The following is a 57671-nucleotide window of genomic DNA, read 5'->3' on the forward strand; positions in this document are numbered from 1 at the left end:
CACGCCGTGCGCTTCACCGGCTATGACGCGGGCAGCCCCGTCATCCGTTCTGTCGTCATCGACGTGCAGTCGGATGTCGACGGGAATCTCTTCCTCGACGGCCTGGTGTTCGGCCCCGCACAAACCGGCACCAGCGCCGTCGGCGACACGGCGCCGTCCGCGCTCGTCTTCCATCCCGCAGCGCCGAACCCGTTCAATCCCCGCACGACGATCCGCTACGACCTGGCGAACGCCGGCCATGTGCGGCTCGGGCTGTACGACGTGCGCGGCCGCCTCGTGCGGCAACTCTTCGATGGCGAACGACCGGCCGGCGCGCACGCGGTGCTTCTGGACGGAGGTGACCTGGCCAGTGGCATCTATCTTCTGCGCTTGACCGGGCCGGGCGGACAGTCGGCGACTCAGCGTGTGACGCTGGTGAGGTAGGGCGCGGGGGTGGTTTGCCATTGTGCCGGCGCAACTCTCACGAACCCGTGAACTTGCGCCGGCGCAAGTCATCCAGCCGGCCGAGCAGGGGCAGCGGTCGGGAATGTCATTGTCCGCGCTTATTTTGTTGCCGTATAATATCTTAGGCTTTGGGCCGAACTCGTTTGGATCATCGGCGCGAACGACACGGACTATCGCCCTTAGCTGATCTAGTTGCCGGGGGATGCGAACCGAACCATGAGGTCGGTGCCAACGCGGCCCAGCCAAAGGGACACACCATGAAGTTTCTGGCAGTTGCAACACTGCTGCTTGCGGGTGCGGGTTGGGCCGGCGAACTGGAACTCCGTTTGTCCCTGGAATCGCAGACAGTCCCGGTCGATGGTGCTGTCTGCGGCGTTGTCACGTTTGCCAATAGCTCTGACCGTACCAGTGATATCGCTGTCCCATCCATGAATCTGGGCAATCTGTATTTTGAAGTTGATCAGGATGGACGTATCAGGAAGATCGGAAGCCCGCGAGGCGCAATGGCCAAGCCTGGCGTCAAAGTGTCGATTGATTCCGGCGCAAAGGTCAGCTTGCCGTTCTATCTGCTGAGGAACGGGGAGCACTGGTTTGCAGATTCGGGGCAGTTCTCCATTCGCGCCGTGTTCAGCGACAGGAATGCTCAGGTGGGGCCGGCTGAACCGCTAAGATCACCATGGGTACGATTTGATGTCGTAGACAATCCATTGCGGGAAATCTGGCGAGCCAAATGCCAACACCAGCCATCGGTGTATTTTCCGTTCGATTTCCTGATCGATGAAGAAATGACTGACGAGCTTCGCCATTCGGAGTACTTCCGCACATTCGCGCTTTACCAGGGATTCAATTCCGCGGTGTTGACGTACCCGGAGGGGAGGCCGATCGTCCGCGAGCGCATGGTTGCCATTGAATCACAGTTGAAGACCTCTGTGGAGGGCCGTGCCATGTGGGAGCACTTCCGTGATGGCAAGTGCATCGGAAACCGGACGGGTAGCATTACCGGAGATGTCTACGCTGTCTGGCGATGAGGCGAGCACCGGCTGCCCAGGCCAGCGACTCTGTGACTGGCGCCGGCGCAATGATCACGCACCTGCGGGACTTGCGCCGGCGCAAGTGCCTTGGCCCCCGCCGGCGCAAGTCCCCGCCTCCCCACCCGTCTCCGCACTTGGACCCAACCGCTCCCTCCTCTATGATGCCCCCACAGGCCCGACCTGATCCCGACCCCCAGGAATCCAGGAGCCCCACCCCCCATGCGCGAACCCGCCCACCGCCTCATCAAGCGCTCCCTGGTCTGGGCCGGGGTCTGCGCCGGGGCGGGCGCGGCGGTGCTGCTGCCGGACGTGATCCGGGGCCGGCCCCTGTCGGCGCTGCCGCTGCTGGTCGGCGGGGGCACCTTCAGCGCCGCGCTCATCCTCTACTGGCGCAGCTGGCGGGCGGCCGACCGGCTGGGGCGGGGCATCGAGGGGGCCCGCACCGCGGTGCTCAATCTGGTGGCCGACCAGGATGCCTCGGTGCCGAAGAGCCTCGGCCGCCACACGCCGCCCGAAGTCGAGGCGATGCTCGGGTCGCTGTCGCTCTATCAGGACCAGATCACGCGCGAACGCCACGCGCCCGACCGCCGCCTGCTCACGGTGCTGGGTTCGCTGGCGAGCGGGGTGGTCGTCATCACCGAGCAGGGGCAGGTCAGCCTGCTCAACAGCACGGCGCGCGAGCTGCTGGGCAGTGAGCGGGCGCGGGTGGGCACGTCGCTGTTCGCAACGCTCAGTCGCGAGTCGGTGCTGGCGGCGATGGGCAAGGCGCGCAAGGCCGGGCGCATGCTCGAGTCGCTGTTCGAGCGGCTGGACGGGGCCACGCTGCAGGGACGCATCGCGCTGCTGCCCGACGACGAGGGCGCCGTCCTCATCTTCCCGCCCGTCGAACTGGAAGTGCACCGGCCGGGCGTCGAGTTCGACCTGAAGCTGCACGAGGTGCCGCCTTCCATCGAGCCGTTGCACCTTGGTTTGAAGCTCGACGATCTGCCCGTCATCATCCTCGACACCGAAACGACCGGCCTCGACGTGCTGAACGACCGCGTGGTCTCGATCGGCGCCGTCTGCGCCCACGGCCCGCGCCTGTACAAGAGCCGGATGATGGACGATCTCGTGGACCCGGGCGTGCCCATCCCGGCGGCCTCGACGGCGGTGCACGGCATCACCGACGAGATGGTGAAGGACGCGCACCCGTTCCCCGAATCGTGGGCCGACTTCCAGCGCCTGGCCACCAACCGCGTGGTGGTGGGCCACAACATCCCGTTCGACCTGACGATCCTGCGCAGCGAATGCGCGCGCCACGGCCGCCCCTGGGCCGATTTCGTCTTCATCGACACGCTGCGCCTCGCGTCGCTGCTGAACCCGTCGATGGGCCGCCTCGACCTCGAGAATCTGGCGCAGATCTACCAGATCGAACTGTACGGCCGCCACACCGCGCTGGGCGATGCGCTGGTCACCGCCGAACTGTTCCTGCGCATGATCCCGCGCCTGCAGATGCAGGGCTTCGGCACGCTGGGCGCACTGCTCGACTTCCACGACAACGATGCGGTCGACGTGATCGCGGGGCAGCGGGAGCAGGGGTGGATTTTTCGGCAACCGGATGGATTCTGCAAATGAGTCGCGGGCGCAGCGTGAGGGCGCGACTTGCGCCGGCGCAAGTGCTCGTCGTCGTCGCGGTCGTGTCCGCGGCGCTCCTGGCGACGGCCGCGCCGTCCCATGCCTGCGTCTGCAGCAACGAACCGATCACCCGGCTGTTTGCCGACGCCGACGTCGTCTTCGTCGGCACACCCACTGCCTGGCGTGACCCGAACGAAGGCGCCGGCAGCCGCTCCAGTGCCGACCCGATCCACTACACCTTCGACGTGGAGCTGGCGTGGAAGGGTGTCGACACCGACACGTTGACCGTGCTGACGCCCGCCGGCGGTTCCAGCTGCGGCCGCAGCTTCCAGATTGGCGAGCGTTACCTGATCCTCTGCCATCTGCGCGATGGAAGGCCGTGGACCGGCCTCTGCTCGGGGGACGACCTGTTGCAGAACGCCATGGCCGCCCGCTACCTGCTGTCGGCGCCCGTGCCCGTCGTGCCGGGTGCCGAGTGGCCGGCGCTGGGCCGCGACGGGCTGCTGGAGTGGATGCGGATCGACAACGTCGAGGCGAGGTGCCTGGCGGCCTCGCTGCTGACGGGCGAGTACGAGGTTCGCGATCAGTTCGGGCTCTCGGCTGCGGGCCTGGCGGTTGCGGCGCACGCCGCCGCCGTGCCCATCTTCGCCGCCCACGTCGACTCCACCGCCCTGGCAGCGGCGCTGGCCGACCTGGCGCGCGGCCTTCTCAACGATGACCGGGAGCAGAATCGTGCCGCCGGCATTCGCGCTCTCGGCCGCCTGGCTACCGCGCATGAGTTGGGCGCCGTCCTGCGCCACGGCTTCGCCGATCCCCAGGAAGGCCCCCGCGCCGCCGCGCGTGCAGTGATGATGGCGCGCGGCCACGACCTGGCGCCGGCGGATGCCGCTGCCGGCGTCGAGGGGTTCATCGCTTCGCTGGCGACGATCGGCGGCGAGGGCCTGTGGATGGGCGTGCACCAGCTGCGCTACCTGCCCGAGCCGCACGGGCCCGTGCGCGCGTTTGTCGACTCGCTGCTGGCTGCGTCGAGTGACGAGATGGTCCTCCGTATGGCGGCAGAGGTGCGGCGGGAGCTCGGGAATCCCTAGACTGGCCGGCGCCCGAACGGGTCGCGGGATCCGTCCGTTCCTGCAGGCGGTGGCCGACACGGCGACCGAAGATCAGCTCGTGAGAACAGCGCGGGGAGTACTGAAGGGGTTGGCCGACGACTGAAGACGGGAACGGCAAACTTCGTGCGCACGCCGATTTCCGCTGTGGTAAGATCACCAGCGTGGCGGCACTGCCGCACACCCGCCGCCCGGGAGGTCTACCTTCATGAACCGCTGGATCCTGTCCGTCCTGCTGTCTGCCCTGCTCTGGGCGCCGGCGGCCCTTGCCCAACTGACCATCGTCACCGACCAGGCTGCCTACCACGTGGGTGACATCATGTCGTTCACGATCCACAATGCCGGACCTGGCGTGGCGACTTTCGTCTCGGACCCGCCGTTCTCGATCTGGCATGTCGAGTCGGGGGACTGCGTAGACGGTTGCATGGGATTGCCGGTCGTCTGGACCCTGCCCGCCGGCGGTACGATTGCGGTGCAGCGCGACACGGGCGTCGGCCCGGACCTGGTGGGCCACTACGAGATCTCGCTCGCGGGGTCGTCGAGCGATCCGGGTTCGATCCTCAGCGCCGAGTACGAACTGACGGCACCTGTGGCTGTCTCGACGGCGGCGTGGGGTGCGATCAAGGGCCTCTTCCGCTAGGCGGCCTTGGGCCCCGGTCCATGCACCGGCGGCGGCGACCGCCTCCGCCTGGACGCTGAAAAGAGGACAGCCGGATCGCCTGGCGATCCGGCTGCCCGCCTGCGCAGCACTGCTTGCGCAGTACTGCCCTGTGACTACTTCACCAAAGTCATCGTACGCGACAACACGCGCGCCGACGTCTCCAACCGGTACAGGTAGGTGCCCGACGCGGCCTGGATGCCGCCGTCGGTGCGACCGTCCCAGATGACGTTGTGGTCGCCGGCGACCTGGTGCGCAACGACCAGGTTGCGGACGAGCCGGCCCTGCAGGTCGAACACGTTCAGGCGCACCGGGCCGTCACGGTCGAGGCTGAAGGCGATGCGCGTGACGGGGTTGAACGGGTTGGGATGGTTCTGGGCCAGCGCCAGCAGGCGCACGGGCGTGTCGTCGCGGTCCTGTTCGGGCTCGTCCACGCCGGGATCCTCCAGGCCTACCGTGCCGCCGGTCAGGATGCGGCCTTCGCCGGCGGTCGGGTACATTCCGGCCGTGATCGTGCCGCCAAGGCCGGTGACGATGTAGTTGGCCAGCGCCTGCTGGTAGGTGACGCCCATGATCTTCAGCGGGGCGCCGTGGAACGGGTACTGGTCGCCGCCGCGGGCCGAGAAGTCGACGATGGCCATGTTCACGGCCGGGCCGGGAACCACCATGCCGAATTCGCAGATGACCGTCTGCGGTGCGTCCATCAGCACGATCTCGCGGATGCGCGTGCCCGGAACGACGACGTCGCCGGCGGCATTGAGCACCTGCGGCGTGCCGGCGGGGTCGTAGAAGAAGCGCATGCCGGCAATCTGGCCGAAGCGTCCGTCGGCGAACTCGACGCGACTGACGCAGTTCTCGAGAATCTCCTTGAGGTTGCTGCGGCTGACGTCCTCCACCACGCACAGGAAATTCGCGAACGGCAGGATATTGAACGTGTCCAGGGTCGTGATGTCGCCGGCCGGGATCACCGCGTTGTTGCGGATGCCGCCGCCGTTCTGGATCGCGACATCGACCCGCGAGACGCCGTAGTCGCCCATCAACTGGCGCGCCTGCCACAGCATGGCGTCGGCGCAGAGGTTGCCCTCGTTGGTCTCGCGCGTGCGCACGTTGTTGCGGACGCCGTCCAGCGGGACCTCGCTGCTGCCGATGACCTGCGCGGCGAGCGCCGCCGAATAGGCCGCCACGGGCGCTTCGACAGCAGCGGCGATGGCCGTGTCGGGCGTGACGCCGCCGGCCTGCGAGGCATTGGCCACGCGCACCGGGCCGCCCGCGGTGGCGGTCACGTTGCCGGCCGCGTCAAACGTCACTTCCAGGCGGCCCACATAGAAGTAGTTGCCCTGGGTCGTGATGACCGGGATGCTCGCGCCGTCGCCGCCGGTAGCCAGCAGCGGGTAGGGCCCGTAGATCACGTCGCCGGGCACCAGCAGGTCACCCGGGTTGGCCAGCACCTCGCTGCCGCCGCCGCCCACCATCACGTCGACGCCGCTCAGCAGCGGTGCCAGCAGCAGGTCTTCCTGGATGCTCTGCAGATGGCTGACCAGGATGATCTTGTTCACGCCGGCCAGCGTCAGCGCGTCGATCTCGGCCTGCACGGCCGGGGCCACCGCATTGACGATGACGCCGCGCGGGCTGGAGATGTAGGGCAGCCGCTCGGTCGTGGCGCCGATGATGCCGACCTGCTCGCCGCCGGTGGTCACCACGAGCGAACGCACCAGGTCGCCCGACGTGACAAAGGCCTGCAGGCCGGGCTCGCCGCTGAAGTCGAGGTTGCAGTTGACGTACTTCGGGCGGTTGACGTAGCCGGCCATGAACGAGGCCAGCACGTCCGGATTGAAGTCGAAATCGTGGTTGCCGAGGCAGACGGCATCGTAGCCGATGCGCTCCATGACCAGCGTGTCGTAGTAGGGCACGCCGTTGGCAAGGCTGGCCGAGAAGTTCGGCCCGGCCAGGTAGTTGTCACCGCTGGAGACCATGAGCTGGCCGTCGGTCGTCACGCCCGCGCGGAGCTGGTCGAGCTTGGTGACGAAGGCCGCGGCGCCGCCGAACCCGGCGGCCGTCGGCAGCAGCGAGCTCTCGCCGTCGTTGTTGTGGAAAATCGTGAGCGTGTAGGCCCGCGCGCTGCCGGCTGCCGCGCCGAGCGCGGCGAGCAGCGTGAACGCCGCCAGGAACAATCGCAGACTGCGCATGAAGGTGATCCCCCCGTTTGAATCCAGTCTTGCAGAAACGACACTCGGAACCGGGCCGCGATTCGCGTGACCCACGCGCCGATGACGATCCATGGACGCAGGAGTCTAGACGTCGATCGTTAAGGAACGGCGCAGGTCCGGTCAGAAGGCGGTGAAACCCGCGTCTGCACGAAAGCGGTTGCTGACCGTGTCCTGACAGAATCATGACCACGTTCTGATGCTCCCTGCACGTTGCGGACACAATCGTCATCCACAATGGTCGCAGTCCTCCGGTGTCCCATTCCCCGACCAGGGAGCGGTCATGCGCGTTGCGATCTTCGCCGAGACGTTCCTGCCCAAGTGGGACGGCGTCGCGAACACCGTCTGCCATCTCCTCGAATACCTGGCCGCCAACGGGCACGAGTCGCTGATGATCGCGCCGGAAGGGGCGCCGTCGCGCTATGCGGCCACGCCCATCCATGGCTGCCCCTGCTTCGCCCTTCCGATGTACCCGGCGTTGCGCCTGGTCACGCCGCGGCCCGGACTTGGCACGGAGATCCTCGATTTCCGCCCGGACATCGTGCATCTGGTCAACCCGGCACTGCTGGGGATCAGCGGCCTGCACCGGGCCCGCGAGCTCGGTGTGCCCGTCGTCGCCTCGTACCACACCGACCTGCCGGGGTACCTGGAGAAGTACAACCTCACGGCGTTCCGTGATTTCGTGTGGAACTACTTCCGCTGGCTGCACAACCAGGCCGACCTCAATCTCTGCCCGACCCGCTTCATCCGGCGCCAACTGGCTGATCACGGGTTCGAGCGGCTCGAGATCTGGGGGCGCGGCGTCGACAGCCAGGTCTTCACGCCGGAACGCCGCAGCCTCGAATGGCGCCTGAGGCTCACCGACGGGCACGTCAACGCGCCGCTCCTGCTCTACGTCGGCCGCCTGGCGGTGGAGAAGCGGGTCGAGGTCCTGCGTCCCCTGCTCACCGAGTTGCCGGAAGTGCGCCTGGCCATCGTGGGGGACGGACCCGAGCGCGGGCGGCTCGAAGCCCTGTTCGCCGGCACGAACACCGTGTTCACGGGCTATCTGCGCGGCGACGACCTGACGGCAGCGTACGCGGCCGGGGACATCTTCGTGTTCCCGGGGGAGAACGAGACCTTCGGTAACGTGGTGCTGGAGGCGATGGCCTCCGGCCTGCCCGCGCTGGTCGCTTCGCACAGCGGACTCAAGGACCATACCATCAACGGTTGGAACGGATTCCAGTTCGAGCCGGGCAACAGCGCCCAGCTGGCGACGCTGGTGCGGTGGCTCCTGGGCGACACGGAATACCGCGCCCGCCTGGCTGCCAATGCGCTGACCTACGCGCGCGGGCTGACCTGGGAGCAGAATCTCTCCGGCCTGATGGGCCACTACGAAAGGTTGATTGCAGGCCATCAAAGACAGCAGGCACAGCCGATGCAGACGGCCGCCCGCGCCGCGGGATAACTGGCGCCACAGCCCCCCAGGACCTAGAATGGCACCCGGGTCCGGACACCACGTCCAGGACCGGACGGGAGCCGGGAGGTCGAGATGGGGGACAACGGTCGCGCGGCAGAGGCCAGGAAGCTGTGCAAGTGGAAGGCGGGCCAGTACGAGAAGGACCGCGAGCTGCTGCAGGTGATCGTTGCGGAACCCACGCATTTCTGCACCGAGTGCGGGCGCGTGGCATCGAAGAAGAAGTGGTTGTGCGAGCCGGCCCGCCTGGTGAAGGACAAGGACGAGTAGCCCACCTCAGGAACGTGTCGATTCCCCGCCGTCCGGCGCCAGCGGTGTGCCCAGGTGCTGAAGTCGGCCGCGCCCCCGCATCAGGATGTCGTGCGCCCCGCGCAACTCGACCCCTTCGCCCGCCACCAACCGCTCGTACGTGCCGTCGGTCCGCATGCGCCGCGCCTTGAAGTTGTCCTGGCGGTACGACTCCAGGGCGTGGTCGCAGAGGTAGCGCCGGTGCTCGGGTGATTCGACCGGAAAGACCACTTCCACGCGATGGCTGAGGTTCCGCTGCATCAGGTCCGCGCTGCCCAGGTAGACCTCTTCGGCCCCGTCGTTCAGGAAATAGAAGATCCGGCTGTGCTCCAGGTAGCGCCCGACGGTGCTCACGACGGTGATGTTGTCGCTGACGCCCGGCCAGCCCGGGCGCAGGCAGCAGATGCCGCGGATGAACAGTTCCACCCTGACCCCGGCCTGCGAGGCGCGGTAGAGTTGCCGGATCACCCGCGGGTCCACCAGCGAGTTGGCCTTCAGCACGATGTGGGCGCGCCGGCCGGCCACCGCGTGCGTGATCTCCCGCTCGATCAGTTCCTCGAGGCGTTCGCGCAGCGTGACCGGCGCGATCAGCAGCTTCCTGTAGTCCTGCTTGGTCGAGTAGCCGGTCAGGTAGTTGAACAGGTCGGTGGCGTCGACGCCCATCGTCTCGTCGCAGGTGAAGATCCCGATATCCTCGTAGATGCCGGCGGTCACCGGGTTGTAGTTGCCGGTGGCCAGGTGCAGGTACCGGCGGATGCCTTCGCCCTCCCGCCGCACGACCATGGCGATCTTGCTGTGGGTCTTCAGCCCGACAATCCCGTAGACCACGTGCACGCCCACCTGTTCCAGCATGCGGGCCCACCCGATGTTGCTGGCCTCGTCGAAGCGTGCGCTCAGTTCAACCAGCACCGCCACCTGCTTGCCGTTCTCGGCGGCCTCAAGCAGCGCACTGACCACCGGCGAGTTGCTGCCGACGCGATACAGCGTCTGCTTGATGGCCAGCACCTGCGGGTCGCGCGCGGCCGCCCGCAGGAACTCGACGACCGGTTCGAACGAGTCGTAGGGGTGGTGCAGCAGGATGTTCCCGGCGCGGATGGCGTCGAACACGTCAGCCGTCTGGGGCAGCTTCCGGAGCGGCTTCGGGATAGAGGGCCGGTAGGGCGGGAACTTCAGCTCGTGCCGCTCCACGGCGTTGTAGACCTGCCACAACGCGCTCAGGCCGAGCGGGCTCTGCATGACGAACAGGTCGGAAGCGCGCGCCTCCAGGTTCTCGAGGAGCAGTTCGCGCACGCTGGCCGGCATGTTCTCGTAGATTGCCACCTGCACCACCGAACCGAACTTCCGGCGCCGGATGCCCTGCTGCATCGTCTCGAGCAGGTCGTCGGCCTCGATCTCCTGGATCTCGATGTCCGCATCGCGCACCACGCGGAACGGGTGCGCCGAGACGACCTCCATGCCCGGGAAGAGCGGCGCCAGGTTCGCCTCGATCACCTGCTCGATCCACACGAAGTAGTGGTGCCGGGGCAGCGTTCCGTCACGGCGCTCGCCGCCCGACGACCTGCGCAGCGGCACCAGCCGCGGCAGCGTGTCCGGCACCTTCAGCCGCGCGAAGCGCTCGTTCCCCTTCGGGTCGCGCACGACGATGGCAAGGTTCAGGCTCAGGTTCGAGATGTGTGGAAACGGGTGGCCGGGGTCCACCGCCAGCGGCGTCAGGACCGGGTGGATCATCTCGCGGAAATAGCTGTCGGCGCGGGCCCGCTGCGTGGCGTTCAGGCGCGCATAGTCGAGGATGTGGACGCCTTCACGACCCAACCGGGGCAGCAGCTTGCGGCGCAGGAAGCCCTGGGCCGTGGCATACAGCTCGATCGAGAGCCGGCGGATGGCGGCCAGTTCCTCGCGCGGCGTCATGCCCGCGGGAGTCCTGGCTACGATGCGCGACAGGACCTGCCGGCGGATGCCGGACACGCGCACCATGAAGAACTCGTCGAGATTCGAGCCGAAGATGGCCAGGAACTTGGCGCGCTCGAGCAGCGGGTTCCGTTCGTCCTGCGCCTCTTCGAGCACGCGACGCTGGAACTCGAGCAGGCCGAGCTCGCGGTTGATGTACAGCCGCGGGTCATCCAGGGCCGGTACCTTGGTGGAACGGCTCATTGCGGGCTACTCCGCCGACGCGGGCGCCTGGCCAGCCAGGGAAACGGCTTGTCGGGCGCCGGGCGCCAGAAGGCGGCGAGCGCGCGGCGATTGGCCAGCCAGTCGTCGATGGCCTCGGCGCGAAGGCGCGTGTAGAAGGCCAGGGCCGGCGCCGGGTCGAACGTCTCATCCAGCGCGGCGCACTCGCGGGTCAGCGCGAGGAACGTCTCGGCGTCCTGCACGCGGCCGACGATCGTCTGGTAGGTGTGCAGCCGGGCCGGATAGTCGGCCGGCAGCGCCGGCAGCGCCGTGTACACGATTTCGAACCGGTACCGGAACTTCTTGAAGGCCAGGCGCACCTTGTGGATGCCGGCCGTGTCCTCGGGGCGCGCGGCGACATCGAGCCGGCACACGCGGGCGAAAGCCTCGTCCACCGACGTAAAGGGGTCGAACCCGGGGGCCGGCTTCGCCACGCTCTTGTCGACCTGCGCCCGCAGGCGCTTCAGGCGGTCCTTCAGCTTCCGGGTGTCGAAGGTGCGCGCGTCGCGGCGGGCCTTCCGGAGCAGCTCCTGCTCCTGGGTCAGCAACCGTTCACGCAGGGCCAGGATGGTCGGCTCCTCGCGGGCGTGGTCGTCGAGCCGGGCCTGCATGGCCTGCGTGTCACGCAGGTCGTCGAAGCCGTCGATCAGGTCCTTCAGCTGCCGGCGCGCCCGCGACGGCCGCTCGGATCCGGTCAGGAGCTGCGCCACCTCGACAAAGGCGATGAGTCGCCGCGCCGCCACCCGCAGGTCGTGGACGGCCGCTTCCGAAAAGTCCTCGCGGCAGGTCTTCAGGCGCGCGATGAAGACTTCACGACGCTGGTCGAAGGCGTCGAGAAAGACCTGTCTGGCTTCGGTCCGGCCCGTTTCCGTCTGGTCGGCTTCCGTCATGACCACCTCACGCGATCGCCAGTTCGACGCCGAAGACATCCTGGAACAGCATGCGCCGCTTGGTCAGGGTCCACTTCTCGAGCGCCAGGTCGCCTTCCTCTTCGAGGACCAGCGTCCACCGCGACTTGGCTCGCTGCAGCGTCACGCGGCGCACGCGCCCGGCGTGCCCGGTGTCGATGCCGTCGGCCAGGCGCAGGAGCGCGCACAATTTGTTGACGAGCAGGCGGTCGCGCGGCAACAGGGCCTTGAAGTGGCCGTGCTCCAGCGTGGGCGCCGTCTTGCGGTGGTAGCGGACGATATTGGCGACCACGGCCTGCTGCCGCTCGGACAGGCCGAACAGGAAGCTGTTCTCGAGCAGGTAGTGCCCGTGCCGGTCATGATCGATGGCGTTCACGAAGTAGCCGACATCGTGGAGCAGTGCCGCCACTTCCAGCACCAGCCGATCCTCGGCGCCGAGGCCGTGGAGCGGGGCGGTCTGGTCGAAGATCTGCATGGCCAGGTCGGCCACCACCTCGCCGTGCTCGGTATCGAGCTCGTACTTCTCGCCCAGGTGCCGGGCGGAGGACCACACCTGCTCGCGCCGCGGCGGGCGCGGCGACGCCTGAGCCGCGAGATCCCACAGGAGGCCGTCCTTGAGCCCCACACCCGGGATCAGCACCTCGCGCACGCCGGCCGTGCGCGCCAGGCTCTGCAGCACCACCCCGGCCGGCATGATGACGTCGGCGCGATCCGGACGCAGGTTGAACCGCGCGGCGCGCTCGGGCGCGGTCATGCCGCCGAGCAGTTCGACGAGCTCGGCGAGATCCTTCAGCGTGATCATTCGCGCCGACTCGCGGCGGAACAGCTTCTTGGCGAGCTCGCCCATCTCCTCGATGTTGCCGCCCGTGCCGATGCACAGGTCGACACCCTGCCGGCCGATCTCGTGGTCGAGCCGTCGCCGGGTCGCCCCCGCGTACTCCTTCACCATGCGATTGAAGGATGGTCGCGAGCGTCCCTCGGCGGAGAACTTCTGCAGCAGGCGCACCGTGCCCATGCGGTAGCTCTCGGACGAGACGATGTTCTCGCCCTCCGTGAGCGTCACCTCGACGCTGCCGCCGCCGATGTCGATCAGCATGGCCCGCCGGTCGCGCAACTCGACAACCTTGCTGACCGCCAGGTGGATAAGGCGGGATTCCTCTTCGCCGCTGATGACCTCGACCTGGATGCCGGACTCGCGGGCGATGCGGTCGACCAGCACATCGCTGTTGCGGGCCTCGCGGAGGGCACTCGTGGCCACGGCCCGCAGGTCGGTCACCATCAGGTCGGCGGCGGATTTCTGGAAGCGGACGAAGGCGTCGGTCGCCGCCTGCATCGTCGGCTCGGTGATCTGGCCCTGCGCGAAGGCGTCGGCGCCCAGGCGCACGGGGGCACGCACGGAACTCAGGTTCTGCACCTGGCCGTCCGGGCCCAGGCGGGCCACGGCCATGCGGATCCCGTTCGAGCCGGCGTCGATGGCGGCGATGTTCTTCACGGGTGGCCCCACCGCTTTCCGGTGTGTCGCAGGATCTGCCGGTGGAAGATACTATTCAATATAAGGCCGCGGCGCGTGTCCAGCCGCCGGGCGGCAATTCACCGAATATTTACATTTGATACGTTCCGAGGGGCAGGCGGCGGCGCCCTAGCGGGTCGCTTCCGAGAACACGTCTTCGATCGACCGCGGGCCGCCCTCTTCCGGATCGGGTGCCGCCGCCACCGGATTGCCGTCCGCGTCGATGTTGACCGACAGGAAGTCCGCCACTTCCAGCTTCCTGTTGTCGTTCAGGTCGATCAGGAACTGGTCGTCGCGCTCGAGGCGGCGACCGGTCTTGTCCTTCGTGATGCGCACCAGCGGGCTGTCCCACTTCGCGCCGCGCGCGGTCACGTAGCCGCGGCTGCCGTCGTTCAGCACCACTTCGCTGCCCGGCGGGTACAGGCCCACGGCGCGGATCAGCGCCACCAGCGCGTTGGGGTTGAAGGCCGTGCGGTCCTTCAGGATGATCTCGAAGGCGCGCCGCGGCGGCATCGGGTTCTTGTAGGGGCGGGCGGCGGTCAGCGCCTCGAACACGTCGCAGACCTGGATCAGCCCGGCGATGGGACTGAGCACGGCCCACTTCGGCATCTTCGGGTAGCCGCCGCCGTCGTGGCGGATGTGGTGGCCCCAGGCGCCGGCCACCACGAGCGGGCTCACGTCGGGCCGCGCCATCAGCAAGCGGGCTCCGATGTCGGCGTGCGACTCGGCCAGCTTGCGCTCCTCGGCGTCCAGCTTGCCCGGCTTGTAGAGGATCTCGTCCGGCACCTTGGCCTTGCCCAGGTCGTGCAACAGGCCGGCGCTGGCCAGTTCGCCCAGCATGTGCTCGGGCCAGCCCATCTCGCGGCCCACCGTCAGCGCCAGCGTCGACACGCGCACCGAGTGCCCGATCGTGTAGCTGTCGTAGTCCGGGTACCGCATCAGGTTCATGATGTCCATCGTCTCGCGGTCGGCCTTGACCTGCAGCTGCTCGCTCACCGTCTGGGTGCGTACGTAGTCGAGGTCCATGTCGCGGTTCACGGTGGCCTGGTTGGCAGCCACGGTATCGTACATCGACTGGAAGATGGGCAGCAGCGGCGCCAGGTCGTTCTGGATGGAGCGGCCCAGCCCGCCTTCGCCGTCCTCGTCGTCCTCCGAGAAGTCGAACTGGATCAGCGACGGGTCCACCGTCGAGAAGTCGATCTGGTCGACGGACTGGCCGGCCTCGGCCTGCCGGAAATGCGGCGTCAGCTCGATCAGGCGGATGCCCTCCGCGCGCAGCATCGCCATCGATTCGTCCAGTGAGCCCGTGCGATCGCGCAGCCCGGCCGCCAGGCGGAAGAAGGCGGCCACCTCGTCGGCCGTCACGTGCTGCTGGAACAGGAAACCGCCGCAGCCCAGCCGCTCGGCGAACTCGATCAGGCTGCGCCCGGCGATCGAAGGTCCCACCAGGAAGCGGCCGTCGCGGATGAACTTGCCGTTCAGCACGCCGAAGAAGAACGCGCTCTCGTTCGACTCGCGCAGCAGGCTGTCCAGCTTGGCCGCGAAGTCGCGGCCGAGCGTCTTCACCTTCGGGTGCGCGTCGAAGTACAGGCGGCGCTGGTTGATGCCGCTGGACAGCAGGATGATCAGGTCGCTGAACGTCGTGGTCACGTCATGGCTCCTGCTGCGGCGTCGCGTCGTCGTCGCCGGGGTTCTTTTCGGCCTTCGCGGTGCCCTCGTCCCGGACCTTCGCCACCCCTTGCGCACCCTGGAGTTGCTCCAATGCCTCGCGCGCGGCCTCGCGCGCCTCTCCCGGCCACACCGGGATGAACAGCCAGCGCCTGTCCTCGACGATGTCGCGCAGGATCTCCTTCGCGCCGCCCACGCGCAGCCGGCTCAGCCACGCGATGGCCCCCGGCACCCACGGCAGCGCCAGTTCGCTGTCGTCGAGCCGCGTGACGATGCCGCGCAGGTAGCGGCCGGCCTGGTCGGCCAGCGCCGTCGTGACACGCTCGCCCACGCCCTGGTCGAGCATGGCCTGGTAGAGCTTCACGTGGCCGCGGTCGTAGTGGCCCAGCGACGACAGCAGCTGCGACACCAGCGGGTGGGCATCCTGGATGGCCAGTCGCGTCAGCAGGCGCGGCCCGAATTGCTCGCTCAGCGACGAGCGCAGCAGCAGGCGGTACACCGGGTAGAGCAGCGGCGCCGGCGCGTCGAAGATGTCGCCGTCAGCCGTCTTGTCGCGGAGCGCCGGCAGGGTCTCCAGGCGCGCCAGCAGGTCGAGTCGGTCGCGCGTGTCGAGGTCGGTCAGCTCGCTGTACAGCTGCAGGCGGCCGGTGTCGTCATCCCAGGCGATGCCGAGCAGCATGTCGTTGATCAGGAACGGCCAGGCCGCCTCCTTGTGCTCCTTGTCGAGCAGGCCTTCCCAGACGGCCAGCCACAGCCAGCCCAGCTTCTCCGGCCGCACCAGCCGCATCGGCTCCAGCAGCGTGCGCGCCAGTTCCGCCGTGCGGTCGTTCCACCCCTGCTGGAAGGCCGAGCGCAGCGCATCGCGCGCCACTTCCAGGTCGCGCAGCGAGTAGTTCTCGTTGGAGACCATCGTCTCCATGAGGTGCATCACGTAGCCGGTCAGCTCGGCCGACGGCGCCGAGGCCAGGATCTGGTAGCAGATGCCCAGGCAGTCGGCGTTCGTCTGGGCGTTGAGGTCCTCGATCGGCTTCACGGTGGCCGTGACCTCGTCCACCAGCTCGCCCAGCTGGGCGCGCGTCATCGTGTAGACGACCGGCGTGCGCTTCACGCCCTTCGGTTTCGGCCGCCCCTCGAGCAGCGGGCGCGACTCGCCCTTCACCTCGCGCTCCACGCGCAGCCGCTGGAACGCCAGCTCGACCAGTTCCGCATCGCCCGTCAGGTCCAGCGCCTTCTTGGCGTGGCCCACCAGCGACTCCAGCACCATCGGGTCGGAATTGGTCTCGGCCAGCCGGTCGATGATGTCCTTCATCGCACGGATCGCCGCATCGGGAATCCACTCGCCCAGCGCCTGCGTGATCTTGTCGATGGGCGTCTCGTGCAGCCGCTGCAGCTTCGTCGGGTCGGCGCCCGTCATGATGCCGCGCACCACGGCCAGGAACTCGCGCTCCAGGTGCTGGCCGTCCGGCGTCGCCACGAGCAGCGCATCGGGAATGGTGTTGGGGTCGAAGGCGTCGATGTTCGGCCGCGTGCCGCCGCTGCCGACCAGCTTGTGGCGCATCTTCACGTAGAGCTGGCGGCTGGTCACGCGCACCGAGGCCGGCAGTCCCGTCACCTCGATGGTGCGGTAGGTGCGCGACGAGCCCAGTTCCGACTGCTGCTTCTTCAGCACGAGCAGGGCCGCGTGCAGATCCTCGGCACTGGCGGCGGTGTCGATCTCGAGCAGCGCCACGTCGAGCGGCATCAGCAGCTTGTGCAGGCGCTTCGCCTCGCGGCTGTCCGCCGCCGCGAACGATGGGCCCATCGTCAGGCCCGGTTCGTTCACCTCGATGGCGGCAATGCCCTGCGGCCCGGCCGCGAGCACGACGGCACGATGGGCGGCGGCCGCCACTTGGCGGTATTTTTCATGTCCGGGCGGATAGTAGGAGCCGACCGTCAGCATGCGGTCCAGCGCCACCAGCAGCTCGGCATGCTCCGGCGCCAGCGACGGTGTCAGGGCACCGTCGGCGGGCGAGTCCGGGGTTTTCGTAGTCGACGACAAGGCCAGGCCCTCCCGGGTCTGTCACGGTTCCGCGCAATGGATCGACCGGAAATCCGGCTGTTTTACTCAAATTCTTGCGAATGGATCACGTTATCAACGGCGGTCGGTCCGCCGGCCGGGGATCCGCCCGAACGGCAGAGGTTGGCCCGCAACCGCCGGAAACGACCGGTAGCGACCGGAAACGACAGGAAGCACCCCGCCATGACCACCGCCCGGGACACGGTCCGCCAGTACCACGAGGCGACGAAGCACCATCCCCACCGCTATGCCCGCTCGCTGGGCTGGCTGGACTGGGCCAACCAGCCCGACCCGTTCCGCCGGTTCGCGGGGGCGCCGGTGCGGTTGCTGCCGCCGGCCGGCGTGGCGGCGGCCGTCCCCACCTGGGATGCGGTGCGCGCCGGCGCGGCAGGCGCGCCCGTGGAAGTGACGTCTGCCTCACTCGGCGATTTCCTCTTTCACAGCCTGGCCCTGTCGGCCTGGAAGCAGGTGCGCGGCCCCGGCGGCGAGGTTGCCTCGCGCTGGGCGCTGCGCGTGAATCCCTCGAGCGGCAACCTGCACCCGACCGAAGGCTGGCTCATCGAAGCCGACGGCGTGCACCACTACGCGCCCGATCGCCACGCCCTGGAGTTGCGCGGCGTGTGGGGGGATGGCCCCGGCGAACGCTTCGATCCTGCGACCGCCGGGCTGCCCGCCGGCTCGTTCCTGTTCGCGCTCACCTCGATCCCGTGGCGCGAGGCCTGGAAGTACGGTGAGCGCGCCTTCCGCTACTGCCAGCACGACGCCGGCCACGCGCTGGCCTGCGTGGGCCTGGCCGCGGCGCGCCTGGGCTGGACGGCGCGACGCCTCGAAGGTGTCGGCACCGGCGAACTGGCCGCCCTGCTGGGACTCGACACCCGCGACGAGCACGAGTTCGAGCACGCCGACGCGCTGCTCGCCGTGGTCCCCGGCCCGTGGCCCGGCGGCAGCCTGCGCGTGAAACCGCCGCTGCCCGCGCGATGGCTGGGCACGGCGAACCGGCTCAGCGAGAGCCACCATCCGTGGCCGGTCATCGCGGCGATGGTGCAGGCGGTGGAGGCGCCGGCCGAAGCCGTGTGGTCGGCGCCGACTCGCGCCGGCGCAAGTGCTGGTGGCGCGATGACGGCCACAGTCACCACCCCCGACCGCACCCTCGACGCCTCGACCCTCATCCGCGCCCGCCGCAGCGCCGTGGCCATGGACGGCCGTACCACCCTGTCGGCGCCCGCGTTCTTCCGCCTGCTGGCCGCGCTGATGCCCGCGCCCGAAGACCCGGTGCAGCGTGCGACCGGGCCGGACATCGACGTCTCGGTGCTGCTGCTCGTGCACCGCGTCGACGAGGTGGCGCCCGGACTCTACCTGCTCTGCCGCGCGCCCGATCACGAACCGGTTCTGCGCGCGGCGCTGCGCGCCGACTTCACCTGGAAGCGCCCGCCCGGCTGCCCGGACAGCCTGCCGTTGTTCCACCTGGGCACGGGCGACCTGCGCGAAGCGGCGCGCCAGGTCAGCTGCGGGCAGGAGATCGCCGCCGACGGGGCTTTCAGCGCGGGCCTGCTGGCGCGGTTCGATGCGGCGCTCACGCAGCGCGGCCCCTGGGCCTGGCCGCGCCTGTTCCAGGAGACGGGCGCCGTGGGCCAGCTGCTCTACCTGGAGGCCGAGGCGGCCGGCCTGCGCGGCACCGGCATCGGCTGCTTCTTCGACGACGAGGTGCACCGGGCCATCGGACTGGTGGACCCCAGTTGGCAAAGCCTCTACCATTTCACGGTGGGCGGGCCGGTGGACGACCCGCGGCTGCAGACCGGGCCGGCCTACGTGGACGAAGCCGAAAGACATGACCATGACTGACGACGAACGCCATGACAACGCGTCGCCGCCGCCTGCGCGTCGCGAACTTCCCGAGGCGCCCGATCCGGCCCGCGTCGAGGACCTGCGCCGTCGCCTGCGCCGCGACCAGCGCGAGCGCGGGGGCGGTCCCGTCGGCTTCAAGCTCCCGAACGTGCCGGCGAACGAGGAGGCGGGCCGCCGTGCGCGCGACATCGGCGCCTACACCATCATCCCGATGATGCTCCTGGCGGGGCCGGCCATCGGCTACCTGCTCGGCCTGGGCGCCGAGCGCGTGTTGGGCGGCAAGCCGTGGCCGTCGCTGGCCGGCATGTTGTGGGGGCTGGCGGCCGCGTTCCGGCAGATCTACCTGATCCTGAAGAATCGCGGCGAACAGTCGCGCCGGGGAAACTGAGTTCAACCGCTTCCGGGGAAAGGAAGTTCCGATGCGCCCGTTGACCCTTCGCGTCGCAACCAGAGTCTTCTGCCTGGCCGTGGCGCTGTCCGGCCTGATGGTCGTGAATGCGACGGCAGCCGCCCTGCCCATCGACCCGACGCTCTTCGATGCGCGCGGCCCGCAACTGCGCTCGTTCACGAAGGAGATCGAGATCGCCGTGCCGGCCGCCCGCGCCTACGCCCTGTGGACCGACGCCGCGGCCTGGCAGCAGCTGATGGACCCGAGCGGCCGCGCCAACCTCGACCTCGAGATCGGCGGCCGCTACGAGTGGCTGTTCGACGGGAAGATCGGCAGCAACGGCTGCCAGGTGCTCAGCTACATCCCCGACCGCATGGTCAGCTTCACCTGGAACGCGCCGCCCGACCAGGCCACCCGCGAACGGCGCACCTGGGTCGTCGTCGAGACCGAGGCGCTGACGCCCGCCACCACGCGCGTGCGCCTGACGCACCTGGGCTTCGGCCAGGGCCCCGACTGGGACATCACCTACGCCTACTTCGACAACGCGTGGGGGCGGGTGCTGCCGCTGATGAAGGGATCGCTGGAGACTGCCGGCAAGCAGGACGCATCGCGCTGACTTATCCAAAGCGAAGCCCCGGCCGTCTCCGGCCGGGGCTCCCCGGGAGTTCTCCTCCCAATTCGTCAAACCACTTCGGTTACTTGACCATCGTCATCTTCCGCGTCTCGGAGAAGCCGGGGCCCTCCAGGCGGTAGAAGTAGACGCCGCTCGCGTGGTCGGTCGCATCCCAGGTGATGGCGTGCTCGCCGGCGGACATGGTGCCGTCGGCCAGCTTCGCCACGGCCTCGCCGCGCACGTTGTACACCGTCAGGGTGACGGCACTCTCGCGCGGCAGGCTGAACTTGATCTGCGTGACCGGGTTGAACGGGTTCGGCTGGTTCTGGTCGAGCGCCACCAGGTTGGCGGGCAGCCCGGCCTCGCGGCCGGCCTCGAGTCCGCTGGCGGTCAGGCCGCTGAAGCGGATCTCGTCGATGTAGATGTCGTCCGAGTTGTCGCTCGCGTCGCAGCGGAAGCGCAGCTTCGCGTTCGTCGGGTAGGCGAACGTGGTTTTCGGGATGCTCAGCGTCGAGTGGTAGAAGCCGGTGTTGGTGAAGTTCGTGCCGGCAACCAGCCGCGCCACGGTCACCCACGCCGAACCGTTGAAGTACTCGACGTAGAAGTCCTCGCCGGTCTCCATGCTCACCGAGCGGAAGTAGAAGTCCACCTTCAGGTCGACGTAAGCCGACACGTTGTAGCCCAGCGTGTGGTAGAACGACGAGGCCGCGCCGCCGTTGTCCTGGATGTCGGCCGAGCCGCGCCCGGCGTGGGAGTAGGTCGTGCCCGTGTAGCGGGACATGTCGGCGCCGCCGTCGGTCCAGGTGCCCATGCTCGACTCGAACGTGTCGTACGTGATCGTCTGCCAGGTGCCGGTCGAGGCCGTCACCGTGATGTAGCCCGTGCGCGTCAGCGTGTTGGAGCCGAACGCGTTCGTGGCCGTCATCGACACCGTGTAGGTGCCGGTGGCGGCGTACGTGTGGCTCGGGCTCTGCGCCGTGGAGGTGCCGCCGTCACCGAACGTCCAGCTCCAGCTCGTCGGCGAGCCGGTGGAGGTGTTCGTGAAGACGACCGCCAGCGGCGCGGCGCCCGTGGTGGGCGTGCCGGTGAAGTTCGCCGTCGGCGCCGAACCCGTCGTCACCGTGATGTAGCCGGTGCGCGTCTGGGTGTTGGAGCCCGCCGTGTTGCTCACCGTCAGGGCCACCGTGTAGGTGCCGCCGGCGGTGTAGGTGTGGCTGGGGTTCTGCGCGGTGGAGGTGCCACCGTCACCGAACGTCCAGCTCCAGCTCGTCGGCGAGCCGGTCGAGGCGTCGGTGAAGACCACGTTGAGCGGCGCGTTGCCGCTGACGGGCGTGCCGGTGAACGAAGCGACCGGAGCCACCGGGCCCGTGCCGCCCACGGCCGCCTGCGCGTCGACCAGGCCGTAGCCAGCATAGCGATCCCAGCCCGTGCCCGACTCGGCGTTGGTCACGTCACGGGCGCTGTTGACCAGCGCCGCGCGCACCTGCGCCGGCGTGTACGAGGGGTTGGCCGACTTGATCAGCGCCGCCACGCCCGCCACGTACGGCGTGGCGCAGCTGGTGCCGTTGAAGAACGGCTCGATGTCGCCGCTGCGATAGCCGCCCGTGCCCACGATGTCGCAGGTCGGCAGGATCGTCGGGCCGAGGATGTCCACGGCGCCGGCGGCGTCCTTCGTCGTCACGCCGTAGCTCGATCCCCACCAGCGCTCACCGTCGCAGGTGTAGCCGCGGGGGTCGGTGCTGACGCCCGTGTTGACCTCGGTCGACAGGCTCGAGCTGCGCTTGCGGTCGCCGCACGGCGAAGCCGCACCGACGCCGATCACGTAGGTGTTGATGGCCGGGTAGCTGATGACCGTCTTGTTCTCGTTGCCGGTCGCCGCCAGGATGGTGCAACCCGCGTTGTACGCATACTGGATGGCAGTGTTCGTGGCGGCGTCGGTCGAGATGGCCGCGCCCAGGCTCATGCTGATGATGTCGGCCCCGTTGTCGGCCGCATAGTACAGCGCATTCTGGATGGCGCTGAAGAACATCGAGCCGGCGCTGTTGGCGACCTTCAGCGGCATGATGCTGCAGCCTGCAGCCACGCCCACCGCACCCACGCCGTTGTTCATGGCCGCAGCCACGCCCGCGCAGCAGGTGCCGTGGCCGGCGCCCGTGGCGTTGTCGTCGGGGTTGGTGTCGTTGTCGCCGAAGTCGTAACCGGTCACCTTGCGGATGTCGGTGTGCTCCATGTCGACGCCGCTGTCGATGATGGCGATCACGATGCTCGCCGAGCCGAAGGCCTGCGAGGCATCCCAGGCCTGCGGCGCGTTGGCGTCGAAGCCCACGGTGCCGACGGTCGTCGCCAGGGTGTGGTCGTAGGTGCCGCCCCAGTCCAGGCCGGGCAGCTGGGCGGTGTTGTTGTGGCCCCAGTTGGCGGTGTAGTACGGGTCGCTGGGCGTCACCATCGGGTAGGCGCGCCAGTCCAGCGACACTTCCTGCACGTCTTCCAGCGCGGCGAACTCGTCGGCCAGAGCCGGCAGGTTCTCGACTTCCTCGAAGCTGAACATGAACCAGCGGTCCATGCCCGAAGAGGCGGCCTTGTCGGCGTTCTGCAGGCGGATGTAGGGGCGCTCGATGCTGACGATGCCGGCGTCCTGCGCCAGTTCGTCGAGCGGCGCCAGGCCGGTCTGGGCCTGCGGCGCGCGCGCGCCCTTCTCCAGCGAGATACCCAGAAGCGACTTGGCCATGCTGCCCTCGCGGATCTGCACGAGCAGCCGGTCGGGCATGTAGGGAAGGGTCTCTTCGGCGTCGGTCGTGAAACCGAACTGGACGGGGGTGAACTGCCGCGGTGATGTATCCTCCGCGCCGAAGGCGAGTCCGGCGCACAGCGTCAGCAGCAGGGCTGCCAGCGCCAGGAACGAGAAACGGGGTCGGGACATGTTCTCTCCTGGAGGGTGGGGGTTGCAGCTCCGCTGGTGCGGGGCCCGGGCCGGCGGCGGCGGCGTGAGCAGGGATCGATCGCCACCGTCGTGCCAGGCGTGATCATGACAGAGCCGGACACCAAACACAACACGGAAGGTGGTGATTATCTTGTAACAATCCCGCCCTCGTCTCGTTGCATCTCCTTGTCCTGCGGTGCGGCAGCGTGCACCATTTCCGGCAAACCCAACCCGGTCCCGAGCCTGGAAGGACTTCGAGATGTCACTGCAGACCCGACTCAGTGCGCGCGCCATGTTGTTGCTGTTGACCGCAGTTGCCGCACTGGCCGCCACCCCCGCGGCGTTCGCCTCCACCGGCACGGCCACCGCGCCCGATGGCGTCGCCATCCACTTCACCGACCAGGGCGAGGGGGCTCCCGCACTGGTCTTCGTCCACGGCTGGAGCTGCGACGGCACCTACTGGAACGAGCAGGTGAAGCACTTCGCCGCCACGCACCGCGTGGTGGTGATCGACCTGGCCGGGCACGGCGCCTCGGGCCAGGAGCGCAAGGCCTACACGATGGAGTCGTTCGGCGGCGACGTGGCCGCCGTGCTGCAGCAGCTCGACCTGAAGGGGGCGGTGCTGGTAGGGCACTCGATGGGCGGCCCGGTCGTCGTCGAGGCCGCACTGGCGGCGCCCGACCGCGTGGCCGGCCTGGTCGGCATCGACAACTTCCAGAACGTGAACCTGAAGCTGCCGCAGCAGGCCGTCGACACCTTCCTGGCCCCGTTCGAGGCGGACTTCAAGCCCAGCGTCACCAACTGGGTGCTGCGCATGTTCCCGGCCGGCGCCGACAGCGCGCTGGCGGCGGGCATTGCCGCGGATATGGCCTCGGCACCGCCCGCCGTGGGTATGAGCGCAATCCGCGAACTGCTGCGCTGGTTCTCGGACCGCGCCACGGTGCGCCTGGCCGAACTCAAGGTGCCCCTGATGTGCGTCAGCGCCGACCTGCAGCCGACCCAGGCCGCGCCCATGAAGGCGCTGGTGCCGCGCTACGAACTGCGCGTGCTGCCCAAGTGCGGGCACTTCCTCATGCGCGAGAACCCCGCCGGGTTCAACGCGCTGCTGGCCGAGACGGTGGCGGCGATCGCGAAGCCGTGAGGGTTTGGTCAAGGGGCCGGTTCGCGTCCGGGCGGGTGTTGCCGCTCGGCCGCGTGCCGGCCTTCTTTGACCGCTGCTTCGAGTTCCTTCGCACTCGGCAACAACACCTCGTACCGCGCCGCGACGATCCGTTTCTCTCCCTCGGGCAGCGTCATGCGCACCACGGCATCGTTCCTGCGCGAGCACAGCGCGATGCCGACGGTCGGTTCCTCGTGGGCTTCGCGCTGGGTGCGGTCGTACCAGTTCACATACATTCGCCATTTGCATCTGCAACTGGCCGAGGTCACGGTGGGTCAGCTTCCCGAGCTTCAGGTCGATCAACACGAAGCAGCGCAGCAGTCGGTTGTAGAGCACGAGATCGACGAAGAAGTGATCGCCGTCGAGGGTGATGCGCTTCTGCCGCGCGACGAAGCTGCACCCTTTGCCGAGCTCGAGCATGGACTCCTGAAGATGGTCGATGATGGCCTGCTCGAGGTCGCGCTCACGCCAATGAGGGCGCTCCTGAAGGCCGAGGAATTCCAGGACGAGCGGATCCTTCACGACGTCCCGTGGCGCGATGACTTCCTGGCCCTGGTGGGCGAGCGCGAGGACAACATCCTTGTCGCGGCTGGCGGCCAGGCGATCGTGAAGGTGGGAAGCGATCAGGCGCTCGAGTTCACGGCAAGACCAGCCTTCGCGGGCCGCTTCGGTTTCGTAGAATGAGCGGGTGGCGGAGCTGGCAACGGTCATCAACAAGCGGTAGTGGGTCCAGCCAAGTTCCTGGCGGAATTGTGGTTGTGCCGCGGACGGCAATTCGCTCCGCAGTGCGGCACCAATTTGTTGAGTATCAATATCGACTGCGTCCGGTGCTTGATGCGCGGTAGCAGGGTAGACTTGATAGAACTGCCGCATCCGTCTGAGAAGCGGCAAACTGAAGCCACTGCCGAAACACCGGGTCAGGCGCTCCGAGAGCCCCGCCAATGCCTGCTCCCCGTAACCTGCACGTTGATCCCCCTGCTGCTCGACCTCGACGATCTGCCGTCCGATCTCCCAATAAGCCTGGACCATGGCCGAGTTCACCACCCGCGCCACGCTGCCACGGGCAGCGTTGATGATATCGGCTATCCGCCGGAACAGGTCGTCCGCGGTGACATCCAAGGAGCTCTCTGTCGTGGGCGGTTGACGGTCTTGATCTTGCACGCGTGTATCCTCCGTCGCACACCAATGGGCGCAATCGGGCATGAGGTTGCCTGTTGCAACGCCGCACTCGCCCGGGCGGAATCGGAGCCTTCTGAAAGGAATGTGCCTGCCCGTGGATCGCCGGGCACGTGGCTGGCGTCAAGACACCGGAGCGCGTCAGTTGGTGATGGAACGCAGCGCCATACCTCAGCCCGCGTCGACTTGCGCCGGCGCAACTGCCAGCACCTGCACGGCGGCCCCGCCTCTCTCATGCACGAACCCATGACACCGACTGCACAACGTGACCAGGTTCTCCGCCCGATTCGATCCGCCCTGCCCGCGCGGCGTCACATGATGAACCTCGAGAAAGTGCGTCGATCGACAACCAGGCGACGAGCAACGGTGCCGGTCGCGCGCGAGCACGGCAGCGCGCACCGAGGGCGGGATGGTCGCGCGGTTCGGCCCGCCGGGCCGCCTCACGTAGCGCCGCGAGTTGCGCCGGCGCAACCCGCTTCTCGCCGCGGCTGGTCGTGACCGCGGCGCGCTCGCAATCGGGACATTGCTGGATGATGATCTGCGCGGTGGGGCCGGCCGCACGTGCACCTTCGCCGCCGGCGCCTGACACCAGGGATTCCAGCGCAGCCAGCATCAGGTCCAGCCGGTCGGCGCCGGCCGGCGCCAGGCCCAGCTTGTGCGCCTTCTCGACCAGCGCTTCGAGCCGCGCCAGCCGGACGCCGTCGGCCCGCAGGCTGATCGTGGTGGGCGGCTCGGCGTCCAAAGGCGCGGCATCAGCGACGCCCGACGGCACCCCGGCCGTGTCGAACGCCAGTTGCGCCGGCGCAACTGCCCGCCGCTTCCGCGCCTGCCGCACCTGCCGCTCCAACTCCCGCCGCCCCGTCGTCGCCGCCTTCGCGACCCACGCGGCCTGCGTCGCTTCCGTCGCCACGCGTGCCACCTGCAGGGCCTTGGTCCAGCCGATCTCGCCGGTCTCGACGGCCCCGCGCAGGGCCGGCAACCGCTCCAGGTCATCGGCCAGGCGCTTGAACTGGTAGAAGCGGTTGTCGCTGAAGCCCAGCTCCCGGGTGGCGTAGAGTTGCAGGCTGGCGTGTCCGAGCTGCCGGTACAGCCCGCGTCGCGAGACCTCGGCGAACCAGAGCACGGCACATTCGCGGGCCCGGTCGCAGGCGCCCAGGGCCTCCCGCAACGAGGCATCGACCTGGGCGGCGGGCAGGCCGGTGGCGAATTCGGGAAGGGTCAACGTGGCCATATGGGGCTCGCTTTCCGGGGAGGACGGCGAGAAATCGTCGATGGCGATAATATAGCGTAAATTTTGTTTGATCACCAGTGAAATATGTCGATTATTTATTGGTACTCAGTATACAGACGCACTGTGCCGCTCGAGCGCGGAGTCTCCGCTGACGCCCATCGGCGCATAAAAAAGTGCGGGCCCGCGCCGCCATCGGCACGGGCCCGCGGCCCCAGGGAGACGACCACCGGGGCCTTTCGTTGGACAGCCCGCGCTAGCGCGGCACCGCCAGGAAGACGCTCTGCCTCGCCTGCGGCTTGTACACCCGCATGAACACCGGCCGGTCGGGCGTGCGCGCGAGGGCGGTCTGGAGCTCGTCCATCGAGGTGACCGGCATGCGGTTGACCTCGACGATGATGTCGCCCTCGGCCAGCCCCTCGGCGGCGGCGTTGCTGGTCGCCTTGACGGACGCGACCAGGAGGCCCTTCACGTCGGGGTCCAGTCCCGCCATCTGCCGCACGCGGTCGTTCAGCGGCCGCACCGAGACGCCGGCCAGCGTGGTTTCCTCGACATTGTCCGGACGAGCGGGCGCGTTGGTCGCGACCGCGGTTTCCGGCAGCCGGCCCAGTTTCACCGCGATGTCGCGTTCCTTGCCGTCGCGCAGCAGGTGCACGTTGGCGCTGTGCCCGACATCCGAGAGGCTGATCAGGTTGCGCAGCGCGTTGGGCGTGTTGATGGGGCGGCCGTCCACCGACAGGATGATGTCGCCTTCCTTCAGGCCCGCGGCCGCGGCCGGCGTGTCGTCGTTCACCTGGGCCACGAGCACGCCGCGCGGCCTCTCCATGCCGTAGTAATCGGCCATCGACTGGTCCACGGCCTGCGGCAGCACGCCCAGGTAGGCGCGCTTGACCTCGCCGTCGCTCTTCAGCGAGCCCACGACCTTCATCGCCATGCCGGCCGGGATCGCGAAGCCGATGCCCATGCTGCCGCCGCTGCGGCTGAGGATGGCCGAGTTCATGCCGACCAGCTTGCCCGCCATGTTGACCAGCGCGCCGCCCGAGTTGCCCGGGTTGATGGAGGCGTCGGTCTGGATGAAGTCGGCGTAGTCGGTCAGGCCGATGTTGCGGCCCATCGCGCTGACGATGCCCATGGTGATGGTCTGGCCCACGCCGAACGGGTTGCCGATGGCCATCACCTGGTCGCCGATGCGCAGCTTGGAACTGTCGGCCGCCTCGATCACGGGCAGGCCGTGCGCGTCGATCTTCAGCAGCGCTACGTCGGTGGGCGGGTCGGTGCCGATGACCTTGGCTTCGTACTCGCGGTCGCCCTCGAAGGTGACCTTGATCTTGGTGGCGTTCTCCACCACGTGGTTGTTGGTCAGGATGTAGCCGTCGGAAGAGATGACGATGCCCGAGCCCATCGAGCGCTCGACGCGCTCCTGGCCGCCGTGGTTCTCGTCGTCCGGCATGTTGAAGAAGCGCCGGAACGTGGGGTCGTCCATGAACGGGTGCTGGAAGCCGGCGTCGGCCGGCTTGTCGGTGGCGATGTTGACCACCGCGGGCATGGTGAGGGCGGCCACGTCGGCGTACGAGCGCAGCTCGCCGGCCGGGGCGGCGGTCGCGGCGGCAGCCTGGGCGGCAATCAGCTCAGGGGCGGCGGTGGCGGTCGAACCGCCCGGCACGCCCTGCAGGGTCAGGCCCACGGCCAGCCCGATCGCCAGCAGGGCGAGCGCGGCCAGGGGGTTCTTCTTCAGGGTGGACATCGGGTCTCCTCAATGCGGCCGGCCGGTGCCGGGCGCCTCAGCAGGGGGTTGGGCGCGGTGCCGCCGCGCCGGGTCGCTGTTCCTTCGAGAGCCCGTTCAACGTGGCAGGCGCGCACAAGTTTCCACAAAATGATGCGGCCCGCCACCGGGGCGGGCCGCCGACTCGAAACCGGGCGCGTGCGCCGGGGGAAGCGCCGGTCAGCCGTCGTCGCCGATGGCTTCGACCGGGCATTCCTCCATGGCGTCCATGCACGCCTGGGTTTCCTCGTCATTTTCGGGCTGCTTGGAGACGAACGTGTAGCCGTCGTCCTCGTTGCGCTGGAAGTTGTCCGGCGCGGTCTGGCGACACAGGTCGCAGTCGATGCAGTTGCTGTCCACGTAGAACTGGCCGTCGACGTTCCCCGCGACCTTGTCGGTATTGTCAGCCATGGTCTTCCTCCCCGGCTTTCAGTTGGCCCGGTCTTCGGATCTCTTTGCCGCGCCGGCGCGCGGCCCGGTGCCCGGTTTCGGCTGATCCGGCTCCTAGATAAGCCAGAAAGCCACGGTCGCCAAGCCTATTCTTGCCCGGCCGGCACTTGGCGGCTACCGGGTCCGGAACGGCTCGAAGGTCATGAAATCGGCATGGTGCACGACATAGGCCTCAGCCGTCCGCTTGACCATGTCGCCCTCGCCGGCGTGCGCGGCGATGATGTGGCAGACCCGCGGCGGCACCCCGGCCTCCATGGCCAGCCCGACGCCGCTGAACGGATGGCGCACGTAGCGGCCCATCTCGCTCTGCACCGACTTGCCGTCCCTGACTTCGTATTCCAGCAGCTTCCCCACATCCGCCAGGATGGCCCCGGCGATGGTCACGTCCAGGTCGACCGGCAGGTCCGCGCCGAAGAACTCGTTCATCTTCAGGGCGGCGTCGCGCGCCACATGCACCACGCAGCGCTTGTGCGCCATGAAGCTGACCTTCAGGCCGGGCACCAGCAGCGTGAAGGGGATGGTCTGCAGGTCCTGGGCACTCAGCGGGCTGCGCTCGAGGGCCAGTTCCCAGGTGCGGGCGGTGGCTTCGCGCAGCGCCTCGTCCTGGATCCAGTCCAGCTCGGGCCACAGGTCACGTACGGCCTGGTTCACGGTGGCACGCTCCGGTTGAAGTTGGGTTGCATGATCGTCAATGTCGGTGCATTGGCCGCCAATGTCGAACACGTGGGCCTCAATGTCGAGTACATGGCCGCCTGCGGCAAGGCGCCCGTGCGTTCAGGCACGCCGCAACGCCGCCGGCGCCGGTTCGCCGCGCAGAATGCCCGGTCGAGGTGGCGGCCCCGTGATACACCACCAAAACCGGGGGATTTCGTACTGCGTTTGATGATGGCCGGTTTCGTCCGGCAAGGGCGGGGCGGGGCGCGTCGGGAGCCGGTGGCACCGCCTATGCAACCTTCCGGGAGTCGCCGGGCCCGGACGCGCGACCGCACCAACACCGGAAACCGTATCACGGACCGCCCCGGGCGGCGGAAGCCAGGAGAGCACCAGATGAAGCGCACCTCGATTCTCAACGCCACGATGGCCCTGGCCCTTGTCACGATGGTCCTGCTGGCGGCGCCGGCTTCGGCCCAGACCACGACCGTCAATGTTGCCTACTCCTGGACGGCCCCGACCACGGGCTCGCCCGTCACCAGCTACGTGATCCAGCAGAGCATCGACGGCGGCACGTGGACGCAGGTGGCCACCTCGTCGACGACCAGCTACACGCTGGCCGCCACGGTCGGGCACGCGCACCGCATCCGCGTGGCCGGTGTCGACGCCCAGGCTCGCCAGGGCATCTGGTCGGAGACCAGCGACTCCTACACGCCGGACGCCGGGACGCCGGGCCAGCCGGGCAAGCCGATCCGCATCTAGCGGCGGTCCCGACCACCGGGCGAACACAGAACCGCCGGCTCCCGTCACGGGGGCCGGCGGCTCCTCTTGTCGGGATGGCCGCAGCCGGCCTAGGGCAGGTGCCAGCCGATCCGCAGGACGACCGTATCCCAGTTGAACGACTTCTCGCTCAGGTCGGGGAAGAAGGCATATGAGCGGAAGCGGTTCACGTGGTAGACGACGCTGATCTCGTGGGCGCCGAGCCGCACGCCGGCGCGTGCCGAGAGTCCCAGTCCGGTACTCGAGGCGTCCATCAATGTGATGTGGTCCTTGCCCGGGCCTTTCAGGCGGCTGTGGACGATGCACGGCTCCAGCCCGACGAACGGCTGCAGGCCCTCGCGCGCCGATGCCGCCAGCAACTCCACGCCGTAGCGCAGCGAACCCGGCGACAGACTGTCTTCGCCGTCGTCGCCGAGGCCCTTCGCGTCGCCGTAACCCAGGAAGTGGAGAGAAGGCGCCACCGACCACACCTGGTCCAGGCCCAGGCGCCAGCGCAGTCCCAGTTCGAAACCGGGTCGGGCGCCGGCACTGCGCGGCGTGGCATCGAAGCGGTCGTCGAGATCGCCCAGCGGCACCGCCCAGCCGCCTTCCAGCAGCAGGCGTCCGCCGCCGGCAGGCACAGTCGGCGGCAGGACGGGGGTGGCGGCCTGCGTGGTCGAGGCCGCCAGGAGGCAGGCGGCGCCGGCGGCGGCGGCAAGGAAGCGGCGGATCGGGTTCACGGCGGCCTTTCTGGAATCACGATGCCCGGACAGCGGGCAACGAGACTAGCACCGGGCGCACATTCTGGCAAACAGGGCGGCCGCCTCGGGCCAACGCGCAGCCCTTGTCACGGGCGCCCTTAGCCTGGAATAGGTAAAATCAATTAAGTCCCGTCGCGTATGGCCGATGCTGCCTTCGGACCGGCGGTACCCGCGCTGCCGGGCCCGGGGGATGTGGCGGGCAAGGTAACCGTGGCCGGTGAGGTGTGCGATGAGGAAATCGATGCTGGTCGTGATGACGTTCCTGCTCCTGTGCGCCGTCGTTCTGCCGGGCGATGCCCGCGCGGAAGTGAAGCTGGGCGTCCTGGCGAACCGCGGCGCTCCCGAGTGCATGAAGCAGTGGGGCGCGACCGCAGCCTATCTGACGACGAAGATCGGCGACAAGGTGACCATCGTCCCGCTGAAGTTCGAGGCTGTCGAGCCCGCCATCGCCGGTGGCCAGGTGGACCTGGTGCTGGCCAATTCCGCCTTCTACGTGGAGCTGGAGAAGACGCAGGGCGTGAAGGCCGTGCTGACCATGGCCAACCTGCAGGACGGCAAGGCCATGACGCAGTTCGGCGGCGTCATCCTGGTCAAGGCCTCCAGCCCGATCAAGGCGCTGGCCGACCTCAAGGGCAAGTTCATGGTCACCGAGCGCTCGTCGTTCGGCGGCGGCCAGATGGCCTGGCGGCTTCTCGTCGAGAACGGCATCGACCCCGACAAGGACTGCGCCGAGGTCATGATCGGCAAGAAGCAGGACAACGTGGTGCTGTCGGTGATCAACGGCGCCGCCGACGCCGGCACGGTGCGCAGCGACGTGCTCGAGAGCATGGCGGCCGCCGGCACGATCAAGCTGGCCGATGTGCGCGTCCTGAACCAGATGAAGGACTCGTTCCCCTATCTCCATTCGACGCCGCTGTACCCGGAGTGGCCGCTGGCCGCCACGGCGAAGGCCGATCCGGCGATGGTCCAGAAGGTCGTCGCCTCCCTGATGGCCCTCAAGCCCGTCGATGAAGCAGCCAAGGCTGCCGGCATCAACGGCTGGGTTGCCCCGCTGGACTACGGTCCGGTGCGTGATTGCCTGAAGACGATCAAGTACGGCGCGTTCGCGGACGTGCAGTAGGTCGCGGCATCGCCACGGTACCTTTGGCGGCGTCGCACCGGCGGCGCCGCCTCCAGAACGAGAGGTGACCTGATGTTCCAACGCTTGGGCGTGACCGCCAAGTTCCTGGTCGCGATCCTGACGGCCATCGTCCTGATCCAGACGGGCACCAGCGCGTCGTCGGTGCTGCAGGCACGCCGCAGCCTCCAGGAACAGGCCGACGGCACTGCCGGCCTGCTGTCGACACTCGAAGGCGAGCAGGTGGCCCGACTGCAGGCCGGCCTGGAGGCCAAGGAGCAGTCGCTGGCCGGCGTGCTGTCCGACATCGCGGCGATGTACGTCGTAGGCTACGATTTCACGGCCCTGGAGAACATGGCGGGTATCGCCATGAAGGACCCGGACATCGCCTATGTGAACTTCTACGGGGCCGATGGTTCTGCGCTCGTGCGAGAAGAAGGCCGACGGCGCCATCAAGCCCTACCGGCACGACCTCATGTTCGACGGCGCGTCCGTCGGGCGGATGGAGATCGGCGTCTCGACCGCTTCGGCCGACGCGGCCGCGCGGCACCTTGCCGAGAGCCTGGCTGCCGGCGCCGCCGAACGCGAGGCCGGCCAGGCCCGCGCGGCGCGCACCATGATGCTGGTCTCCGGCGGCATCAGCCTGCTGGGCGTCTGCCTGCTGGCGGGACTGACCTGGCTGCTGCTGCACCGCATCATCAAGGCGCCGCTGTCCGACCTGATGGTCGAACTGGCGGCGGGCAGCAACAAGCTGGCGCTGAGCGCCAAGGCGATTTCGCAGGCGAGCCAGTCGCTCAGCGACGGCACCTCGAGCCAGGCCTCGGCGCTCGAGGAGACCACCGCGTCGCTGGCGGAACTGTCGTCGCAGACTTCGGGCAATGCCGAGAGCGCGGGCCGCCCTGCGCGGACCACCGAGTCGAGCGAGGCGGCCGGGCGGGCCCATGAAGCCATGGGGCGGATGGAGACGGCCATCGGGCGCATCAAGACGTCGGCCGACGAGACCTCGAAGATCATCACCACGATCGACGGGATCGCGTTCCAGACGAACCTGCTGGCGCTCAATGCCGCCGTCGAGGCCGCCCGTGCGGGCGACGCCGGTCGCGGCTTCGCCGTGGTGGCCGAGGAAGTGCGCAACCTGGCGCAGCGCAGCGCCGAGGCCGCGCGTTCGACGGCCAGCCTGCTGGACGAGTCCCGCACCAATGCGGTCAACGGCGTGGAGGTGGCCGGCGACGTGGCGACGATCCTCGACGAGATCGGCACCCGCGTTCGCAACGCCGCCGACCTGGTGGGCGCCATGAGCCGCTCGGCGGTCGAGCAGGCCACGGGGCTGCGGCAGATCAACGGGGCCATCGGGCAGATCGGCAACGTGACGGAAGCCAATTCGGCGAGCGCCGAGCAGTCGGCCGCCGCGAGCAGTGAAATGACAGCGCTGGCCGACGACCTGCAGGGCATGATCGGCACGCTGCAGGGGATCATCGGCGGCACCGGTCGCTGAACGACGCGCCAGCGTGATTCCAACTTGCGCGTACGCGCGCAAGGGCGGATCATGGCGCAGCGACGGCTCCGCGCCGGGGCCCTTTTGGGCCCGGCGCGTCCGCGCAACGAGCGGCACTAGCGGAAAGCCACGGCAACGGTCACCCGCCCGGGACCGACCGCCTGTCCTGAATCACAGGCAGCGCAAAGTCGTGTCGGGCGCAGGCTCCAGGCTGGACCAGCGACTCACGGTCATTCGACCGGGTCCGGTTCGGACATGGGAAGGAACCGGGCTGGAGCCCGAGACGTGGCAGCGGAGATGCGGAAGGGGACCCCGGAGGGGTCCCCTTCCCTGCTTCTGTGCGGCGCGTTGCGCCGGCGCAAGTCCGCCGCCGGTCGTCGAACCTAAATCGGCGCCGTCACCGCGCCGGTGTCGAGGTTGATGAACCACGTACCATGGCCCTCCACCACCAACGTAGCGGTGTTCGTGCCGTTGAACGTGACCGTCATAACGAAGCCCGCGCCGTTGAAGGTCATCGAGCCGCCGGTGGGATAGTTGCCGGCCGCGGCGATGGCCAGGGCGGTGAACGAGAACGTCGCCGAGAACGAGCGCGAGGCGAAGCTGCCGCAGCCGCCCACCACGGCCGTGTTGAGGGTGCGGTTGAGGGCGGCGTTGATGTCCAGCACCAGCTGGGCCGAGCCGCTCTCGCCGATGGGGATGTTCAGCGGCTCGCCGGCTGCCGTGTACAGGCGCACCCAGGTGCCGTTGACCCAGGTGGCCGAGGCGCCGTCGGCGCTGCCCATCCGGAAGTCCAGGTAGATGGTGCCGCTCACGTCGCCGATGAACGACTTGGAGTAGACGGTCTTGCCGGCTTCGTTGAATGTGATCACTTCCGGCCCGACCTGCACCACGGCCATGGCCACGAGGCCGGCCTGGCTGGCCGCCTCCTGTTCGCTCAGCTGCGGTGCGGGATCCTGCGGGGCGGTGGCGTCGCTTTCGCAGCCGCCGAGGAACATCCCCGCTGCCAGCAGCAGCGGCAGCATCAACGTCAGCGCGCAGCGGCCGCGAAGGCCATTGGTCATCGTCTTCATGTGCTCTTCCTTTCCCCGGGACGCATCCCGGGCGGTGCTCAGAACCCGAACAACAGGCCCGCGGTGTAGGTGGTCACGTCGCCGTGGCCCATTTCGAGATTCAGCTTCGCCAGCACGTTGAGCGTGGCGCCGACGGTCAGGCGGCTTTCCTGCGTGTCGTCGACGGTGAAGGCCACCTCCGTATCCTCGGCGGCGTAGGTGTAGGCGATGTCGATCTCGGAGTCTTCCTTGGCGTAGCCGCCGTATACGGTCACCATCGGCCAGCTCTTGCTCGCGGCGATGAACATGCTGTTGGCGTCGGTCTCGATCAGCGTGCCCACGTCGACCGACTGCTTGAAGAAGCCGACCATGACGTCGATGGGCAGCGTCGGCATGAAGGCGTTGGGGCTGAACTGCAGGCCGTAACCGAAGAGCTTGGTCTTGCCGACGTCGCCCAGATCCATCTCGGGCAGCCAGCGCACCGTGGCGCGCAGCCCGGCCACGCCGCCCACGCTGGCCTGGGGCACCACCATCGGCGAATAGCGCGTGTCGACCAGGCCCTCGATGGTGTCCTGGCTGAACACCTGCACGCCGTTCACGTAGCCGGTGACCGTGCCCGGCGTCTCGTCGTTGCCGAAGATGGTCGGGCCGCTCATGACGATGTCACCGGTCGTGCCGGGTGCGAAGCTGTTGTCGTAGTCGGAAAGGTCGACATCCTCCATCACCGTCTGGAAGGACTGGTCTTCCTCCGCCAGGTGCGTGGCCGTGACCTTGACGCCGAAGTCGATGGTCAGCCGCGACGACGGGATGGCCGCCGTGTGGAAAATGCCGCCGTTGAGGTTGGGGCCGAACGAATGCGTGAACGGCGCCAGGTAGGCCCGGGCGTACTGCCCGGTCACGTCCTCGAGCAGGCCTTCGAGTTCCTCGGCCTTGGCTGTCGTGACGGTCGCTGCCGACAGCATGGCCAGGGCGGCCAGTACCAGGGCGGCGCGCCGCCCCCAGGGCTTGTCCATGGTTTCTCCCTCCCCGAACTGGTTGTTGCGGGCGGATCGGGTATTATAGTTGCTGCAAGCCGAGGCAGGGCCCCGTCGGGCCCGCTCGTGGCCTGCACTTCCCCCGCCCGCAGCTTAGCAAAGTCCGGTCCGGTCGCCAACTGGACAGAAAGACTCGGGATGCCTGTCGATAACGCACATTCAGCGGAGCCGGTGCCGGGCGGGCTGCTGCTCTGGGACATGGCCGGCACGCTGCTGTTCGTGGATCCGGGCACCGGCAAGCCGGCCTCCCTGCCCGGCTGTGACGTCTACCTGCCGGAACTGGCCCGCGATTTCCGCCATGTGGTCACGACGGGCGATACGGCCGCCGAGGCGCGCCACCAGCTGGGGGCGCACGAGATCCTGCCGCATCTGGTCCGGATCTACGCCGACCTGCACGAGCCTGTGGGCAAGCCCTACGGCCGGGTCATCGCCGAGCTGGGGGCCGGCACCGACCGCTCGCTGGCGGTGGGCGACCGCCTGCGGTCGGACGTGGGCTCGGACACCGACCGCGTGGTCTCCATCCTGGTCAACCAGGAGGAGCGGGCGGTCAACGCCGGCATGATCGCCTACATGGTGCACATCCTGCGGCGGCAGTCGGCGGCCGACTTCCTCACGGCCTTCCATCACCTGACCATCACCGCGATGCCCGAGCCGGAAGACGTGGGGCCGCGCGCCGGCGGCGAGGTCGTGCAGGCCTGGCGCCGCGACGACGGCTTCCCGTACCGCCTGTGGCTGTGGACGCATCCGGAACTCGAGGGCCGGCGGGCGGTCATCGTCCTGGCCTGAAACGCCTGGTTTTCCCGGGAAAGGAACGCGACAGATGACCGAGCCCATCCGCCTCTTCGTCACCGGCGGCACCTTCGACAAGGAGTACAACGAGCGCGACGGCTCGCTGTACTTCAAGGACACGCACGTGGCGGAGATGTTGAAGCTCGGCCGCAGCCTCGCCGACGTCGAGGTGCGCACGCTGATGATGGTCGACAGCCTCGAGATGACCGACGACGACCGGCAGGTCATCCTGGCCCAGTGCCGTTCGTGCCCGCGCGACCGCATCGTCATCACCCACGGCACCGACACCATGGAAGTGACGGCGCGCCTTCTGGGAGAGCAGATCACGGGCAAGACCGTGGTCCTGACCGGGGCCATGATCCCGTACGCCTTCGGCAGCTCCGACGGCCTGTTCAACCTGGGCGGGGCCCTGGCGTTCGTCCTGAGCCTGCCCCCCGGCGTCTATATCGCCATGAATGGCAGGCACTTCCGCTGGGACAACGTCCGCAAGAACCGGCAGCAGGGCGTCTTCGAGGAGCTCCCGCCCGCCTGAGGATCCTGCCGGCAGCACGCCCGGACAAAGAAATCCCAAAAAAATGTGAAATAGTTGCACCCGTCGGGGCCTCTCGATGGCCTGTTAATCCGTTGCGTGGGGGATGCAGGGATCCTGGGGCGTGATCGGCAGCGCCACCCGACACACAACGGGTGTATGCATTCTCGTCCCATGATTGATGGCAACTTTCATTGCCTGTTTGATGGCGCTGCCGATGCACTTGCTGGTACGACGGGCGACGAGTCGATTGCAGAGTCGATACGGGACCGGGCCGGACTGAGCGTGACCTTGGGCGAGGGTCACGGGAGGTTCGCCCGGTTCCTGCTTTTACCGGACCAGTATCCAGGGCGACGGCCCGCCGGCCGCGCGATCCCGCGTGCGGAATCCTGCCGGACATGCTATTGGTGGGGACATACTTGCCGTGTCCGCGCCGTTGCTGCGCGCGGCGTTCCGCTCCGGCCCCCGCGTGCGCCATGCCGCGCGCGCCATGCCGCGCCAAGGAGAAGCCCCATGCTGAAGTTTCCCGCGCCGTTCCCCGCCGCCGTCTTCGTCTGCACGAACAAGCGCCCGGACGGCTCGCCGAAGCCGTGCTGCGCCGATCGCGGTGGCGTCGAGCTTCGGGAGGAACTGAAGAAGATGTCGAAGGAGCAGGGGCTCGAGACGCGCGTCAAGATCTTCAGCAGCGGCTGCCTGGGCGGCTGCGAGCAGGGCGTGGTCGCCGTTGCCTACCCCAGCGGCCAGTTGATGATGGGCGTCAAGCGGGAAGACCTGCAGAAGATCCTCGATGAAGCTGCCGGTTGAACGGGGCGACGCGATGAACGACGGCAAACCGGAAACGCCCGTGGTCATCACCGGTGACGAGCGGCGCAGCGTCGGCTCCTCGTTGATGGGGCGCGTGTTCCTGATCGCGCTTGTCATTACCATCTCGTTTCTCTTCTTCAAGATGATTCGCTCGTTCGTGATGGCGCTGATCATTGCGGGCATCTTCGCGTCGCTGGCGCAGCCGCTGTACCGGCGCACGACAAAACTGCTGCGTGGGCGCCGGCGTGCGGCGGCCATCGTCGTGCTGCTGGTGGTGGTGCTGGTGGTGCTGCTGCCGCTGGCCGGCCTGCTGGGCCTGGTCACGGCCGAAGCCATCAACGTGGGCGAAACGGCCGTGCCGTGGGTGCAGGACAAGCTGAACAACCCCTACCAGATGGAAATGTGGCTGCGCGCGCTCCCGTTCTACGAACGCATCGAGCCCTATCGGGACGACATCATGCTGCGCGCGGGGCAGGCGGTCGACTTCGCCAGTCGCCTGCTCATCAACAGCCTCTCGGCCGCCACCAGCGGCACGCTGAACTTCCTGTTCATGCTCGGGGTGATGCTCTACGCCATGTACTTCTTCCTGGAGGGGGGCGGCCGCCTGGTCGACCGCATCCTGTTCTACCTGCCGCTCGATGATGCGGAGGAGCGACTGCTCCTGGACCGGTTCCGCTCCGTGGCGCGGGCCACGCTGAAGGGCACGGCCGTCATCGGCCTGCTGCAGGGAACGCTGGCGGGCCTTGCCTTCGCGGTGGCGGGCGTGCCCAGCGCGGCATTCTGGGGCGCGCTCATGGTGGCGCTGTCGGTGGTTCCCGGTATCGGCATCGGCCTGGTGTGGGTGCCCGCGTCGATCGTGCTGGTGGCCGGCGGGAATACCGTCGCGGGGGTGGTGCTGGCGCTGTTCTGCGGCGGCGTGGTGGGCAGCATCGACAACGTTTTGCGGCCGCGCCTGGTCGGCAAGGACACCAAGCTGCCGGACCTGCTGATCCTGCTCTCGACCATCGGCGGCATCTCGATGTTCGGCATGCTGGGCCTGATCGTCGGCCCCATCCTGGCGGCGCTGTTCGTCACGGTGTGGGAGATCTACGGCCGTGTCTTCGCCGACGTGCTGCCGGCGCGCGCCCCCGCTGACCGCGCGCCCGACGAGCCTGCCTAATCCCACTCGGCCGTGGCCACCTTGATCATGTTCGTCGTGCCGGCGCGGTTGAACGGCAGGCCCGCCGTGATGACCACCGGCTGCCCGGGCTTCACGTGCCCGCACTGCAGGGCGGCGGCGATGGCGCGGCGCTCGAGCTCCTCGGCGCTGTCGGACTCGGCAATCAGCACCGGCACGGCGCCGAAGGTCAGGGCCAGGCGCACGGCCGTGCGCGGGTGGGGCGTCATGGCCAGCAGCGGCTGGCGCGGACGGTATCGCGCCACGAGCCGGGTGGTGCTGCCGCTGGTGGTGCAGGTCAGGATGGCGGCGGCGCCGATGTCGGTGGCCATCTCCACGGCCGTGTGCGCGACGGCCGCCTCGAAGCTCAGCTTGGTCGCGGCATTCAGCCGTGCATTCCAGCCGTCGTAATCAAACAGCGGCTCGATGTCGGCGGCCACACGGGCCATCACCTTCACGGCCTGCACGGGAAACGCTCCCGCGGCCGTTTCCTCGGACAGCATGACCGCGTCGGTGCCGTCGAGGATGGCGTTGGCGACGTCGGTCACCTCGGCGCGCGTGGGCCGCGGATGTTCGACCATCGAACGCAGCATCTGCGTGGCGGTGATCACCGGCTTGGCCAGTGCGTTGGCCTTGCCGATCAGCATCTTCTGCGTGCGCGGTACCGTCTCCAGCGGGATCTCCACGCCCAGGTCGCCACGCGCCACCATGATGCCGTCGGCCACCTGCAGGATCTCGTCGATGTTCGCCAGCGCCTCGAACTTCTCGATCTTGGCGATCAGCGGCACGTCGTAGCCGCCCTCGACGATCACCTTCTTGACCGAGGCCACGTCGTGCGCCGTGCGCACGAAGCTGAGCGCGATGAAATCCACATCCTGGGCCAGTCCGAACTCGAGGTCACGCTTGTCCTTCTCGGTCAGGATGGGCGCGTTGATGCTGCGCTGCGGCAGGTTGATGCCCTTGTTCGAGCCCAGCGGCCCGCCGGCGATGACCCGGCAACGGATGTCGCGATCACTGGTCGACACGACTTCCAGCTCGAGCAGCCCGTCGGCCAGCAGCAGGATGTCGCCGGCGCGCACGGCAGCCGGCAGGTCGTGGTAGGTGAGGCCCACTTCGTGCGCGTCGCCCGGCACGTCGCGGTTGGTGAGCGTGAAGGCCTGCCCGTTCTCCAGGTTGACGCTGCCGCCCGCCATCAAGCCCGTGCGGATCTTCGGTCCCGCCAGGTCCTGCAGCACGGCCACCTGGCGGCTCAGCCGCGCTGCCGTCGCGCGGATGTCCCTGATGGTCTGCGCATGTTCCTCCAGCGTGCCGTGCGAGAAGTTCAGGCGGGCCACGTTCATGCCCGCTTCCATGAGCCTCTCCAGCATCTCGAGGCTGCGGCTGGCAGGGCCGATCGTGCAGATGATCTTGGTCTTGTTCATGCGGCTCTCCGGTTGGGCGGACTCAGTCCAGGAAAAAGTCGGTGAACAGGGGCGTGCCGGGTTTCACGGCGTAACGCTCCAGGTCCGTCTGTCCTTCTTCGGCCAGAACCTCTTCGTCTGTATAGAAATGGCCCGTGCAGGCCCGACTTTCGCGGGTCAGCACGTACCAGGCGGCGTCGGCCACGATCGCGGGCGTACGGCTGGCATTGGCCATCTTTTCGCCGCCCAGCAGGTTCCGGACCGCCGCGGTGTCGATGGCCGTCCGCGGCCACAGTGCATTGAAGGCCACGCCCCGGTCGCGGAACTCCTCGGTCATCCCCAGCACCCAGGCGCTCATCGCGTACTTGGCCAGGGTGTAGGCGGCGTGCCCGGCAAACCACCGCGGATGCATGGTCAGCGGCGGGCTCAGGTTCAGCACATGCGCATTGGACGCCTTCAGCAGGTGCGGCATGGCACACTGCGTGACCAGGAAACTGCCCCGCGCGTTGATGTCGAACATGCGGTCGTACATCTTCATCGGCGTCTCGAGCAGCCCGGTCAGGCTGATGGCGCTGGCATTGTTGACGACAATGTCGATGCCGCCGAACGTCTTTGTTGTCGCATCGACCGCCGCCTGCACCTGCTCGTCGTCCCGGATGTCGCACTTGCAGGCCAGGGCGCGTCCGCCGGCCTGCTCGATCTCAGCTGCCGCATCGTGGATCGTTCCCGGCAGCTTCACGTGCTCGGTGGTGGTCTTGGCCAGGATGGCGACGTTGGCCCCGTCGCGGGCCGCCCGGACGGCAATGGCCCGCCCGATGCCGCGGCTGGCGCCCGTGATGAGCAGGGTCTTGCCGCGGAGGGTGCGGTCGGCGGGGGCGGGCATCTGCGGGGGTATCCTTTCGGGTGCGCGGCGGCCGGGTGCCGACCGCGATCGGGCGCATCCTGAGGCATGGGGATCGATTCGGCAAGGGTGGGCGCTGGCGCCGGCGCAACTGGGGCACTTGCGCCGGCGCAAGTGGTTTTGTCACAAATTCCATTACGCGACATCAATGGGGACGCGCCCCCCCCACCCCCCACACAACACCCCCCCCCCCCCCCCGCCACAGAGCACCGCCCCCCCACCCCCCCCCACCCACACCCCCCCCCCCCCAGGACGACCACTCGCCAAAATCGGACACCCACCTGCCGATTTTCATGGTTCGCAGTGAACCACGCCCACATCTGCATACTGTATGCGGGCCTATTCCCAGCTACGCCGCCGGGGGGAATCGCCTGTGACTTGCGTCGGCGCAAGTCAGGCCCCCGCAGCCCCCGTTGCGCCGACGCCATGCCGCAGGCGCACCCCTACCGCGCCGCTCCCCGCCTCTCCTCAACCCACCCATAAAGCACCGGCAGCACCACCAGCGTCAGCAGCGTGCTGGTGATCAGCCCGCCCATGACCACCACCGCCAGCGGCTTCTGGATGTCCGCGCCCGAGCCGGTGGCGAACAGCATCGGCACGTGGCCGATGAAGCTGGTCAGCGCCGTCATCAGCAGGGGGCGGAAGCGCAGGTCGCAGCCGCGCGTGACGGTCTCCTCGACGCCGGCGCCGCTTTCGCGCAGCTGGCGGAAGAAGGCCACCAGCACGACGCCGTTCTGCACCGCCACGCCCAGCAGCACGATGAAGGCCACCGCGGCGCTCACCGACAGCGGCATGCCGAACGCCACCACCGCCACGACGCCGCCCACCAGGGCGAACGGCAGGTTCAGCAGCACCAGGAAGGCGTGCCGGAACGAGCCCAGCGCCAGGTGCAGCAGGATCATGATCAGCAGCAGGGCCCTGGGCACGACTATGCTCAACTGGCGCATCGCCCGTTGCTGGTTTTCGAACTGGCCGCCGTACTCGAGGCGATAGCCGGACGGCAGTTCGGCGGCCAGCGGCGAGACGGCGGCGCGCACGTCGTCGACGAAGCCGCCCAGGTCGCGGCCGCGCACGTTGGCCTCGACCACCACGCGGCGCATGCCGTTCTCGCGCGTGACCTGCGCGGGGGCCTCGACCAGGGTGAACGTCGCCAGCTGGCCCAGCGGCACGCGCTCGCCGCCGGGGGCGGGCACGAGCAGCCGTTCGAGTTCCGCGACGTCGCGACGCGCGGCCTCGGGGAAGCGCACCACCACGGCCACGCGGCGGTCCTCCTCGATGAGCGTGGTGGCCAGGCGGCCGGCGGCGGCCGTCTCGATGGTGTCGTTGATCAGGCCCACGTCGATGCCGTGGCGCGCGGCGGCTTCACGGTCGATGACCGCGTCGAGCTGCGACATGCCCGTCACCTGCTCCACCTTGATGTCGGCGGCGCCCGGCACCGCACCCATGGCGGCGGCGGCGCGGTCGGCCACGTCCTTGAGCAGGTCGAGGTCGGGCCCGAAGATCTTCACGGCCAGGTCGCTCTTCACGCCCGAGATCAGCTCGTTCACCCTCAAGGCAATCGGCTGCGAGAACGAGTAGCGCAGCCCCGGTACGCGGGCCAGGTCGCGCGAGATGGCGTCGACCAGCTCGGCCTTGTCGCGTCCGCGGCTGAACTTGCCGCGCGGCTTCAGCATCACGAACACGTCGGTCTGCTCGGGCCCCATCGGGTCCTCGCTGATCTCGGCGCGGCCGGTCTTGCTGACCACCGTGTCCACCTCGGGGAACGTCAGCAGGCGCTTCTCGAGGAACTCGGCCACCTCCACCGAGCCTTCCAGCGAGGCGTTCGGCAGGCGCACCACGTTGATGGCCAGCGAGCCTTCGTCGAGCGGCGGCATGAACTCGGTGCCCAGCAGGGGCAGCAGCGCCAGGCTGCCGGCCAGGACCACGCCGGCCGCCAGCAGCGTGCGGCCGCGCCGCCGCAGCGCACCCTGCAGCAGCCGCAGGTAGCCCTGGTGGAAGCGCCGCACGAAGGAGAACTCGCGCTCGGGAGCCACGCGCAGCAGCAGGTCCGACAGCGCCGGCACCACCGTCAGCGCCACGACCAGCGAGACGAGCAGCGCGATCAGCATGGTCAGGGCCAGCGGCGCGAACATGCGCCCCTTCGATGCCCTGCAGCGTGAACAGCGGCACCAGCGTGATGGCGATGATGAGCACCGAGAACGCCACCGGGCGCGCCACCTCGATCACGGCGCGGGCCACGACCTCGCGTGGCGGTTCATCGGGCCGGGCATGCGCCAGGTGGCGGCGCACGTTTTCCACGACCACGATCGAGGCGTCGACGACCATGCCCACCGAGAAGGCCAGGCCGCCCAGGCTCATCAGGTTGGCGGTGAGCCCCACCTGGCCCATCACGATGAACGTGATCAGGTAGGTGAGCGGCAGCGAGAACACGACGATGAGCGCCGTGCGCAGCTCGGCCACGAACAGGAACAGCACCAGCACGACCAGCAGGCCGCCCTCGAGCAGCGCGTGGATCACCGTGTCCAGGCAGGCCTCGATCAGCGAGGTGCGGTCGTAGAACACGTTCAGGCGTGCGCCCTCGGGCAGCGTGGGGGTCATCTCGGCGACGGCCTTCTTGACGCGGTCGACCACGTCGCGCGAGTTCTCGCCCTTCAGCATGATGACCATGCCGGCAACGACCTCGCCCTCGCCGTCGCGCGTGACGGCGCCCTGGCGCGGCTCGGCGCCGACCACGACCTCGGCCACGTCGCGCAGGTAGACCGGCGCGCCATCCCTGGCGGTCAGGACGATGCGCTCGAGGTCGGGGATGTCGTGCAGCAGGCCCACCCCGCGCAGGTACACCTGTTCCCAGCCGCGCACGATGACGCCGCCGGCAGCGTTGGCGTTGCCGCGCTCGATGGCCTCGACCACGTCCGTCGAGGTGAGCCCGTAGGCCAACAGCCGGTCCGGGTCCACCAGCACCTGATACTGCTTCACCTGGCCGCCGAAGCTGTTGACCTCGTTCACGCCGGCAATCGGCTTGAGCAGCGGTGCCACCAGCCAGTCCTGGATGGTGCGCAACTCCATCGGGTCCAGGCCCTCGCCCTCGAGCGTGTACTGGAAAATCTCGCCCAGGCCGGTGCTGATGGGGCCCAGTTCGGCGTCGGTGCCGGGCGGCAACTGTTCGCGCGCGGCGGCCAGGCGCTCGAAGACCACCTGCCGCGTCCAGTAGGTGTCGGCGCCGTCCTCGAAGGTGATGACCACCTGCGAGAGGCCGGCCTTCGACAGCGAGCGCACGCCGGTCACGCGCGGCAGGCCGCGCATCGCCAGCTCGATGGGGTAGCTCACGCGCTGCTCGACGTCGACCGCGGCCAGGCCGGGCGACTGCGAGAGGATCATCACCTGCGTGCCGGTCACGTCGGGGAAGGCGTCGATGGGCAACCGCACCCACGCGGCCACGCCGACGGCCAGCACCACCGCGGTGGCCGCCAGCACCAGCACGCGGTTGCGCAGGAACCAGGTCAGGCTTCGCATGTCGGTTCCCTTCAGTCCGCGCAGCCGGCGCCCATTTTGGAGCGCAGCACGTCCGATTTCAGGAGGAAGGCGCCCTCGGCAACGACGGTTTCGTCGCCCTGCAGCCCGCCGGTGATCTCCACGCGATCGCCCCAGGCGCGCCCGGCCGTGACCGGCCGGCGCACGTAGAAATCGTCGTGGTGGTGCACGAACACGAACGAGCGTCCTTCGTCCTCGAGCACGGCTTCGCGCGGCAGCACCAGCGCGTGCTCGTCGCCCGGCAGCATCACCTGCACGGTGGCGAACATGCCGGCCAGCAGGCGGCCTTCGGGGTTGGGCACCGTCACCCGCAGCTTCACCGTGCGCGAGGCCTCGTCGATCGATGGGCTGATGAAGTCGACGGTGCCGGGGAACGTCTGGCCGGGCCAGGCGCGCGCGGCGACTTCGGCCGGCAGCGATTCGGGCTGCTGCTTGGCCATTGTCAGCTTGGCCAGGTCACGCTCGTAGAGGTCGGCCCAGACCCAGACCACGGCGATGTCGCCGACGGTGACCATCACCTGTTCGCTGTGGGCCGGCTCGCCGCCGACCGCATGCAGGAAGAGTACCGTGCCGTCGACCGAGGCGCGCAGACGCAACACGCCGCTCGCCGCCGCTTCGCCCGTGCCGAGTCCCAGTCGCGAGGCCTGGGCCTGCGCCGCCTCCAGGCGGATGCGTGCCGACTCCAACTCCTGCACGGCCAGTTCCATTTCCTTCGCGGAGGCGATGCCCTGCTCGCGCAGCGAGTTCGTGCGCCGGTGCGCCTGCTCGGTGTTGTCCAGGCGCGAGCGCGCCTCGCGCAGGTCGGCCGCGGCCTGCGCCGCCTCGCCGCTGTCGATCTCGACCAGCACGTCGCCCCGCCGCACGCGATCGCCCACCGCAACCAACACGCGGCGCACGATGCCTTCGGCCGGCGGCGCCAGATGGGCCACGCGCCGCTCGTCGAACCGCACTTCTCCTGTTAGCGCCAGCGGCGCGCGCACGGGCTCGCGCGCGGGTTGCGCCGCGTGCAGCAGGCCACCGGTGAACAGGTCGGCCGGCGCCTTCGTGACGCCCACTTCGTAGCGGCACTCGTCGCAGGCGAAGGTCTTCATATTGTGCTCGCACGAAGCCTCGAACAGCGCGGCGACGGGCTGGTCCAGGTCGGACGCCTCGGCCTCGCCGTGGTCGTGTCCGGCGTGCTCGTCGGCGCTTTCGGCTTCGGCGTGCGCGGCCGGTGCGGCGGCTTCGCCGTGGTCGTGTCCGGCATGTTCGTCGGCGCTTTCGGCCTCGGTGTGCTGACTGCCGGCGGCCTGCGGCTCCGCTTTGGTACCGCAGCCTGCGCCCACGATCGCCAGCAGCAGCGCGCCCATCGCCAGCGGGATGATGCGTGTCCTCATCGCCCGTCCCCTTCATGCAGCGGCGGCAGCGCCGCCAGGTACGCGACTTCCAGGGCGGCCAGCGCCGCGGACAGTCGCAGGTCGTTCAGGTCGCGACGGGCTTCGAGCTGCTCGCGTTGCGCGAGCAGGGCCTCGTCCAGCGTGATCTCGCCGAGCCGGTAGGCGACCTCGGACAGGCGCACGCTCGCGTCCAGCGCCGCGGTCACCGCTTCGCCGTTGGCGTCGAGCGCCGCCTGCAGTTCGTTCTGCCGGTGCCAGGCGGCGGTCACCTGCGCGAGCCGCGCGTGGCGCGCCGCCGCGGCCATGCTCTCCGCCAGCCGCGCCGCCGCTGACGCCTGCCGGCGCTCGCCCTGGCCGCGCGCGAACAGCGGCACCGTCACCGTCAGGCCCATCTGCACCAGGTCCGCCTCTTCCTCGCGGCCGGTGCCTCCGAACAGGCCCAGTTCGGGCCAGGCCAGTGCGCCCGCCACCCCGCGGCGCTTCGCGGCTGCGATCGCCGCTGCGTCGAGCGCCTTCAACGCCGGTTGCGCGAGCGCGGCCTCGCGCACCGCTGCCAGAGCCGGCGGCGCGGGCTAGACGGGTTGGCCGGTCAGTTCCGGCAGGTCCGCTTCATGCCATTGCAGCAGCGAGGCGAGGCGGGCCAACGCATCCAGTTCCCCGGCGCGGCTGTCGGCCAGCGCCGCCCGCGCGCGCGCCAGCGCCACGGTAGCCAGTGCCACATCCAGGGTACCGGTCTCGCCTGCGGCCTCGCGCGCTGTGGTCGCCGCATGCAGGCGCTCCTGCACCGCCGCGCCCTCGGCGGCCAGTGCGCGCTGTTTTCCGGCATGCGAAGCCTCGAGCCAGGCCCGCGCGGCCTCGGCCGCCGCCTGCGCGCCGGCGTCCCGGTACTCCCAGCCGGCGGCCTCGCGGTCGGCGCGTGCGGCGCCGATGCGCGGCCCGCGCCCGGCCAGGTCCAGCTTCTGGTCGAGGCGCCAGGCGCGATCGTACGAGCGACCATCCGGCGACGTGCGCCGCACCCGCTCGAGTTCCACTTCGGGGTTGTGCGCCCAGGCGCGGGCGGTCGACAGCGCACCGTCCGCGTCGTCGACACGCGCGCCGGCGGCCAGCACCTGGGGCGCACGCTCACGCGCCAGCCGCAGGGCTGTTTCCAGGTCGAGGGTGGTGGCGGCGGCAGGGGCGGCGGCGCCCAGCACGGCGGCCAGCCCCAGGGTGAGAAGGGCCTTCATCGATGTCCTCCACAACACGTCAAACGACACGACAGGTCACACGTCGGCTCACCGCGAGCCGGCGCAGCAGTGCGTTCAGGCGTGGAGGGTCATAAGCGCAGGACGGAAGCGCGGGGCGGCGCCGGCAACGGCGCGGGGGCGGGGCAGAAACCGGTGACGGCGGCGTGGGCCGCGGGCGCCGGCAATAACGCCAATTCCGGCAACAGGGCCGGCAGGGGCGCCGGCGGGGCCACCGACGGCAACATGGGATCGCTCTCGGCCGCACTGCGGACGGCGCAGCACGCGCAATCTTCCGGCTCGAGGGGCACCGCTTCGCAGGGTTCGTCGCAGCCGATCGGGTCGCAATGGCCCAGATCGGCGCTCAGGGCGTTACCCCCGAACACCAGGCAGCCCAGCAGGGCCAGAAGGATGCGGATGCGTGCGTTCATATCCCCGCAATGATAAGCCGTGGCGGCGGGGCGGGCAACCGGCCCGCGGTGTGAGCGGGGGATCGGCTGGTGGGGAGGGGTGCTTGAGGGATGGGTTGGCGCCGATGTCCTCGCTGTTGTCGGTCTCGAATCGACGAACAGTTGATACGTCAACCAATTGGCTGACGACAACGCTCGACCGAGAGGCCGCCCACCCTAGCCCGCCACCTCGATCTCGTTGTAGACCGTATCGCGCAGCACCGGCCGCAGCCCCGCCCCGCGGATGAAGGTGCGGATGTCCTCGACCGTCATGCCCTTGCCGGCGGCGCCGCCGGCCGCGAACGTCACGCGCTCGTCGATGACGGTGCCGTCGAGGTCGTTCGCGCCGAAGCGCAGCGCCACCTGGGCGATCTCGCGGCCGAGCATCACCCAGTAGGCCTTCAGGTGGGGGATGTTGTCGAGCATCAGGCGGCTGATGGCCACGACCTTCAGCTTCGTCGTCAGGTCGGGGCCCGGCAGGTGCGCGAACTTCGTGTCCTTGGGGTGGAACGCGAGCGGGATGAAGCACTGGAAGCCGCCGGTCTTGTCCTGCTGTTCGCGCAGGCGCACCAGGTGATCGACCCAGTGGCGCGGCTCCTCGATGTGGCCGAAGAGCATCGTGCAGTTCGATTTCAGGCCCAGCTGGTGGACGATGCCCGCCACTTCCAGCCAGCGCTCGCTGCTCATCTTCTTCGAGGCGATCTGCTCGCGGATCTCCGGATGGAAGATCTCGGCGCCGCCGCCCGGGCAGCTGTCGAGCCCCGCGGCGCGCAAAATCTCAATGGTCTCGGGCACCGACTTCTTGGCCAGCTTGGCCAGGAAATCGATCTCGACCATCGTGAACGCCTTCAGGTGCACCGTCGGGAACGCGGACTTCAGCGCGCGCAGGATCTCGACGTACACCTCGAACTTCCAGCGCGGATGCAGCCCGCCGACGATGTGGAACTCCGACACGTCCGGCGTATAGTCCTTGCGTGCCAGTTCGACGCACTGCTCGGGCGAGTACGACCACGTGCCCGGCGCGTTGGGATCGTCGGCGTAGGCGCACAGCTCGCAGCCCACGTAGCAGACGTTGGTCGGGTTCAGGTGGCGGTTGACGTTGTAATAGACGGCGTCGCCGTGCATCCGCTCGCGCACGAAATGGGCAAGCATACCCAGGGCGGGCAGGTCGTCGCTCGCCGCCAGGCGCAGGCCGTCCACTTCTGACAGGCGCTCAGCGGACTCGACCTTCAAGGCGATGTCGCGCAGGGGATGGGTCAGTGGGAGCACTCGGGTCACCGCCGGCTGGCTGGGGTCGTTCGCTTCGTTGGCCGGCTCCAAAGCTAGGCCAAATGCGGCCGGCCGCCAATTGCCGATGCGCAAAGATCCTTGCTTCGCGGGGCGCCGCCCGGGTAAGATGCAAACGGGATATCATTTAAGCCAGGCGCCGCCCATCCGGCCAATGCGCGAATCAAGGAGACCACCGATGTCCAGCCTGCGTCCTTTCGCCGCGGCCATGGGGCTCATGCTCCTGTCCTCGCACGCCATCGCTGCGCCCGGCGCCGGCGCCATCTCCCTGCAGTTCAACACCTCGGCCCGCGCCGCGGGCATGGGAGAAACGGGCATCGCCACGATCTGGGGCGCCGACACCAATGTCTGGGCCAACCCCGCCATGCTCGCGTTCCGGCCGGGCCTGCGCTACGGCACCATGCACTCGAAGCTCGCCGTGGGCCTCGCCGACGACATCTACATCGACAAGAAGGAGCTGACCTTCGGCGTGCCGGGCGCGGGCCTGCTCTTCGCTGACGGTCCCCTCGACCATGTCTACCTGGACATGGGCGAACAGCAGGGCACCGACGAGTCAGGCAATTTCACCGGGACGTTCAGTTCCTACATGAAGTCGCAGTCGTGGGGCGTCGCCGTCGGCGCCGCCGACCTGCTCCGCCAACTGAAGATCGCCGACATCGGCGGCTGGGTCGATGTGGCCGGCGGCATCGTCTGGAGGGACTACGAGGACATGCTTGCGGCCGACAACATCATCCAGGACGCCTTGCCGGCCGGCACGGCAGAGGCCTCGGCCCGCGACCACGGCTGGGTGGCGCGCGTGACGCCGCTGAACACGCTGGCGCGCGCGGCCAACGCCGGCGAGGCGCAGCTCGGCTTCCTGATCGAAGCGAGTTACGCCCGCGCAACGCTGAACGACACGGACGAGTGGATCGTGCACGTCGATGCCGACCAGCGGGATCCCATGCCGACCATGAACCTCTCGGGCTGGGCCCTGCACGGCGAACTGCAGGCCGGGCCCCGCCTGTTCGAAAGCGCGTCGGACCGGTTACGCGATACGATCATGCCGCTGGTCGCCGTCACCTACTCGCAGCAGACCATCGTGCCGGGCTATCGCTGGACCGGCACCGAATACATCTACGACCGCGACGAAAGCGGCGACTTCGACGAGGAAAACTGGGGCTGGGAGATCTCGCTGTTGAACATGCTGCACCTGCGGCGCGGCCATGTCGAGGCGCTCTACGGCGACATCGACGGCGACACCGAAGGCTGGGGCCTCAGCCTGCAGGCCGGCCGTTACGGCGGCTTCCGCTACGACAAGGCGACTGTGCCGCAGGCGCAGGGGTTGCCCACCGTCGATCGAGAAGGCTGGCAGTTCTGGGTCGATGTGCTGGCGGTGGCGTCGAAGAAGTGACGCCGGCGAACGACTAGTCGTCCGCCTTCGCCGCGAGCCGCAGCGTCGGGTGCAGGCTCACGTCGAACACCCGGTGCTTGCCGCTCTGCACCGCGCGGATGCGTTCCACGCTCGCGCGCAGGCCGGCCAGGGCCACGGTGATCTCGAAATTGCGGTAACGGGAGCCGAAATTGCGCAGCTTCTGCATGGCGGCGATGAGCTTGCGCTCGGACTCGAGCATCTCCTTGCGCGCCAGCAGGTCGTAACCTTCGCAGGTCTCCAGCAGGCCCATCCAGAACAGCTCGTCCCGGCCCTGGGCGCTGGCCAGCCCCTCGGCCGCGAGCTTGCCGGCCAGGGTGAAATTGCGGTTGTTGAACGCGCTGACGGTGCGGTTCAGGACGTCGCTCATCGCCGGCTCCTCCTGCGTCGGAGGGCCAGCCTCCGCCGCTACTCGAATTCCTCGGGATCCAGGTACCGGTTCGCTTCCTCTTCGTAAGCGAACTTCGCCTTGTCCTCGATGCGGTCCACGTACAGCACGCCGTCCAGGTGATCGCACTCGTGCTGCATCACGATGGCCGGGTAGCCATCGAGGTCGAAGTCGAGCTTCGAGCCGTTCTCGTCGTACGCCCTGACGTTGATCTTGTCGGGACGCTCGACCCAGCCCCTCAGTCCCGGCACCGACAGGCAGCCTTCGTACATGCCCAGCCGCTCCGCACCCGGCCGCACCGAGACTTCCGGATTGATCAGCACCCGGAACTTCGGCCGACCCGCGCGATCGGTCTCGCCGCCGGCGATCACCAACCGCACCGGCTGGTGCACCTGCGGCGCCGCCAGGCCCACCCCGCTGTACTCGGCCATCGTCTCGTACATGTCCTTGATCAGCCGTTGCACCTCGGGCCCCGTGATCATTTCCGGGGCGATCGTGGTGCACTTCTGACGCAGGACCGGGTGCCCCATGCGGGCGACCTTGAGAATGGCCATGACGGCAAGCCTCCTGACGAACCGGGTAATGGGCGGCGTTTGACGGCCCCACCATAATCCGGATTCGCCGGGCGTGCAAAATCCTGATCTGCAAGTCGCGGACCGCCCGTATTGGCACCGGTTTGGGTGATTGGGGCCGTTTTCGCCGCCGACCGGGCAGCCGCCCGGGAAATCCCGTCCCCGCCCCCCGGCACGAACTGCCGTGCCGACCGGGTGGCTTTGGTGAACCGGGACCGGCATCGCGAGCTGTTCAGGGCATAGTGGACCTTGGTGCCGCCACCGGTGGAGCGCCGCGCCTGCTCACGCCTCGACTTGCGCCGGCGCAAGTGCGGCCGCCCGCCCACCCGTGTCCGGCGCCTTCGCGCGCACTTGCGCCGGCGCAAGTGCGGCCTCGCGTGGCGCCTCTTCATGAGCGAACGCATGACATCGCCCGCACAACGTCACCAGGTTCGCCGCCTGGTTCGAGCCGCCACGACGGCGCTGCACCATGTGATGCACCTCGAGAAACGCAGTGGCCCCGCACCCCGGCGTTGTGCAGCGATGCCGATCGCGTGCCAGCACCGCGCGCCGCACACGCGGGGGGATCGTGGCCCGGTTCGGCCGCCCCGGCTCCAGCACCTGCGTGTCACACGCAAGGGCCGCCACTTGCGCCGGCGCAAGCGGCCGCTCGCCCGTCGCCGTCGTGACCGTCGCGGCGGCGCAGTCGGGACACTGGTGCACGACGATCTGCACGGGGGCGCGGCGCGCACGGTGTGCCTCCTCGCCGCCGTCATCGCTTGTACCGTCGACCAGCCGCTCCAGCGCCGCCAGCACCAGTTCCATGCGGCCGGCCTGGGCCGGCACGCGGCCCTGTTTGCGCGCCCGCTCGACGAGGGCCTCGAAGCGCGCGACCTGCAGGGCATCGGCGCGCAGCGCGACTGTTGCGGGGATCGCGGTGTCGGGCATGGATGTGGACGGCGCGGCGGTCGTGACTGTCCCAGACGTGGCAGTGCCGGCCACCGGCGCGCCCAGTCCCAGCGCCAGCTGACCCGCGCCGTCGTTGAAGCAGGCGGTCGAGCCGGCGCACATCCCAGGCGCTTCGCCGTGCGTCACGCCCCGGGCGACCTCCCGCGCCACACCCCGCACCCGCGCCACCTCGGCCGTCACCGCCGCCGCCAGCTCGCGTCGCCCGCATTGCCCCGCGCGCTCGACCCATGCCGCCTCCGTCTGCGAGGTCGCCACGCGCGCCACCTGCTGGGCCTTCGTCCAGCCGACGCGTCCGTCGGCCACCGCTTCGCGCAACGAGGGCAGGCGGTCCAGGTCGTCGGCCAGGCGCTTGAACTGCCAGAAGCGATTGCGGGAAAAACCGAGCCTGTGCACTGCATACAGTTCCAGCGAGGCGTGACCCAGCACCCGATACAGCTCGCGCCGCTGCACCTCGGCGAACCAGAGGACGGCACAACGATGGGCCTGATCGGCAACCGCGAGAGCCTGGCGCAGGGCGGCGTCGACCGCACCGGCGGGCTGGCCGGGGGTGAATTCGGGCAGGGTCTGGAGGGCCATGGAGGGCTCGGATTCCGGGAGGAAGGCCGGGCTTTCATTGTGGGCGAAATATAAGCGAATATAAGCTTTGCCGCAAGGGTGAAATAATGTTATTTGTCTGCGTACTGTATACGGGTCGCCGTTTGGCTGGAAGGAACTGGTGACCTCGCTCAGGATTCCAGCCCCGGGCTTCCCGCAGCCGCACACTTGCGCCGGCGCAACTGGCGCAACCGCCCCAACCCCAACCCTACCCCTCCACCCCCGCCCCACCCGCCATCAACGCGATGTTGAACGGGAACAACTCCGCCCCCATCACCCCGCCCTTCACCGCGGGATCGGCCGCCATCAGTGCCGCCGCTGCGGCCGAGTCGACGGCCTCGAAGATGACGATGCCGAAGGTGCGCTCGCCGCTGTCGGTGGCGCGGCCGGCCAGCCTGAGGGAGCCGGCGGCGAGCAGGCCCTGCAGGTAGGCGAAGTGTTCGCCGACCAGGCGGGCTTCGCCTTCGGTGGGGCCTTCGGTGAGCATCTTCGGGCGGGAGGGGCGCAGCACATAGGCGAACTGGTTCATGGGGAGGGAACCTCCGGCAGCTAGTTCTTGAACTGCAGGTCGTACAGCTCCTTGTAGCGGCCACCGGCCGCCAGCAGCTCGTCGTGCGTGCCGACCTGCACCACCTGGCCCTGTTCGAGCAGGCAGATGCGGTCGGCGCCGCGGATCGTCGACAGGCGATGGGCGATGACGATGGTGGTGCGGTTGCGCACCAGGCGGTCGATGGCTTCCTGGACCAGCTTCTCGGATTCGGTGTCGAGGGCGCTGGTGGCCTCGTCGAGCAGGAGGATGGCCGGGTCCTTGAGGATGGCCCGCGCGATGGACAGGCGCTGGCGCTGCCCGCCCGAGAGCGTGACGCCGCGGTCGCCGATGATCGTGTCGTAGCCGCGGGGCAGCTTCATGATGAACTCGTCGGCGTTGGCGGCGCGGGCGGCTTCGCGCACCTTCTCCAGCGGCACGCTGTCCAGGCCGTAGGCGATGTTGCGCAGCACCGTGTCGTGGAAGAGGATCACTTCCTGCGTGACGATGCCCATGTTGCGGCGCAGCGACTGCGGGTCCAGTTCGCGCACGTCGATGCCGTCGACCAGCACGCGGCCCTGCTGCGGCGTGTAGAACCCGGGGATCATGTCCATCAGCGTGCTCTTGCCGGCGCCGCTCGAGCCGGCCAGGGCCACGACCTGGCCCGCGCCCACCTTCAGCGAGACGCCGCGCAACACCGGTTCGCCCGGCAGGTAGCTGAAGTGGACGTCCTGCAGCTCGACCTCGCCGCGCGAACGGCCCAGGTCGCGCGTGCCCGCCAGGGTGGCGGTCTCGGTCGGCTCGTCGAGCACGGCGAAGATGCGCTCGGCCGCAGCCAGCCCCGCCTGCAGCTCGGCGCCCACCTGGCCCACGTTCTTGAGCGGCCGCACCATCGAGAAGATCGCGAACAGGAAGAAGATGAACATGTCGGGGGCCATGAGGCCGCCCGTGAACACGCGGCTGCCGCCGAACCAGAGCAGGAACAGGCCCACGGCCATCGACAGCTGCTCGGTCAGGGGCGAAGAAGCCTTCATCGTGTAGTCGAAGCGGAAGACCTGCTTGAACAGCTCCTGGGCCTGCCGCGTGAACTTGGCCGTCTCGAACTTCTCCATGGCGAAGGCCTTGATCACGCGGATGCCGTAGACCGTCTCCTGCAGCGTGGAGGTGAGGTCGGCCATCTGCTCCTGCTGGCGATGCGAGATGCGCCGCAGCGTGCGGCTGATGCCCAGCACCACGGCCAGCGAGGCCGGCATCAGCGCGAACGCCAGCAGCGTCATCTGCCAGCTGATGATGAGCGCCACGGTCAGGAACATGACGATATAGATGGGTTCCTTGACCAGCTTCATGAAGCTGGCGCCCACGCACTGCTGGGCCACGAGCACGTCGTTGGTGGCGCGGCTGATCAGTTCGCCGGCCTTGTGGCGGTGATAGAACGCCAGCGGCAGGTCGGTGAACTTGCGGTAGAGCTGGCCCCGCAGGTCGCGGATCACCGCGTGCCCCACGTAGGCCATTAAAATCTCCTGCAGGTAGCAGGCGATGTTCTTCAGCAGGGTGAAGAAGAAGAAGGTCAGGCAGATGCGCAGCAGGGCCTGCTGCTTCGTGCCCTGCAGCAGGTGGGTGGCCGCCCAGGCCTTGAACTCGAGCTTGATCTCGTCGACCCAGCTCACCTGGCCGCGCAGCGCGTTGTAGCGTGCGGCCCGCTCGGCGTCGGTCTCGGCGCGCGGGCCGCTGTCGCCCGTGATGGCATTAGTAGTGCCGTCGGTCACGGTAAGCGTCGGCGCCTGCTCCGGCGCGGGGGCCGTGGCCGCGGCCGGCTCATCGCCCTTCAGGAACAGCGTCTCCAGGAACGGCGAGAGCATGGCCGTGCTGAAGACACTGGCCGCCGAGAAGATGAACATCGCAATGACCGCCATCACCAGTTGCCCGGTGTAGGGGCGGACCATGCGGAGCATGCGCAGGTAGGTCTTCAAGCCGGTTTCTTCCTTGCGGTGGCGACGCCGGGGCCGGCAGCGAATGTCGCCGGGTGCGGCGGTCGCGGTCAAGCGTCGCCTGCACGGCGAGACTCAAGTGGAGGGCAATCCGGACGAAAATATCCAATCAAGCTGACTCCCGCGACCGAGAGGAATTCGTTCATGTCCGTCAAGTTGTTGTTGGGCATCACTATGGGCGCCCTGGTGGTCCTTCTCGCCTGCTCCATCGGCTTCACCACATACACGTTGGACAGCCAGAAGGCAGACGGCCTGCAGATCAACCTTGCCGGCCGGCAGCGCATGCTGAGCCAGAAAATGGCCAAGGAAGCGCTCGTGTTGCAGCACGCACCCGCAGGAACGGCCCGGGAGGAGGCTCGCGGACGCCTTGCCGGCACGGTCAGCCTCTTCGACCGCACGTTGTCGGCACTGCACCACGGTGGCGTGACCCAGGATGGCGCGGGCAAGGACGTGACGCTGCCGCCGGTGCGCGATGACCACGTGAAGACTGTTCTGGATGACGGTGTGGCACTGTGGGGTGACGTCAAGGGGCATCTCGACCGCGTGCTTGCCGCAGGCGTGGACCCCGCCGCAGGAATCGGGGCTGCGGCGATCAGTACGCTGACAGGCCGGAACATCGACCTCATGAAGCAGATGGATGTGGCGACAAGCGCGTTCCAGGCCTCGAGCGATGCGCGCCGGGCCGCGCTGACGCGATTCCAGGCGGCCACCATCGCGGTGGCGCTGCTGGTTGCCGGCGGCATGTTCCTGCTCGTGCACCGGCAACTCGTGCTGCCGCTGGTGCAGACGGCCGGCTATTCGCGGCGCGTGGCGGGTGGTGACCTTGCCGAACGCCTGACGGCGACCGGGAGCCGCGAGTTGCGCGATCTGGTAGAGAGCATGAACGGCATGTCGGCAAGCCTCAGTGGCACGGTACGCGAGATCACGCGGGGCGCCGAGGACCTCAGTTGCTCGGCAGAGGCTTTACTGGCGCGGGCGCAGCGCGTTGCGGGCACTGCGGGCGGTGTCGTCGAGGAGTTGCACACCGTCGGCTCAGCGGTGGAGGAAGTTTCGGCCAGCATGCGCACGGTGGCCGGCGGTACCGACAATATCGACGGAGCCATTTCCACCATCGCGGCGGCGATCGAGGAGATGTCCGCGTCCATGGCTGACGTCACGAACAACACCGGGAACGCCGCGAGCATCACCAGTCGGGCCGGGATCATCGTCAATGAGACGCAGGGAAAAGTCGAGGAGTTGAACCGCGCTTCGGTCGAGATCGGTCAGGTCGTGCAGGTCATCGCCGCGGTCGCCAACCAGACCAATCTGTTGGCCCTAAACGCCACGATCGAGGCCGCGAGCGCAGGCGAGGCGGGCCGTGGATTCGCGGTCGTGGCCAGCGAAGTGAAGGAACTGGCGCGCCAGACGAACCACGCCACCGAGGAGATCCGCGGCCGCGTCGCCGGCATCCAGAACACGACCCGCCAGGTGACGGAGTCGATCGCCGAGATCGCCGGCATCATCGAGCAGATGGCCGGCATCTCGATGAGCATCGCCGGCGCCATGAGCGAGCAGTCGCTGGCCGTGAGCGAAGTATCCGGCAGCATCCAACGCACCAGCCACGGCGCGGCCGAAATGAGTCGCAGCGTGGCCGAGGTTTCGACTGCGGTGGTCGAGGTGTCGCGCAGCCTTCACGGAGCCGTCGATGGCCTTCGCAGCATCAGCGGGAACATGCGCGAACTGTCGGGCGACGACACGGCTGCGCCGGGCGGCGACCAGACTTCTGTGCGCGCCCTGACGCACCTCGCGGTCAAGCTGCGCGAAACGGTGTCCAGCTTCCGGACCTGAGCGTTCAGCGTGCCGCCAGGGCATCGGCAATCGCTGTGATCATGGCGGCGAACTCCGCCTCCTCGAACCCTTCCGACTGGAAGACGATGCGCCCGTCGCGCCCGATCACATGGTTGCGCGGGATGTAGGCCTCGGCATAGCGGGCGTACGCGGTGCGGTCGGTGTCCAGGCCGATGGTCCAGGGCAGCGCGCGCTCGGCCACGAACGGCGCCACCTTGGCGGCGTCTTCTTCCCGCGAGATCGAGATCATCACGAAGTCGGGGTTGCCCTTGAAGGCCTCCCAGACGCGGTCCTTCAGGTGCGGCATCTCGGCCTTGCACGGCCCGCACCAGGTGGCGAACCAGTTCACGAGGACGACCTTCCCCTTCTGCGCACCCAGGCTGAAGGGCTCGCCGCCGAGTGTCGCGACGGTGAACGCGGGGGCGTCCTGGCCGACCTCGGTGAGGGTGGCCGCTT

The 57671-nt window shown here is 68.7% G+C and carries 47 protein-coding genes and 2 pseudogenes (2 of these 49 cut by a window edge); 20 read left to right on the top strand and 29 right to left on the bottom strand.

Translation table 11 applies throughout. The features are described 5' to 3' along the window. The 5 genes from IPG61_09115 to IPG61_09135 form a co-directional block, all read left to right on the top strand. On the top strand, nt 1-423 hold the 3' end of the coding sequence (locus IPG61_09115) for a T9SS type A sorting domain-containing protein (GenBank protein MBK6734237.1). 564 nt of this gene lie to the left of the window's left edge; the window shows 423 of its 987 coding nt (coding positions 565-987); the start codon falls outside the window, past its left edge; the stop codon is at nt 421-423. 278 nt (nt 424-701) lie between these two features. Then, the gene (locus IPG61_09120; protein ID MBK6734238.1) at nt 702-1472 is read left to right on the top strand and encodes a hypothetical protein; all 771 of its coding nucleotides are present in this window, start codon (nt 702-704) and stop codon (nt 1470-1472) included. 222 nt (nt 1473-1694) lie between these two features. Then, nucleotides 1695-3089 carry a 3'-5' exoribonuclease gene (locus tag IPG61_09125; protein MBK6734239.1) on the top strand — a complete coding sequence of 465 codons (1395 nt, stop codon included), beginning with the start codon at nt 1695-1697 and terminating at the stop codon, nt 3087-3089. Continuing rightward, entirely contained in the window at nt 3086-4177 is a 1092-nt protein-coding gene (locus tag IPG61_09130) for a hypothetical protein (GenBank protein ID MBK6734240.1), read from the top strand. The genes IPG61_09125 and IPG61_09130 overlap by 4 nt, the downstream gene beginning before the upstream one ends. Before the next feature lie 226 nt (nt 4178-4403). Continuing rightward, the gene (locus tag IPG61_09135; GenBank protein MBK6734241.1) at nt 4404-4835 is read left to right on the top strand and encodes a hypothetical protein; all 432 of its coding nucleotides are present in this window, start codon (nt 4404-4406) and stop codon (nt 4833-4835) included. A gap of 134 nt (nt 4836-4969) precedes the next feature. On the opposite strand, the gene IPG61_09140 is transcribed toward IPG61_09135, so the two are convergent. After that, complete coding sequence (locus IPG61_09140; protein ID MBK6734242.1) at nt 4970-7039, bottom strand: 5'-nucleotidase C-terminal domain-containing protein; 2070 nt, start codon at nt 7037-7039, stop codon at nt 4970-4972. Nucleotides 7040-7340: 301 nt separating this feature from the next. On the opposite strand from IPG61_09140, the gene IPG61_09145 reads away from it, so the two are divergent. Both IPG61_09145 and IPG61_09150 read left to right on the top strand, forming a co-directional pair. After that, nucleotides 7341-8504 (top strand): glycosyltransferase family 1 protein, encoded by a 1164-nt coding sequence (locus tag IPG61_09145; protein MBK6734243.1) that lies wholly within the window; start codon nt 7341-7343, stop codon nt 8502-8504. Between the two features lie 84 nt (nt 8505-8588). Next, a complete protein-coding gene (locus tag IPG61_09150) occupies nt 8589-8783 on the top strand; it encodes a hypothetical protein (protein MBK6734244.1) in 195 nt (64 codons plus the stop codon). Between the two features lie 6 nt (nt 8784-8789). Here IPG61_09150 and ppk1 read toward each other — a convergent pair whose 3' ends face one another. From ppk1 to IPG61_09175, 5 genes are all read right to left on the bottom strand, one after another. Beyond that, nucleotides 8790-10952 (bottom strand): polyphosphate kinase 1, encoded by a 2163-nt coding sequence (gene ppk1, locus IPG61_09155; protein ID MBK6734245.1) that lies wholly within the window; start codon nt 10950-10952, stop codon nt 8790-8792. After that, nucleotides 10949-11860 (bottom strand): CHAD domain-containing protein, encoded by a 912-nt coding sequence (locus IPG61_09160; GenBank protein MBK6734246.1) that lies wholly within the window; start codon nt 11858-11860, stop codon nt 10949-10951. Before IPG61_09160 ends, ppk1 begins: the two co-directional genes overlap by 4 nt. A gap of 7 nt (nt 11861-11867) precedes the next feature. Beyond that, complete coding sequence (locus tag IPG61_09165; GenBank protein ID MBK6734247.1) at nt 11868-13370, bottom strand: Ppx/GppA family phosphatase; 1503 nt, start codon at nt 13368-13370, stop codon at nt 11868-11870. A 147-nt stretch (nt 13371-13517) separates the two neighbouring features. Continuing rightward, nucleotides 13518-15038 (bottom strand): HD-GYP domain-containing protein, encoded by a 1521-nt coding sequence (locus IPG61_09170; GenBank protein MBK6734248.1) that lies wholly within the window; start codon nt 15036-15038, stop codon nt 13518-13520. Between the two features lies 1 nt (nt 15039). Continuing rightward, nucleotides 15040-17094, bottom strand: coding sequence for a hypothetical protein (locus tag IPG61_09175; protein ID MBK6734249.1), 2055 nt, complete (start codon nt 17092-17094; stop codon nt 15040-15042). Nucleotides 17095-17295: 201 nt separating this feature from the next. Here IPG61_09175 and IPG61_09180 point away from each other — a divergent pair, with 201 nt between their 5' ends. From IPG61_09180 to IPG61_09190, 3 genes are read left to right on the top strand one after another with little or no spacing between them, the layout of a single operon-like run. Beyond that, nucleotides 17296-18954, top strand: a complete 1659-nt coding sequence (locus tag IPG61_09180; GenBank protein MBK6734250.1) for a SagB/ThcOx family dehydrogenase — start codon at nt 17296-17298, stop codon at nt 18952-18954. Beyond that, nucleotides 18941-19345, top strand: coding sequence for an AtpZ/AtpI family protein (locus tag IPG61_09185; protein ID MBK6734251.1), 405 nt, complete (start codon nt 18941-18943; stop codon nt 19343-19345). Before IPG61_09180 ends, IPG61_09185 begins: the two co-directional genes overlap by 14 nt. A 31-nt stretch (nt 19346-19376) precedes the next feature. Next, complete coding sequence (locus IPG61_09190) at nt 19377-19961, top strand: SRPBCC domain-containing protein (GenBank protein ID MBK6734252.1); 585 nt, start codon at nt 19377-19379, stop codon at nt 19959-19961. Between the two features lie 79 nt (nt 19962-20040). Here the strand turns inward: IPG61_09190 and IPG61_09195 are convergent, their stop codons facing one another. Continuing rightward, nucleotides 20041-22878, bottom strand: coding sequence for a S8 family serine peptidase (locus IPG61_09195; protein MBK6734253.1), 2838 nt, complete (start codon nt 22876-22878; stop codon nt 20041-20043). A gap of 259 nt (nt 22879-23137) precedes the next feature. On the opposite strand from IPG61_09195, the gene IPG61_09200 reads away from it, so the two are divergent. Then, nucleotides 23138-24019 carry an alpha/beta hydrolase gene (locus IPG61_09200; GenBank protein MBK6734254.1) on the top strand — a complete coding sequence of 294 codons (882 nt, stop codon included), beginning with the start codon at nt 23138-23140 and terminating at the stop codon, nt 24017-24019. 8 nt (nt 24020-24027) lie between these two features. Here IPG61_09200 and IPG61_09205 read toward each other — a convergent pair. The 5 genes and pseudogenes from IPG61_09205 to IPG61_09225 all read right to left on the bottom strand — a co-directional run bounded on the left by IPG61_09205 (nt 24028) and on the right by IPG61_09225 (nt 29304). Next, nucleotides 24028-25240: pseudogene (locus IPG61_09205) on the bottom strand (DUF1016 family protein). 144 nt (nt 25241-25384) lie between these two features. Further along, nucleotides 25385-25600, bottom strand: coding sequence for an HNH endonuclease (locus tag IPG61_09210; GenBank protein ID MBK6734255.1), 216 nt, complete (start codon nt 25598-25600; stop codon nt 25385-25387). A gap of 1097 nt (nt 25601-26697) precedes the next feature. Beyond that, the gene (locus IPG61_09215; GenBank protein ID MBK6734256.1) at nt 26698-28185 is read right to left on the bottom strand and encodes a DegQ family serine endoprotease; all 1488 of its coding nucleotides are present in this window, start codon (nt 28183-28185) and stop codon (nt 26698-26700) included. A gap of 198 nt (nt 28186-28383) precedes the next feature. Continuing rightward, nucleotides 28384-28614, bottom strand: coding sequence for a ferredoxin (locus IPG61_09220; protein ID MBK6734257.1), 231 nt, complete (start codon nt 28612-28614; stop codon nt 28384-28386). Nucleotides 28615-28767: 153 nt separating this feature from the next. After that, nucleotides 28768-29304 (bottom strand): phosphohydrolase, encoded by a 537-nt coding sequence (locus tag IPG61_09225; protein MBK6734258.1) that lies wholly within the window; start codon nt 29302-29304, stop codon nt 28768-28770. A 396-nt stretch (nt 29305-29700) separates the two neighbouring features. Between IPG61_09225 and IPG61_09230 the strand changes: the two genes are divergently transcribed. Then, nucleotides 29701-30066 (top strand): hypothetical protein, encoded by a 366-nt coding sequence (locus IPG61_09230; protein MBK6734259.1) that lies wholly within the window; start codon nt 29701-29703, stop codon nt 30064-30066. Between the two features lie 89 nt (nt 30067-30155). Here IPG61_09230 and IPG61_09235 read toward each other — a convergent pair whose 3' ends face one another. Beyond that, nucleotides 30156-30803, bottom strand: coding sequence for a hypothetical protein (locus tag IPG61_09235; protein ID MBK6734260.1), 648 nt, complete (start codon nt 30801-30803; stop codon nt 30156-30158). Between the two features lie 250 nt (nt 30804-31053). On the opposite strand from IPG61_09235, the gene IPG61_09240 reads away from it, so the two are divergent. Further along, nucleotides 31054-31944, top strand: coding sequence for a phosphate/phosphite/phosphonate ABC transporter substrate-binding protein (locus IPG61_09240; protein MBK6734261.1), 891 nt, complete (start codon nt 31054-31056; stop codon nt 31942-31944). Nucleotides 31945-32353: 409 nt separating this feature from the next. Continuing rightward, nucleotides 32354-33436 carry a hypothetical protein gene (locus IPG61_09245; GenBank protein ID MBK6734262.1) on the top strand — a complete coding sequence of 361 codons (1083 nt, stop codon included), beginning with the start codon at nt 32354-32356 and terminating at the stop codon, nt 33434-33436. Between the two features lie 383 nt (nt 33437-33819). Here the strand turns inward: IPG61_09245 and IPG61_09250 are convergent, their stop codons facing one another. Continuing rightward, nucleotides 33820-34506, bottom strand: coding sequence for a hypothetical protein (locus tag IPG61_09250; protein MBK6734263.1), 687 nt, complete (start codon nt 34504-34506; stop codon nt 33820-33822). A 38-nt stretch (nt 34507-34544) separates the two neighbouring features. Beyond that, nucleotides 34545-35498, bottom strand: a complete 954-nt coding sequence (locus IPG61_09255) for a hypothetical protein (GenBank protein ID MBK6734264.1) — start codon at nt 35496-35498, stop codon at nt 34545-34547. Between the two features lie 159 nt (nt 35499-35657). Between IPG61_09255 and IPG61_09260 the strand changes: the two genes are divergently transcribed. From IPG61_09260 to IPG61_09275, 4 genes are all read left to right on the top strand, one after another. Beyond that, a complete protein-coding gene (locus tag IPG61_09260) occupies nt 35658-36305 on the top strand; it encodes an HAD family hydrolase (protein MBK6734265.1) in 648 nt (215 codons plus the stop codon). 34 nt (nt 36306-36339) lie between these two features. Further along, a complete protein-coding gene (locus tag IPG61_09265) occupies nt 36340-36840 on the top strand; it encodes an asparaginase (GenBank protein MBK6734266.1) in 501 nt (166 codons plus the stop codon). Between the two features lie 510 nt (nt 36841-37350). Next, entirely contained in the window at nt 37351-37641 is a 291-nt protein-coding gene (locus tag IPG61_09270; protein MBK6734267.1) for a (2Fe-2S) ferredoxin domain-containing protein, read from the top strand. A gap of 85 nt (nt 37642-37726) precedes the next feature. Then, the gene (locus IPG61_09275; protein ID MBK6734268.1) at nt 37727-38800 is read left to right on the top strand and encodes an AI-2E family transporter; all 1074 of its coding nucleotides are present in this window, start codon (nt 37727-37729) and stop codon (nt 38798-38800) included. Here the strand turns inward: IPG61_09275 and pyk are convergent. The 8 genes and pseudogenes from pyk to mqnE all read right to left on the bottom strand — a co-directional run bounded on the left by pyk (nt 38797) and on the right by mqnE (nt 48946). Next, a complete protein-coding gene (gene pyk / locus IPG61_09280; GenBank protein ID MBK6734269.1) occupies nt 38797-40218 on the bottom strand; it encodes a pyruvate kinase in 1422 nt (473 codons plus the stop codon). The two genes, IPG61_09275 and pyk, sit on opposite strands and share 4 nt — an antisense overlap. A 22-nt stretch (nt 40219-40240) precedes the next feature. Beyond that, nucleotides 40241-41080, bottom strand: a complete 840-nt coding sequence (locus IPG61_09285; GenBank protein ID MBK6734270.1) for an NAD(P)-dependent oxidoreductase — start codon at nt 41078-41080, stop codon at nt 40241-40243. A gap of 461 nt (nt 41081-41541) precedes the next feature. Further along, nucleotides 41542-44611 (bottom strand): annotated as a pseudogene (locus tag IPG61_09290) (efflux RND transporter permease subunit). Nucleotides 44612-44622: 11 nt separating this feature from the next. After that, nucleotides 44623-46005: an efflux RND transporter periplasmic adaptor subunit gene (locus IPG61_09295; GenBank protein MBK6734271.1), complete on the bottom strand. Its 1383-nt coding sequence runs from the start codon at nt 46003-46005 to the stop codon at nt 44623-44625. Next, on the bottom strand, nt 46002-46553 hold the full coding sequence (locus tag IPG61_09300) for a TolC family protein (GenBank protein ID MBK6734272.1): 552 nt from the start codon (nt 46551-46553) through the stop codon (nt 46002-46004). Before IPG61_09300 ends, IPG61_09295 begins: the two co-directional genes overlap by 4 nt. A 24-nt stretch (nt 46554-46577) precedes the next feature. Next, nucleotides 46578-47231, bottom strand: a complete 654-nt coding sequence (locus IPG61_09305) for a TolC family protein (GenBank protein ID MBK6734273.1) — start codon at nt 47229-47231, stop codon at nt 46578-46580. Between the two features lie 89 nt (nt 47232-47320). Beyond that, nucleotides 47321-47659, bottom strand: coding sequence for a hypothetical protein (locus IPG61_09310; GenBank protein ID MBK6734274.1), 339 nt, complete (start codon nt 47657-47659; stop codon nt 47321-47323). 195 nt (nt 47660-47854) lie between these two features. Further along, the gene (gene mqnE / locus IPG61_09315; GenBank protein ID MBK6734275.1) at nt 47855-48946 is read right to left on the bottom strand and encodes an aminofutalosine synthase MqnE; all 1092 of its coding nucleotides are present in this window, start codon (nt 48944-48946) and stop codon (nt 47855-47857) included. Between the two features lie 196 nt (nt 48947-49142). Here mqnE and IPG61_09320 point away from each other — a divergent pair, with 196 nt between their 5' ends. Continuing rightward, entirely contained in the window at nt 49143-50354 is a 1212-nt protein-coding gene (locus tag IPG61_09320) for a hypothetical protein (protein MBK6734276.1), read from the top strand. A 13-nt stretch (nt 50355-50367) separates the two neighbouring features. On the opposite strand, the gene IPG61_09325 is transcribed toward IPG61_09320, so the two are convergent. The 5 genes from IPG61_09325 to IPG61_09345 form a co-directional block, all read right to left on the bottom strand. Further along, nucleotides 50368-50742 (bottom strand): hypothetical protein, encoded by a 375-nt coding sequence (locus tag IPG61_09325; GenBank protein ID MBK6734277.1) that lies wholly within the window; start codon nt 50740-50742, stop codon nt 50368-50370. A gap of 38 nt (nt 50743-50780) precedes the next feature. Continuing rightward, entirely contained in the window at nt 50781-51314 is a 534-nt protein-coding gene (gene def, locus IPG61_09330; protein ID MBK6734278.1) for a peptide deformylase, read from the bottom strand. Nucleotides 51315-51614: 300 nt separating this feature from the next. Continuing rightward, on the bottom strand, nt 51615-52856 hold the full coding sequence (locus IPG61_09335; GenBank protein MBK6734279.1) for an HNH endonuclease: 1242 nt from the start codon (nt 52854-52856) through the stop codon (nt 51615-51617). 226 nt (nt 52857-53082) lie between these two features. Then, nucleotides 53083-53403: a hypothetical protein gene (locus IPG61_09340; GenBank protein ID MBK6734280.1), complete on the bottom strand. Its 321-nt coding sequence runs from the start codon at nt 53401-53403 to the stop codon at nt 53083-53085. A 20-nt stretch (nt 53404-53423) separates the two neighbouring features. Next, nucleotides 53424-55370: an ABC transporter ATP-binding protein gene (locus tag IPG61_09345; GenBank protein MBK6734281.1), complete on the bottom strand. Its 1947-nt coding sequence runs from the start codon at nt 55368-55370 to the stop codon at nt 53424-53426. 162 nt (nt 55371-55532) lie between these two features. Here IPG61_09345 and IPG61_09350 point away from each other — a divergent pair, with 162 nt between their 5' ends. Continuing rightward, entirely contained in the window at nt 55533-57215 is a 1683-nt protein-coding gene (locus tag IPG61_09350) for a methyl-accepting chemotaxis protein (protein MBK6734282.1), read from the top strand. 4 nt (nt 57216-57219) lie between these two features. Here IPG61_09350 and IPG61_09355 read toward each other — a convergent pair whose 3' ends face one another. After that, nucleotides 57220-57671, bottom strand: the 3' portion of a protein-coding gene (locus IPG61_09355; protein ID MBK6734283.1) for a TlpA family protein disulfide reductase. It continues 202 nt past the right edge of the window; the window shows 452 of its 654 coding nt (coding positions 203-654); its start codon lies beyond the right edge, outside the window — the gene reads right to left on this strand; its stop codon occupies nt 57220-57222.

The sequence above is a fragment of the bacterium genome (assembly GCA_016703265.1).
GTDB lineage: Bacteria > Krumholzibacteriota > Krumholzibacteriia > LZORAL124-64-63 > LZORAL124-64-63 > CAINDZ01.

Excerpts from the sequence above, each read along its gene's own strand:
- IPG61_09125 (MBK6734239.1), top strand. The coding sequence starts at position 1,695 with ATGCGCGAACCCGCCCACCGCCTCATCAAGCGCTCCCTGGTCTGGGCC.
- IPG61_09320 (MBK6734276.1), top strand. The coding sequence starts at position 49,143 with ATGTCCAGCCTGCGTCCTTTCGCCGCGGCCATGGGGCTCATGCTCCTG.
- def (MBK6734278.1), bottom strand. The coding sequence starts at position 51,314 with ATGGCCATTCTCAAGGTCGCCCGCATGGGGCACCCGGTCCTGCGTCAG.
- IPG61_09145 (MBK6734243.1), top strand. The coding sequence starts at position 7,341 with ATGCGCGTTGCGATCTTCGCCGAGACGTTCCTGCCCAAGTGGGACGGC.
- IPG61_09325 (MBK6734277.1), bottom strand. The coding sequence starts at position 50,742 with ATGAGCGACGTCCTGAACCGCACCGTCAGCGCGTTCAACAACCGCAAT.
- pyk (MBK6734269.1), bottom strand. The coding sequence starts at position 40,218 with ATGAACAAGACCAAGATCATCTGCACGATCGGCCCTGCCAGCCGCAGC.
- IPG61_09305 (MBK6734273.1), bottom strand. The coding sequence starts at position 47,231 with ATGAAGGCCCTTCTCACCCTGGGGCTGGCCGCCGTGCTGGGCGCCGCC.
- IPG61_09180 (MBK6734250.1), top strand. The coding sequence starts at position 17,296 with ATGACCACCGCCCGGGACACGGTCCGCCAGTACCACGAGGCGACGAAG.
- IPG61_09150 (MBK6734244.1), top strand. The coding sequence starts at position 8,589 with ATGGGGGACAACGGTCGCGCGGCAGAGGCCAGGAAGCTGTGCAAGTGG.
- IPG61_09185 (MBK6734251.1), top strand. The coding sequence starts at position 18,941 with ATGACCATGACTGACGACGAACGCCATGACAACGCGTCGCCGCCGCCT.
- IPG61_09190 (MBK6734252.1), top strand. The coding sequence starts at position 19,377 with ATGCGCCCGTTGACCCTTCGCGTCGCAACCAGAGTCTTCTGCCTGGCC.
- IPG61_09350 (MBK6734282.1), top strand. The coding sequence starts at position 55,533 with ATGTCCGTCAAGTTGTTGTTGGGCATCACTATGGGCGCCCTGGTGGTC.
- IPG61_09335 (MBK6734279.1), bottom strand. The coding sequence starts at position 52,856 with ATGGCCCTCCAGACCCTGCCCGAATTCACCCCCGGCCAGCCCGCCGGT.
- IPG61_09340 (MBK6734280.1), bottom strand. The coding sequence starts at position 53,403 with ATGAACCAGTTCGCCTATGTGCTGCGCCCCTCCCGCCCGAAGATGCTC.
- IPG61_09295 (MBK6734271.1), bottom strand. The coding sequence starts at position 46,005 with ATGAGGACACGCATCATCCCGCTGGCGATGGGCGCGCTGCTGCTGGCG.
- IPG61_09195 (MBK6734253.1), bottom strand. The coding sequence starts at position 22,878 with ATGTCCCGACCCCGTTTCTCGTTCCTGGCGCTGGCAGCCCTGCTGCTG.
- IPG61_09245 (MBK6734262.1), top strand. The coding sequence starts at position 32,354 with ATGGTTCTGCGCTCGTGCGAGAAGAAGGCCGACGGCGCCATCAAGCCC.
- IPG61_09120 (MBK6734238.1), top strand. The coding sequence starts at position 702 with ATGAAGTTTCTGGCAGTTGCAACACTGCTGCTTGCGGGTGCGGGTTGG.
- IPG61_09135 (MBK6734241.1), top strand. The coding sequence starts at position 4,404 with ATGAACCGCTGGATCCTGTCCGTCCTGCTGTCTGCCCTGCTCTGGGCG.
- IPG61_09255 (MBK6734264.1), bottom strand. The coding sequence starts at position 35,498 with ATGGACAAGCCCTGGGGGCGGCGCGCCGCCCTGGTACTGGCCGCCCTG.
- IPG61_09220 (MBK6734257.1), bottom strand. The coding sequence starts at position 28,614 with ATGGCTGACAATACCGACAAGGTCGCGGGGAACGTCGACGGCCAGTTC.
- IPG61_09140 (MBK6734242.1), bottom strand. The coding sequence starts at position 7,039 with ATGCGCAGTCTGCGATTGTTCCTGGCGGCGTTCACGCTGCTCGCCGCG.
- IPG61_09265 (MBK6734266.1), top strand. The coding sequence starts at position 36,340 with ATGACCGAGCCCATCCGCCTCTTCGTCACCGGCGGCACCTTCGACAAG.
- IPG61_09285 (MBK6734270.1), bottom strand. The coding sequence starts at position 41,080 with ATGCCCGCCCCCGCCGACCGCACCCTCCGCGGCAAGACCCTGCTCATC.
- IPG61_09215 (MBK6734256.1), bottom strand. The coding sequence starts at position 28,185 with ATGTCCACCCTGAAGAAGAACCCCCTGGCCGCGCTCGCCCTGCTGGCG.
- IPG61_09240 (MBK6734261.1), top strand. The coding sequence starts at position 31,054 with ATGAGGAAATCGATGCTGGTCGTGATGACGTTCCTGCTCCTGTGCGCC.
- IPG61_09260 (MBK6734265.1), top strand. The coding sequence starts at position 35,658 with ATGCCTGTCGATAACGCACATTCAGCGGAGCCGGTGCCGGGCGGGCTG.
- IPG61_09270 (MBK6734267.1), top strand. The coding sequence starts at position 37,351 with ATGCTGAAGTTTCCCGCGCCGTTCCCCGCCGCCGTCTTCGTCTGCACG.
- IPG61_09200 (MBK6734254.1), top strand. The coding sequence starts at position 23,138 with ATGTCACTGCAGACCCGACTCAGTGCGCGCGCCATGTTGTTGCTGTTG.
- IPG61_09275 (MBK6734268.1), top strand. The coding sequence starts at position 37,727 with ATGGGGCGCGTGTTCCTGATCGCGCTTGTCATTACCATCTCGTTTCTC.
- IPG61_09310 (MBK6734274.1), bottom strand. The coding sequence starts at position 47,659 with ATGAACGCACGCATCCGCATCCTTCTGGCCCTGCTGGGCTGCCTGGTG.
- ppk1 (MBK6734245.1), bottom strand. The coding sequence starts at position 10,952 with ATGAGCCGTTCCACCAAGGTACCGGCCCTGGATGACCCGCGGCTGTAC.
- IPG61_09130 (MBK6734240.1), top strand. The coding sequence starts at position 3,086 with ATGAGTCGCGGGCGCAGCGTGAGGGCGCGACTTGCGCCGGCGCAAGTG.
- IPG61_09230 (MBK6734259.1), top strand. The coding sequence starts at position 29,701 with ATGAAGCGCACCTCGATTCTCAACGCCACGATGGCCCTGGCCCTTGTC.
- IPG61_09160 (MBK6734246.1), bottom strand. The coding sequence starts at position 11,860 with ATGACGGAAGCCGACCAGACGGAAACGGGCCGGACCGAAGCCAGACAG.
- IPG61_09250 (MBK6734263.1), bottom strand. The coding sequence starts at position 34,506 with ATGAAGACGATGACCAATGGCCTTCGCGGCCGCTGCGCGCTGACGTTG.